Below are 40617 nucleotides of genomic sequence, written 5' to 3'. Positions count from 1 at the left end.
GCATCATGCTGAGGAGATTAAACGAATTTGGAAGGAAAGTTCAGGTCGGTATGGTGTACGTAAAGTCTGGCAAAAACTGAAACGTGAAGGCTATATTATTGCACGCTGTACTGTTGCTCGATTAATGAAAAATCTAGGTATACAAGGTGTTTGGCGTGGTAAGAATAAACAAACCACCCGTAACCGAGATGACCAAAAACGAGCACCTGACTTGGTGAAACGGAATTTTAGAGCTGATCGGCCTAATCACTTGTGGGTTGCTGACTTTACCTATATTCAAACAAATTCAGGCTGGGTCTATACCGCCTTTATTATTGATGTGTTCTCACGAGCAATTGTTGGATGGAAAGTATCTACACGGATGAATACAGATATGGTGCTCGATGCACTTGAGCAAGCATTGCACGATCGAGGCATGCCAAAGAATGTGATTCATCATTCCGATAGAGGTGTTCAATATCTTTCTATTCGCTATACCAATCGTTTAGAAGCTGCAAATTTACGAGCATCAGTCGGTACGACTGGTGATTCATACGATAATGCACTGGCTGAAACGGTGAATGGCTTATACAAAACAGAGGTGATTGAATATTTAAAAGCAGATTGGCAAGGTTTAGCAGATGTACAACTTGCGACACTAAACTGGGTAGATTGGTTCAATAAAAAGCGTGTACACAGTGCACTGGGTTATGTATCGCCTTTTGAGTTTGAAGCAATGTACTATGATAAGATTAACCCGTTAGGTCAGGTGGCCTAACTTAAATAAAAAAGTCTCCGATAAACCCGGTACGGTTCATACCATTGGTAATCGACATAGCCTTTATCAAAAACTACAATGCTGCCAGCAGGAAACTGGAATTTGCGGCCTTGTACCATGTCATTTTCTTTGCCATTTTCAACTGCAACAAACTCAGGAATATCATTGCTGTGATTCAATCCTATGCTGAGTTTCATGCTGGCTTTTGAGTCATGAACTTTGGCCCATTCACATAAGGAAAGCGACAGGTCAATATGACTGGCATCCAAGGAATACAAGGGATTCTTAAAGCGAAATTTATGAGCTACTTTTGAGTGTTCATAGTATTTAAGCAACTTGTAAAATAGCTGTTGATACAAGGCAGCAGGCTGCTGCTCATTGATTCGTGCCAGCGTGCTTCGGGGAATAGACTTTGCTCCGAGATGACTTAGCTTTTCCTGTTGGCACTCCAAATTAGATTGAATATCTCTCAGACTTTGCCTACAAGAGAATTGAGACATCAATATGGCAATAAACTGATCCCACCGGGAAGTCTCTCTAAATTTCTGTCCAACATGGTGTACTTTAGCAAGTTGTTCAAAATCCTGTCGCACAACAGGTTTAATTAGCTCATAAAATACGGTATTCTGATGTGACAAAACCTGAATCCTGATCGTTAAAGTGTTTGTTTGCACTCATATTTTAACTGTTAGGACTCAGGTTTTTTTATTTAAAGCAAACTATGGGACAGCAGTGGGACATTCCCGTCTTTTTTATATTGCTGCCGTCGGAAAAAATGCACTAAACATTCAGCATAGGCAACCTAAATTAAGTGCAATTGCTGTAAAGCAACCTGAGCAATTTGAGTTCTGACTGCTCCTGACATTTTCGGTTTCATTTCGAGGTTCAATGAAAATGCAGTGATCTTGCCATTGGGCTGTACGACCCAACCTGTGTACCAACCAACTTGTGGCTGTACATCCATACCCCAGCCTGTTTTTGCATAGACTTTGCTTCCATTCACTGTTTCAATCAGCAACATGTCATGCACATCTTGCTGTGCCCGCTGGGAAAATGGCAGTTGTTTGGTCGCAAGTTGGTAAGCAAACTCCGCTTCTTATTCAGGGGTAATTTTGAGTGGGCCAACCAGCCAGAAGTTATCGACCTGTGGTCCAATCTCGGCATTCCCGAACTGTGCTTTTTTGACTTGTTCTGCCATTAAAGGCAAACCGATTCGGCGTGCCAATTCCTGATACACAGGCACAGCCGACAGTTTCATGCCTTCTGCTAAGGTCATGTCCTTTTCCCACATCGTATAGCTGCGTTTTTGCCCATCCCATTTAAATACTTCTGTCGTGGTAGCTTTATGCTGATCTAAACCAATCATGGCGTTGAGCATTTTAAAGGTCGATGCGGGCACATACTGAGTCTTGGCACGGCTAAGGTCATTGCCATAATGCTGAAACTGCTTGCCGTTGTAACTGACAAAAACCCCTGTCGTTTGGGCGTTGTTAAATTGCTGCTGAATGGTCTGACGAACAATCTGTTGCTGCTGTACAACCGTTACTGAGGACTGAGTTTGACAGCCACTGACTGCTGTTGCTGCCAAAATACAGCAGAGAAATTGTATTTTCATGATCTTGAGGTCTATTTTGTTCGGGAGAGTATGCACTTCAAGTACATGCTCAATAGTTTACTAAAAGATAAAATTTAAGGGTTTATTGAATGTAAACCAATGCATAAAAAATCAACAGACTCAGCACGATCACCAATAAGGTATTTTTCAGCCGATATGCTAAAACAATACAGGCAACTGCTCCCCACAAATAAGGCTGATTCCATGCACTCAGGCTCAATGCTTGACTCTGTTCAAACACAATCGGCGCTGCGACAGCAGACAGTAAGCACGGTGCTGAATAATTTAAACTGCGCTTTAAGCGATCTGGAAAGTGCAAAGGCAGACGTGGCTCAAGCAACAAATAACGATTGCAAAACACCACTGCCGCCAAGATCAATAGTAATCCCCAAGTCATGTGCGTGACTCCCAAAGACTGGCTGCCAACATGCCCAATACGCCTGCGATCACCGTACCACTTTGCCAATGCAGTGCATGGAAAATGACCGCCAACAACATACTCACGGCGACACCCACCAATGCAGGTGAACTCCGCACAAAAGGCACCACAATGGCAATAAAGGTTGCCACAATCGAAAAATCCAGATGATAAGCGGCCAAATTAGGCACTGAAGCCGCTAAAATCACACCTGCCAAACTGGACAGATTCCAAGCCAAATAAAACATCAAACCTGCTGCCAGCATAAACGGCGTGGACAATCGCTGCCGCCCTGCACATGCGGCAAACAGCTCATCGGTGAGTAAAAAGCCGATCAGTAAACGGATTTTGGATTGTTTCTGCTCAACATGTGGACGTAACGCTAACGCATACAAATAATGCTGTGCCGTCATAAAAAAGACTGAAATCACAATGGTCAGTGCGCTTGCGCCAACACCCAGTAAACTCAGACTGAGTAACTGTGCCGCTCCTGCAAAAATCACCACCGACATCAGCATAGCTTGTACAGGCGGCAGGCCTGCATGAATCGCCATTGAACCTGCCAAAATTCCCCAAGGAATCACCGCAATACACAACGGAAAAACCTTAAAAATCCCTGCTCGAATTTCTGCTGCTGTTGTCAGTGTCGGAAATGTTGAAGATGGCATGTCTGCGCCCCAAAACCCAGTGAAGCCTGATTATGCGAAGCGAAGATGCCGCTGGCTTGAACAAAATTGCTCAGTTCAAAATCAGCTGTTGTCGATAATTTTGCGGCGTGACGCCCAAGGCTTTTTTGAAATGACGGGTAAAATGACTTTGATCGGCAAAGCCACATTGCATGGCGATGTTCACCAAAGGTTCACCTGCGCGTAATAGGCGTTTGGCTTTTAAAATACGATGCTGTACCAACCACAAATGCGGGGTCATCCCCACATATTTTTTAAACTGACGCAGAAAATGCCACTGGCTCAAACCTGCTGCCTGCGCCAATTCCTGCAAGCTATAATCCTGCTCAGGCTGATCTGCCATGAGATGTTGCACTCGCGCCACCCCACAAGGATGATCTGACAACCCCATCTGATTGCTACGGCTTTGCCCATAGCGACTGACCAGACACGCCAAGGTCGATAAATACAGGGTTTCTTTAAATAAACTATGCTGTTCAGGTTGTTCTAGCACATTGAATAAAAAGCGCAACTGCTGAGATAAACCAACATCATGAATCACGGCTTGTGAAAACCACGGCACACTGCCCTGATACACGGTTAAATCTTGAGTGAGTTCCTGAAACATTTCAGGGGTTGGATAAATCGCCCGATAGCTCCAAGCCGAGTCCAAAGCAGAAGACCCTGTATGCACTTCATCGGCATTGACCAGAATAATATCGCCACGCGGTGCAACATGATTGGCACCACTGCGAAAGAAACGCTGTGCGCCATCATCAATCACACCAATGCAAAATCCCTCATGCACATGCCGAGAAAATTCTAAAGTCAGGTCTTGGGCTTTGAGCATTTCCAGCCCGCCCAGCTCATTGAAGTGAAAGTAATGGGTGCGTTCCTGCATCAGCATGTATGACTAGCCACAGAGTGAAGCTTTACCATGCCAACTTGGAAATGAATTGTATAGAAGAAAATTGCTATTTTAAGATTTGAGGCAGAGAAAAAAGTACTGTTCTTAAGCACTTTTCTTATGCTGACACTCAAATGGAGCATGTCGCATTAAGACCAAATCAATCACATCTAGAACTGCCTCATGCTGATTATCTTTTGCTGTGACAAAATCGGCAATCTGTTTTAACTCATCAACCGCATTGGCTACAGCAAATCCATAACCTGACTGTTTCACCATTTCAAGGTCGTTGTAGTTATCACCAATCGCCAAGACTTGATCATTCGAGATTTTCCAGCGTTGTTGCAACAACTGCAAACCGTGTGCCTTGTGACGATTCGGTACGATCAGATCAATAAATCCAAAACCACTCGACACCATTTTGATTGAGCCATTGGCAATACAATTGAGCTGTTCAAGATCTTGATAGAGAACATCAAAATTATAATCACTGGTATTCAACGTGACCTTACAAATCTGATCTTGGACTTGAGCCAAATCATCAACCCGTTGTAGTGACTTAAAGTATTTATTCAGCTTTTCTAAATTCTGCTGTGGAACAGCCTGACCAATATAGGCGCCTTGCTTACCACATAAAATCAATGCACTGGCATAACGCTCTGAAATTTGCGTACGCATTTCATCGACCAAGTCATGCGAAAAATGGGCAAACGATACTTCCTGTTCAGCATCTGTCACATAAGCACCATTTTCTGAGATGAAAGCAATCTGGTGAGCAATTTCAGGAAAGTAATTTTTGAGTGTGGAGAGTTGATTGCCACTGGCGACCACAAAATGAATACCGCGTTGTTGAAGTTGTTGATACTGTTTTAAAAAGCGTGCTTTGTTATATTGTTTTTCTTCATTTAGAAAAGTTCCATCCATATCAACTGCAATCATTTTAACTGTCATTTACACCTCATCTTTTGTGTGTTGGGAGATTTATTCATTTCGGTTTTAATTCATTATGCACATAAAAGATTGCGCTTTTGTGAATTTTTTTAGACTAAAGGCGAGTATTTTTAGTTTTTTGTTATAAAAGCATCTATAACTCGTAAAAAATGACGTATAGATGCTTTTATTTGTTAATTTTACTACACAATTTCCGCAATCGGTTGATCGGCATGCAAGGTTTGCCCTGTCGCTGCCAGTTGCTGAATGCGCCCACTGCTGTGTGCAAGTATCGGCACTTCCATTTTCATGGCTTCCATCACCCCGACCACATCACCCTCTTGAACCTGATCCTGTTCAGTGACTTTCCACGAACTGATCACCCCATTGATCGGTGCAAGTAACTGCTGTGGCTGATGTTTTGGGGCTGTCATCACGTGTTCAACGGGCTGACTCATTTGCATTGCCCCGAGCAATGCTGCGGGCAAACCGACCTGATGCAGCTTGCCATCAATCTCAATCGGATAACGCTGCAAAACATTTTGATGACTGTACTGGCTACGTGGCGCAACCGCAAAATCATGTTGTAAATCCTGCTCAATCCAACGGGTATGTACCTTGAAGTCCTCGGTGAAATCGGCATGTTCCAACACAGCCCGATGAAATGGCAATACCGATGCCACGCCTTCAATCTGAAAAGATTTCAAGGCACGTTTTGCCCGCTGGATGGCAATCTCACGGGTTGCCCCTGTCACAATCAGTTTTGCCATGAGTGAGTCAAAATGGCTCGACACCAGACTACCTGAACGCACACCCGTATCTAAACGCACTCCGATACCCGAAGGCGGTTGAAATGCGGTGAGTGTCCCAAATGCGGGAATAAACCCTCGTGCTGGGTCTTCGGCATTGATGCGAAACTCAATACTATGTCCTTGTGCGGCAGGCGTTTGCTGAATCGACAGGGGTTGTCCCAAAGCAATTGCAATTTGCTCAGCCACCAAGTCCAAACCTGCGGTTTGCTCCGTGACAGGATGCTCAACCTGCAAACGGGTATTCACTTCCAAAAAGGACAACTTGCCATCTCGACTCAACAGATATTCTACAGTTCCCGCACCCACATAACCCGCCGCATGGCAAATGGCTTGCGCCGAGTTTAAAATTTGCTGCTGAATTTCTGCTGTTAAAAATGGTGCAGGCGCTTCTTCGACCAATTTCTGATTACGGCGCTGCAACGAACAATCCCGTGTTCCCACCACCACCACATGCCCATGCTGATCGGCAATCACCTGCGCTTCGACATGGCGTGGCTGATCAAGATACTGCTCGACAAAACATTCACCCCGACCAAAGGCTGCGGTGGCTTCACGCACGGCTGACTCATATAGTTCTGCGACTTCATCGAGTGACCATGCCACTTTTAAGCCACGACCACCACCACCGTATGCGGCTTTAATGGCAATCGGCAAACCATACTGTTTGGCAAAATCTACAGCTTGCTGCGCCTGTTGCAAAGGCTCATCGGTTCCCTGTACCAACGGTGCGCCCACGGCTTGTGCCAGTTTACGCGCCGAAATTTTATCGCCCAGTTGTTCGATACTCGCAGGCGATGGGCCAATCCAGATCAATCCTGCATTTTGTACCGCCTGTGCAAAGTCAGCACGTTCCGATAAAAAACCATAACCTGGATGCAGCATGGTGGCTTGTGACTGCTTGGCAATCGCTAAAATCTTGTCGATATTTAAATAGGTATCTTTGGCGGTTTGCCCTGAGAGTGCCCATGCTTCATCGGCCAGTTGCACATGTAGGCTGTCAATATCATCATCGGCATATAACGCGACTGAGGTGATGTCTAAATCGCGGCAGGCCTGAATGATCCGCACCGCAATCTCTCCACGGTTGGCAATTAAAATTTTATGCTGCTGTGTCATTCTTTTTTCTCAATCTTTTATCTATTCGGAAATTTGGCGAAACTGGATCTGACAGCCCGCAGGAATTTGTGCGACCAACGACAAATGATGGGGTGCAACGGCTGCAATCACGGGGTAACCGCCTGTCAGGGGATGATCGTTCATAAACAGTACAGGTTGCCCATTCGGCGGCACTTGGAGTGCGCCCGTGCATGTGCCTTCACTCGGCAACTCCTGCATTTGACTGCGCTGCAACGCCTGTTGCCCCTGTAACCGCAGCCCGACCCGATTGCTGTCAGCACTCACCTGCCAAGTCTGTTTAAGTAATAAATCCACACTTTCTGAACTAAACCAATCTGTACGCGGCCCCAACACAATATCGAGCTGTACAGTGTCACCCACTCGAGGCAAAGTCGGTATTGAAAGTGGTTCAACCTGTACCGCCGTAGTTTCAGCATCAGCCTGCGCCAGTAATTCACCTACCTGTACAGGCGGGCTGCCCAATGCTGCAAGCGAGTCATAACTTCGACTCCCTAGAATCAGCGGTGCAGCAATACCCCCACGCAGTGCCAAATATTGACGTAGCCCTGTTTCTGGTGCTGCAATCTCAATACGATCGCCCGCATCTAAAGCAATGGCACGATAACAACCGACATCGACACGACTCTGATCAGGGTAGGTCACCCACAGCGAACCCACTCCCCCCGTCACTGCAATCACAGTCGGCTGTAACACCTCCGCAGAAAAGCCACCATTTAAAATTTCCAAGGCAGCAGCCGTTTTCGTATTTCCGACTAAAGCATTGGCAGAGGCTAAAGCGGTTTGATCCATAGCTCCTGCCTGTCCAACACCGAGCTTGGCGACTTGGTCTCGCCCTTGATCTTGAATCAGAGTTTGCAAACCGACTTTTAGAACTTTGAGAACTGCATTCTCAACGCTGACCTGATGGGTCTGAACAGTTTTTGGGGCAATGCTTTCATTTAGAAACACCTGTGTCGGCTGTCGGGTCACATCACGAAATACCACGCGATCACTCGGCAACAGCAATGCAGGAGGATCACCTAATTCATCCCACATTCGACTTGTGGTTCGCCCAATCAACTGCCAGCCCCCTGGGCTGTCTTTGGGATAAATCCCAGTGTAATCATTGGCAAGCGCCACCGAACCCGCAGGCACTTTTTTGCGTGGGGAACTGAGTCGTGGAATATTTTGAAACTGCTGCTCAGGGCTGACCAGATACGCAAAGCCCGGTGCAAAACCAATAAATGCCACCTGCCAATGACTTTGAGTATGTCGCTGAATCAACTCGGTCACTGACCAGCCCAACTGATCTGCCAAAGGGGCTAAATCTTCTCCGTCATAGCAGACATCAACCACCCGCTCACGACCAACGTCCAGTGTCTGATCGTGTACAGGCTGCTGGGCAATCCAATCCATCAAAACTTTGGCTTGAATTTTCCAGCGATCGAAATACACCAGAATAGTCTGTGCCGCAGGAATCATTTCACGAATATCAGGATGTCCAAGCTGTTGTAGCTGCCGATACAGTGCAAGAGTTTCTTCGAGGCTATTGAGTTCGATTAAAAAGCTGTCCAGATTGACCGATAAAAAACGCATTTGATCTCCTTATCCTTTAGCTGAGCCATGCCCGATCAGGCACATCGGTAATCAACATGTGCCCCGGTGCATGGGTAATCGCAAATGGAATTTTGGACTGCATCACCGCTGCTTGCGGCGTCACGCCACAGGCCCAAAACACAGGAATTTCATCGGACAACAGGCGTGGTGCATCACCAAAATCAGGCTGAGATAAATCTTCAATCCCTAAAGCGTTCGGGTTGCCAATATGCACAGGCGCACCATGAACTTGTGGCAATCGTGCGGTAATTTGCACAGCTTGGCTAATCTGATGCGCAGGCATTGGACGCATTGACACCACCAAATTACCTGAGATACGCCCCGCAGGCTGACAGGCTATATTGGTCAAATACATCGGCACATTTCGCTGATCTTGAATGTGGCGCATTTCAATGCCTGCTTCCATCAACGCTGTTTCAAAGGAAAAACTGCAACCAATTAAAAATGTCACCAAATCAGGATGCTGCTGCCAAATCTGCAAGGCATCTGTGACTTCTTCTTCAAGCTGTCCCGACTGCCAAATCCGATAACGTGGAAAGTCATGTCGAATATCAGCACTCGGTGCCAGTTGTGGCTGAAACTGCCCTTGCTCTAAAACTTCCAAGACAGGACAACTTTGCGGGTTACGCTGTGCGTAGAGTAAAAAATCATAAGCCCAGTCTTGCGGTACACTGATCATGTTGACCTGTGTCATGCCTGCAACCAAACCTGCCGTTGGTCGATCCCAACCTTGTCGAATCTGTGTTCGCATGTGTTCAGCTCGCGCCAATTGCTCTGCACTCGCCAGTGCTCGATGTGTCAACATCTCAACCCTCCGCTTGCGAGGCAAATGCCTGAATTTGAATCCCTGCTTGCTCTAAACGCTGGCGAATCGCTTGAGCCATTTCAACTGCGCCCTGTGTATCGCCATGCAAACAAATGCTTTGCGCCTGAATCGGGGTAAATTGACCATCGATTGAAGTCACCCCACCCGTTTGAATCAGGCTAACCACACGTGCTGCAATCTCTTCAACATCATGTAAAACTGCGCCTGCCAAACGTCGAGAAACCAATGAACCATCGGCATTGTAGGCACGGTCAGCAAAGGCTTCCGCAATAACCATCACGCCTTGCTGTTGGGCAAATTCAATCAGCGCTGAACCTGCCAACCCAACCAAAATTAATTTTGGATCAAGCAATTGCATCGCATCTATCACTGCCTTCGCTTGCTGTAAATTGTGTGCAATGGTGTTATAGAGTGCGCCATGCGGTTTGACATAGGTCACTTGTGTGCCTGCGGCTTTGGCCAATCCTTGCAATGCTGCAACCTGATACATGACATCGGTCAGTAATTCATCATAGGACACATCCATATTGCGGCGTCCAAAACCGACAAGGTCTGGATACGACACATGTGCTCCAACATTCACACCACAGGCAGCCGCCTGCTTTAAGGTTTTGAAGATTCCCGCAGGATCTCCCGCATGAAAACCGCAAGCGATATTGGCACTACTGACCACAGGTAAAATCAGAGCGTCATTACCCATCTGCCATGCGCCGTAGCTTTCTCCCAAATCACTATTTAAATCGATCTGCATACTCACCACCTATAATGTTTTTAAGTAATGGAAGATAGTATTGAATGAGACATAACCCATATACCAAGTCAACAAACAGGTGAGGATACCTAAAATAGTCAACCATTTTGGATACGCATAATTGCCCATCAAGTCTTGACGGCATGCAGCGACATACACAAAGAGAGTTAAACCTATCGGCAAGACCAAACCATTTAAACCACCGACAAAAACCAACAAACTGGCAGGCGTTGCGCCAATTAATACGAACAATAACAATGCCAGTGCAATAAATACGATGGTACAAATATTGCGCTGCTTCAAATTAATATCAGGTTTAAATGCACTAAAAAATGAAACCGAAGTATAGGCAGCCCCAATTGAGCTACTGATCCCTGCTGCCCAAAAAATCAGACCAAATAATTTAAACCCAAATTCACCTGCGGCATATTGAAAGGCTTGTGCAGCAGGATTGGCATTGTGCCCAGACAAGTCAATTGCAGCACCACTCATCACCACCCCTAAAATCGCCAGAAACAGCACATAGCGCATAATCCCGACGACTACGATGCCCTTGGTCGCCGCGCGTGATACTTCATCGATATGTTCAGCGCCCACTGTGCCTTTATCGAGTAAACGATGCGCGCCTGCATAACAGATATAGCCGCCCACGGTGCCACCGACGATGGTGGTAATACTGGCGAAGTCGATATGACTCGGCAAAATCGTTTGATGAAAAGCGTCTGCGACAGGTGGAGCAACCATCACCGCCACAATCACAATCAGCACAATCTTAAGAATCCCCAAAAAGATCATGCTTTTGTCGACCACTAAAGTGGCTTTGCGTGAAGCAAAAATTAAAATCGCCAATCCACCACTAATGACCCCACCCCATTTGGTATCTAAGCCAAACAGTGCATTTAAACCCAGTGCCGCCCCTGCAATGTTGCCAATATTGAAAAAGAACCCACCAAATATCACAAAGACCGCCAAGACATAACCGCTACCAGGTAACACCATATTGGCAATATCAGGTGCACGTTTTTGGGTTAAGGTCACAACACGCCAAATATTTTGCTGAACCACATAATCAATTAAAATTGACAGTAAAATCCCGAAACCAAATGCTGCACCCATTTTGACAGTGAAGGTCGCAGTTTGGGTTAAAAACCCTGGCCCCATCGCCGAAGTGGCCATTAAAAATATGGAAGCAATAATCGACCACTGCCGTTCACTAAAAAAAGATTTCTTTTCGACCTGATTCATCTCATCCCCTTAAAATTAAAATTCCTTTGCGGCATGGCTATTCCTTGCTTATTTAAAATATAAGATTTCGTTCATAATCCCTTTTTATTTGCTCTAGAAGAAAAATATAAAAGAGAAAATCATGATGAAAGAAATCTGCTCATCTGAATTCAAGCTTAATAATTAAACACAGCCATCATATGGACTCAATTCAGATCAGGAGAAAAATTCATAAATTAATTTATTGTTTTATATATATTTTTTATTATTATTTTGATCAATAAGCATTTCTTATTTATATCTATAAATAATGAATATCAATCATTTTTTGCTTTTCCCTATAATAGTGCAGCCTTGTTTTAAAAGCGTGCGTGACTGCACTTAAATCACACGCTGTTGTTCTTGATCTTGCTGATAACGTAAAAAATCTAAATTCAGTTTTTTCACTGCATATTTAGAAATTTCAATCGCGATTTCTGTTAATTGCTGTTTGAGAAAATCATCTTTTCCTAAAATATAGACACAGGAAAAATCGTATGGTTTTAAATGCAGTGCTGTATTTAATATTGCCAGACGTTGTGCTTTTAACTCATTTAAAACGGATAAATGCGGAATAATGCCAATCCCTAAACCATCCTCCGTCATTTTAATTAAGGTCGACAATGAATAACTGGTAATCATTTTGGGTTCATTTAAATACTGCTGCACCATCTGATTTTTTAAATCTTTATAGGGATAAGTATTTTTTGGATAAGTCAAAATGGTGTGTTGAGTCAAATCTTTCAGGTCAAGGCAACGCTGTGCAAAGCGTTTTTTAAGACGGGGTGCAATCAAAAAACTATGTTCAAAACTACAGAGTGGCACAGATACACAGTCAAAATCACAAGCAGCATCCAGCAAAAAGGCCATATCGAGCTCACCTGAACGCACGGCTTCTTTCAGCATCGGTGTAAGATTAATCACAATATCAATCGTGACTCGTGGAAACTCTTCACTGACCCGCTCAATAAACTCAACCAACCACGTATGTACCACAGTTTCTGCAACACCCAGTCGAATGCAGGAATTAAAAGCCGTTTTTTCTGACAGACTACGCATTAGTTGATTATTCAACTGAATATATTTTGCCGCATAATCAAAAACCACCTTGCCTTGATCTGTCAGCTGAATACTGCGTGAAGTACGATCTAGCAACTTCACGCCAAGCTCTTTCTCCAGTGCATTTAAACGTTGTGATACCGCGGGTTGGCTGGTTTTAAGCTGAGTCGCTGCTTTATTAAAACTATTGAGTTGAGCCACCCAGTAAAAATTTTCAATATTCTTAAAATTCATGCCTCAACCCAGTTCCAATCCATTGTGATGTCCCATCTACACTTATTTAAATTTGGTGATTTTCTCAACTTCTTTCAAAGTCTGTTTAATCGGCTCATAGTCTAAGAACCAGAACAGGTTTATACCGCGATGATGGTGCTGCTGTGCCAACATATCAATCACACTCTTCTCACCACGCCCAACCAGATGACGGCGATAAAAATACACTACCAACAAGACTGTACATAGCAACATCACGATCAACATCACCCAAAAACCGACTGGAGATTTAAGTCCGGGAATAAATTCAAAATTCATTCCATAAACCCCCGTGAGCAGCGTTAATGGTGCAAAAACTGCGGTGATAATCGCTAAAATCCGCATATTTTCATTGGTCTGGTTGGAAATCGCAGAAAAATGCAGATCAATCGCTGCCTGAATAGAACTGCGCGAACGTGCAGTATATTTTTGGATTCGCTCAATATGGCTGACCAAATCATTGACCCGCACCAACATGATATCTAATGCTTCACGATGTTGCTCCCCGACCAAATGATGATAGTTTTCAACAATTTCATCTCTGAGTTCTTGCAAGGTTTCAATTTGTTCTTCGCATAAATTTTCCACCTGCTGAAATGCAGTATTTTCCTGCAATAAACGATGCCATTGTTTAAAATTATGTCGCCCTTGTAACAGTTCACGCTGCCAATATTCCACGCGGCGAGTCAACGGTGTTCTTAATTCCAAATAGTCATCAATCATGCTGTTCAGAATACGCAGTGACAGATTTAATGGCGTGTTGGGCAACTTACGCAAGCGGTTTTGTTCTTCGGGAGGTTTATGCATAAAACCATGCAAACGCTCAATATAACTTTCAATCGCTTTATTGCCCTTTTCACGGACTGTCACCAATGATCTGGCACTCATACAGAAAGCAACTGGGGTGGTGACTAAACCAAAATCATTACTATGTTTTTCAAGACTTTTTTCAGTCAAATTAATCTGATCTTCAGGACTGATCAATTTACGGAAAATCAAAAAATCATAATCTTCCATCGCATCAAAAGCACAAGGATGTTCAATGTTCAATACATCCTGCACATGAAATTCATTAAGCGACATATGTGCCAAAGCATGCAATTGATCTTGCCATTCATCTGCTTTGCCCACCACATCTTGCCTTAGACAATCCACCCAAACAAAATCAAGCACATAGAACTCAGATTGTTCTTGGCTAATAAAGGCGTAATTTTCATCGGGATGGCGGTAGAAGTAATAAATTTGCATAGATTTGTATTTAAAAACATCATCAAGCTTGCATCATGACATAAAAAAAGCCCGCTTCAAGCGGACTTTCTTTAACAAGTAATCAGAAGATTATGCTTGCTCTACATCTTTCATAGTCAATTTGATACGACCACGGTTGTCAACATCAGCAACTTGAACCTTGATTTCTTGACCTTCAGTCAATACGTCAGTCACGTTGGCAATACGCTCATTTGAGATTTGAGAGATATGCAACAAGCCGTCAGTACCTGGCAAGATGTTCACGAACGCACCAAATTCAACAATACGAATCACTTTACCCGCATAGATTTTGCCTGGTTCAACTTCAGCAGTAAGCGCTTGGATCTTCGCAATCGCTGCACGTGCAGCCGCTTTAGATTCACCAAATACGCGCACTGTACCGTTGTCTTCGATGTCAATCGCAGCTTTAGTTTCTTCAGTAATGGCACGGATGGTTGCACCACCTTTACCAATTACGTCACGAATCTTGTCTGGGTTAATCGTGATCACTTCGAATGTTGGCGCGTGAGCTGAAATTTCAGAACGTGCACGAGAAATCACTTTGTTCATTTCATTCAAAATGTGCATACGACCAGCAAATGCTTGGTTCAATGCCACTTCCATGATTTCTTCAGTGATGCCTTCGATTTTGATGTCCATTTGAAGCGCGGTAATACCGTTTGCAGAACCCGCAACTTTAAAGTCCATATCACCAAGATGATCTTCGTCACCCAAGATGTCAGAAAGAACTGCGAAACGCTCGCCTTCTTTGACTAGACCCATTGCGATACCTGCAACAGGTGCTTTCAATGGAACGCCAGCGTCCATCAATGCCAATGAAGCGCCACATACAGACGCCATTGAAGATGAACCATTAGATTCAGTAATGTCAGAAACTACACGTAACACGTATGGGAAACGGTCAATTGGAGGAAGAACCGCTTGAACACCACGACGAGCCAAACGACCATGACCGATTTCACGACGTTTTGGACCAGATTCACGACCCGTTTCACCTACAGAGTATGCAGGGAAGTTGTAGTGCAACATGAAGTTGTCAGTTTTTGTACCTGCAAGCGTGTCAACCATCAAGGCATCACGAGTGTTACCTAAAGTTGCAGTGACCAGTGCCTGAGTTTCACCACGCGTGAACAACGCAGAACCGTGAGTACGCTCTAACACGCCCACTTGTACGTCTAAGCCACGAACAGTTTTGGTATCACGACCATCAATACGTGGTTTACCAGACAAGATGTTGTCACGAACGGTGCGGTATTTAAGATCTTCAAACAAGAAGTCAACTTCATCAGCAATACCGTCAACATCTTCTGCAGGTACAAACTGAGCAACAGCTTCAGCATGAAGTGCATCAAGCGCTGCATAACGATCTTGTTTCACTGCAATGGTGTAAGCTTCTGAGATTTTCGCTTCAAATGCTGCTTTTAATTGTGCACGCAATTCTTCGTTGTGTGCAGGTGCAGTCCATGTAGATGCTGCTGCGCCTACTGCTGCTGCAAATTCTTGAATCGCTTGAATGGCGATCTGTTGTTCGTCATGACCGAACAATACAGCGCCAAGCATTTGATCTTCTGAAAGTTCTTTCGCTTCAGATTCAACCATCAACACGGCTGATTCTGTACCTGCAACCACAAGGTCAAGGTCAGACTGAGCCAATTGTTCATAGCTTGGGTTAAGTACGTATTCACCGTTGATCAAACCAACACGCGCTGCGCCAATTGGGCCGCGGAATGGTGTACCTGCAATTGCAAGTGCTGCAGAAGTACCGAGCATTGCTGCAATGTCAGCATCCATCGTTTTGTCAGAAGACACAACAGTTGCAGTCACTTGGATTTCGTTGTAGTAACCTTCTGGGAACAACGGACGAATTGGACGGTCGATCAAACGTGAAATTAAAGTTTCAGCTTCAGAAGCACGACCTTCACGTTTACCGTAACCACCTGGGATACGACCCGCAGCATATTGTTTTTCTTGATAGTTAACAGTCAGTGGGAAGAAATCCTGACCTGCTTTTGCTGTTGGCTGAGCCACAACTGCAACAAGTACGCTCACCCCACCCATTGTAATCAATACAGAGTTAGCTTGGCGAGCAACACGACCCGTTTCCAAAACCACTGGGTATTGACCATATTGGAATTCTTTACGAACAATATTAAACATTGACATATATTGTATTTTCCTAGTTCTTTTTGAACAGTTTTTTCTAGTGGAGACCCCTAAGGTTTGGCATTCACAGCACAATTTGCAATAAATGACAAAGCTTAGAAGCCGACCTCACTAGATGTTAGACACGAAGAAGGAGCGAATATTCGCCCCTTCTAGAATAGCTTAGCAAGCTAAGCCTAGCTCGATTTTCAGTGACGAAGTCAGAAACATTCGAAATACCGAAAAGTAAGCCCAAATCGAATTAACGACGTAAACCTAAAGCACCGATCAATGCAGTGTAACGACCGTGGTCTTTACCGTTTAAGTAGTCAAGTAACTTACGACGTTGGTTAACCATACGGATCAAACCGCGACGGCTATGGTGGTCGTGTTTATGCTCTTTGAAGTGACCTTGTAAGTCATTGATTTGAGCAGTTAACAAAGCAACTTGTACTTCTGGTGAACCAGTATCGTTTTCTGCACGAGCAAATTTAGCAACGATTTCTGCGCGGTCTTGGTTAGTTAAAGCCATTCGATTTCTCCGAGATGCTTAAAATAAGTAAAAAATGATAAATATCAATAGAATAATAAAATTAAATTATTGACTGCCGTGCATCACTACAGCAAGGGCTTTATTTTAAGTGAAAATCTAGACGATTGCAAAAAAAGCATGCGTGGATTGTCTTTTTTCTGAATATTGAAAAAAAATGCAAAAGCCCAAACGGTATTTTGTTTGGGCTTTTGTACGCTGTAGTTTCTTGTTTTTGCTTTTTTATTTTTATGAGCGGTCAGACCCACGCTTCTTATGGAAATTGTTAACATCCCAACTTGAGCTTGTGTTTCCATGTGTTTAATGTTCACATAAAAACTGTAAGGTACATATAGACGTTTTCTCAAGCTCTTGTAAGCAAAAACTTACATAAAAAACATGATTAAAACACTCAGGAAACAAAAAAACACCTTTTAAAATTTTAAAATTTTATATCAATCAAAGTGTTATAAATTTTATAAAAATAATACCTATGATTTTATAGATTTGAAAAATTAGAACACTCGGTACATTTTCTTACATTTTTAATTTGCGACAAGTTAACAAAAAATTGACAGGTTTAGTTTAGTTTACTTTCTTCCTGAATTGTTGACATCACAAAAATAGCAGATATAAAAAAACCCTGTAGTCTCTCCCAAAACTACAAGGTTTAGTGGCTGTAAGTTCCCTGCGTGTGACTCACGTCCTGTAAGTTCGCTGTCTATAGACTCTTATTCTTCTTATACGATTATGATTTAGCTTTCCATGCTAAATCAATTTAGCATCGCCATAGTACCTAAAATTAGAGTTGAGCAGCTATCCGCCAATTTCCCTATTTAATGTAAGCCATTGCTTACATTGCGTCTGATTATCAAAAAAAACTTTACTATTCTCATAATTGTTCAATTTTTCTAACCAAACCACTCTGTCTAACGGTCTGGCAGGTTAATGCCTGAGCAAATGCAGCCCGATCGACGAGCAATGATACTACTTTTTTGGCACGGGTAATCGCCGTGTAAATCAGCTCTTGACTCAACAATTTTTCCGCAGGAGCATCGAGCACTACAGCAGTATGTGCAAATTCAGAGCCTTGTGATTTATGGATTGTCAGGGCAAATGCAGTTGCGATATTTTTAGGCAAACGCTGTGCAATAATCCATTTTTGCAAACTCGGAAAAAACACTTCAAACTGCTGAGCATCTGTGCGGTGTAAAAAACAGATGCCAATATCACCGTTAGCAAGTCCTAGCTGATCATCATTTTCTGTCATCATGACGGGTCTTCCCACATACCAATCACCGATCTGTTGCGTATAAGGGAGTAATGCCGCTAATAACTGTCTTTGCATAAATAGGTTAATGGCATTTAACCCCAGTTCTCCATAATGAATCGCGGTCAAAATACGGTACTGATCAAAACTCGCGATCACTTGTTCAACATCGGCTTGCGAACGCTCACTTTGTAAATAGGCAATCAGGCTATGTTGATAGCTTTGAAAGCCCGTCCAGAGCTGTTGCAAGGTCTGCTCAGTCGAAGTTTCCGCATTTAAATACTGAAGCTGGATATGATCTTTAACAATTTGAGTCAGGTCGATGCTGTCTAACTGCCCTGCACTCACCACTTCTTGTTCAAACTGAACCAATACCTGTGTTGCATCAAGCTGTCGGGCAGTCACCTCTTGAATGAAACGTGCCATTTTCCCAATCAAAGCATCATCACTAAAACGTCGACTCGTCACTAAGTTGACACGGCAGCCCTGTAACTTTTGTGTTTGCTGTAAATCCGCCAATACTGAACCGACATCGACCGATGCCAACTGCTGTGCATCGCCCAATAAAATCAGGCGAGCGTGATCGGGAATGGCTTCAAACAATAAAGTCGCCAAATTTAGATCCAGCATTGAGGCTTCATCGACCACAATCAAGTCATAAGGCAAAGGTTGCTGCGCTGTATATTTGGCTTTGCCTTGTAGACCAATCCCCAATAACCGATGCAAGGTGACAGGTTTTAACAGCAATAGTTCAGGCTGAATTAAGCCTTGTTTTTGCAGCTCAGGGTCATTAAAAGATCCTTGCAAAGCTTCCTGCATCCGCTGCGCTGCTTTCCCTGTCGGTGCAGCCATAGCAATCCGTAAATGAGGCAAACTGTGATTTAACACAGCGACGATTCGCGCCAGCGTATAGGTTTTTCCTGTTCCTGGCCCACCTGTAATGATATTGAGTGCCGACTGCCCGACCCTCTGCAATGCTTGCTGCTGATATTGATCTGATAACAATGACGTATATGCTGAGGTATCAACCGTTGTTGGTTGTTGTTGATATAAGCGCTGAACCTGTTGGGCAAGCCGCTGCTCCAAAGCAAAATAACGATACAAAAACAAGGCTTGTCCATCATAAACAAATGGTGCGATCTGCTGTGCTGAAGACGTTAATAATTGACCAAACTGCTGTACTTGGTCAGGATAACAATTCATACAACTATCACCACGGGATTTTGCCAAAAATAATTGGCGAATCGTCATGATGAGTTCAGCATTTTCACTTGACTTTGCAACCTGATTTATCAGATACTCTGCCCACTTTTCAGACCAAGCCAAATTTTCTTGCTGTCTTGGCATCGCTTCTTTTCTCACATTGTGATCCTCAAAACTTATTCACACAGATATCAACAGAGTTATACCCATAATTGTCCACAATTTAAACTTTTGTTTTTTAAACACTTAGTAAAGTTATTCACTTTTTTCATACTGTTTGCTTAACTTTTGCATAGCCTAAAATTGCATCGAGTCGCAAAATAAACTCAGGCTCAGGTTGCCAAAAAAAACTGCCATATCCTGCTTGTGCCGACATTCCCCGCAAATACAAATAACTGGCTCCGCCCAAGTGCTGCTCAATCGCATAATTTTCTAGACGTGTCTGCAAATAACGATGCAGCGCCACCAAATAAAGACTCGCCTGTAACCAATAACTGCTTTGTGACATGTTCTGCCCAATTGCTGTTGCGTGATAGTCCTGCAAGCGATCACCCAGATAATTACTTTTATAGTCGGCGATATAAAACCGTCCCTGATGTTCGTAGACCAAATCAATTGCACCATTTAAATAGCGTGCTGATTCGACAGGATTAAACTCAGGCATATACAGTTGGTATTCTTGAAACAAAGCATGCAGGCGCTGTACCGCAAAGACCTGATCGGAGAGCGCCATAAAAAATGGAAACTCAGCCAAATGCTGTTCAGGACTTAACTGCTGCAAACAAAAATCAGCATGAATCGGAGTCGCCAAAATTTTTGCCAACCAGTCTTGGACTTCACTTAAGGCATAATCTTCTAGCACCGTATCGCTCGGTAGATCATGCCGTTGTTGATAACGTTCCAATAACTGTTGCCATAAATAAATATCATCATTTTTAAAACGGCGGCGGATTTCATACGCCCAGTCTTCATTTTGCTGAAAATCTAAATGCTCAAAAACCCCATGCAAAAAGTTCCCTGCATGGGTGCCTTGTGGAAACTGGCGTTGAATCCACGGCAACCGTTCTTGCTGAGTTGCAAATTGGACTTGTGGTGAGACCGCTTGCCATTCATCTTCAGCTGCTTGTTGCTCTCCGACGTATTCTGCCAATACATCTTTGGCTTGCTGCCGAGATAAATGCTGCGCTAATCCTGTAAAACTGGTTCGCGCTCTTGGATAAAAGCGTTTATTCGGCAAAGCCAAAGCCTGTAGCTCAGTCACAGTTTGGGTTTCAGTCGCAACAATTGGCTTAGGACATTCGGTTAACAAGACCGCCTCGGTACTGGCAGGGTGTTGAAATTCACCTGCCTGATTTTTCCAAAATGCCAAACCTGTGGTGGAGTTGCCTTTATGATCTTGCAACACGGCATAGACCCGATAACTGGCACGAGTCAGTGCGACATACCAAAGCCGATGCTGCTCGGCTTCAAGGCGTAGTTGATGCTGATCTAAATCAGCTTGTGGCAGTTTTTCTTTATCATGAATTGCGATCACGCGCTGTGCTTCAAGCTGCCCTGTCTGCGGATTAAGCTGTTCAACCGTCGAGAAGTTCAGTTGTTTATGTTGCTCGTTAAACTTGCCATCGGCATTGAGTAAAAAGACAATTTTAAACTCCAAACCTTTGGACTGATGAATAGTCATCAGTTGCACGCCTGCCGCACTGGACAGCTTGCGTTCGAGTTCCCATTCCCGATCGCTTGGTTTTTGGAGCTGGGTCATGTACCAGTGATACAGATTTTGAGCACCCTGATATTGCCCACTGTGCTGACTGAGTAATTCAGTCAGATGACGTAAATTCACCACCACCCGCTCATTGTCACGGCTTTGGCTCGCCACCACGGTTTGCCAAACATTAAAACGCTGCAACAAATACTGCCATGCTGTCAAAAAGTTGCGTGTCATCCACAACTCACGCACATGGTCAAACTCAACAATATACTGACTCAAGCCATCCGCTTGGGCTTGTAGCTCCACCAGTTGTTTCAATGTCAGACCAAACAGACGACTCAATAAAGCTCGTTTCAGTTTGGCTTCGTGGTAAGGCTCTAAAATTGCCGTGAGGACTGCCGCAACATCTTTAGCCATTGAGCTATCAAACACGCTGCGTTTAGCAGGACGATTGACCCGAATCCCCATGCGCTCCAGTACATATTGCACCTGATCCAAACCATCATGATTTTTGGACAGCACTGCAATATCATCGGCGATCAGCGCTCGTGAGCCTGTACTTTCGGCAAAATACAATTGCCCTTGTGCCGACTGATTCAACAACTGACGAATTTGCCACGCCACCTGTTCGGGAGCAGGCTGTTTTTCAGGAATACTCAGCCAACGTAACGGATGCGGATTTTCCTGATCGTGATCAATCAAGGGAGGATGTGGACGATGCCCCGCCTGCACAGGATAATAGATCACCTGTTCACCAAAATCGGGCTGTCGCAGGAACAAGGCATCTACCACTTCAACCAGTGGTCGAATCGAACGCTGGTTAAACACCAGTTGATAAAACTGACCTGCCTTTCGCGTTACATCCTGATGCGCCTTGATAAAGGTCAGCATGTCCCCACCACGAAAACCGTAAATTGCCTGTTTACGGTCACCGACCATGATCATGCAGCTTTGGCTGTAACGCTGTGGATGCCGCCAAATACTCGCCAGCATATCATCCTGATCTTGGTTGGTGTCCTGAAACTCATCCACCAAAATCAGCGGGTAACGACTTTGCACAAAAGCTGCAAATTTTTGCCCCTGCTCACCCTGTAAAGCCTCTGCCAGTGTACGGATTTGCTGCGAAAAGGTGGTTTCCCCATGTTGCTGTAACAACTGTGGCAGCCGTTTTTTGACTTCCTGACACAGGTAAAACTTCAGAAATGTGCCTGTATCTTGCAAAGACTGCTGCATGTTGGACAGACATTCCAAGACCTTCAAAAAAGCATTGAGCTGTGCATCGGCATAGAATTGTTCGGCAGCGTCCACAGGACATTTTTTAGAGAAGATTTTTTGCTGTTGAAACAGGTCTGCAAACTTGAACAGTTTATTACGGCTCTCGCTAAAACTCGGGTTAAAAAATCCTTGCCCATCTTCGTTTAAAATCAGTGACACTGCACTTGGAATCAGCTCACTCAACAGCACAGTAAAGCTGTCTTTTTTAAAATAGGTGCCGCTCACCCCTTTAAAATATTCACCTGTCGGCAAATAAAATGCCGTTAAATGACTGAGATCAAAGCCACTGAGCTGCTGACGTTGCTGCAAGAGTTCATCGGTCTGAAAATCCGTAGTTTGCACACCTTGAAACTGAGCATTACTAAAATTCAGGCTCTTTTCCACCACTTCAACATAACTGTCGACTCGCCCCAATTCGTCACTGATATACAGCCAGTCAATCAACTGCTGCGGCTGTGCCTGAATCCATTCGCGTAAAATGTCATGCACCAATTGGCGTGTGTATTGTTTAGCTTGATCCGTAATTTCGGCTCGCTCAATTTTGCCACTTTCAAAGGCAAACTCACGCAGCAACTTTTGACTAAAGCTGTCCAGTGTTCCAACAAACAGCTCATCGAGCTGGTCAATCACCAGTTTCAGCCGTTCACAAGCATAACCAACCTGATGGGCAAACTGACTCAGGATTTTGGCTTGTAAAGGATCGCTGCACTGCTCGGCAAAGGTTTGATTTTCTTCTGCGGTGTTACTGCGCCGTGCATCAAAAAATACATAACTTTCTTGTAAACGTTTACGAATACGACTTTTCAGTTCGGCTGCTGCTGCACGGGTAAAGGTGGTGGCAATTACCTGACGCGGCAAATATTGTTCCAGTAAAATCCGTACTATCAGGCTCGATAAGGTAAAGGTTTTTCCTGAACCTGCCGAAGCTTCAATCCAGTGTAAACCTTTGAATTGGATATCATGAATTGGGGTGGTTGAAATGCGAGTCGTGTTCATTAGGCATGCTCCACCGCTTGCTGGTACTGGTAAATCGGCGCATATAAGGCATAGGCAAAGCGCTGACAGGCATCTTGTAATAACAGGTCGGCATCTTGCTCCTGCAAAATAAACTGCCAGTCATCGTGATACTGGGTTGAACGATCTTCTGTGATTGAAAAGAGGCTATTGTAGTTATTGCTGCCTTGCCATTGTTTGAATAGATTTTTTTCAGGTTCAATCATCTGCATCTTGCCTTGTTCATCGGCTTGCCATTCAAGCTCTTTGCCACTTTCCAACGGTTTGAGCAGCAATGCCGCAGGTAACACCAACGGCGAAGTTTGCCCGTAGTCCCATGCCTTGAGCCATTCTTGCAGATAAGTTTGTGCCTGTGCCGAACTGAGTCCCTGACAAATCAGGGTACGATCACTAAACACCACAATCCGTTTCAAGGCTGTGCCCTGTTCACCTAAATTTAAGTAGCTGAGCCACAGTAAATATTCGAGCCATGTTTTAGCACGGCGCTCGGCACGGGCACTCGATGGGTTCAGGCTGACCCAATCTTGTTCAGGCTGTTTGGGAATCACGATACGCATGTGCAGGTTATTCCGTAAATGCAACGTTTGCCCTGTGGTGGCACTCGGTGCAGGCGCATATTGTTGTAACTGACTTAGAAGTTGCTGATGTTCCAACTGACTGAGTTGCCACGCACTGTGCTGCGTTTTGCCGACAGGCAAACGGTCTTGTAGCAATTCGGTACTTGCCGTGTCTTGCTGCTGCAAAAATTCGCGTAGGCTATAGCGCCCCAAACCATCAAGCAGCAAGGGTTCGACTTCATCAGGCAAATCCTGCATGTGCAGATTTTCCACGCCGAGCGTTTTTAGATACAACTGTGCAGGAAAAGTCATGTCATTCAGCCACTGCTGGCTATTCAGCATGATCACATCACTGTCAGATATTTCAAAAGTTTGATTGTTCCACGGCTGACGCTGCCCTGTCGCATGTTGAATTTGCTGTGCTACCGTAAACCACTGATCCCGATAACGCAAATGCTCAGGCGTAAAACCTTGTAGGTCAAAAGGTTGAAGTGGATGCACCTGATACAGACTTTGCAGATGTTGTGGAATATCCAGACCTGCATATTCCACAGTCGGCGCAATGTGAGCATCAGGCTGTTCTGACGCGACAATAAAGGCAATATGATCCAGCAGTTCTTGCAATACACTGGATGGCTGACGCACCTCACCATCATTGACATCAAAGCCATTGTAAAATAACCAAAGCTGCTCTTTGGCGAGGAGCAGTGCATCTAAAAATGCACCCTGATCATCTTCCAGACGGGAACGATCCCCCAGTTGTGGACGTAGACTTTGCATCAGATCAAATGGGGTATGGGTCTGTCGGCTTGGAAACTGTCCGCTGTCCAAATTCAGCATCACCACCAAGCGATACGGCAACGGGCGAATCTGTCCAATCTGACTAAAAGTAATCTGCCCGCTCGGTTCAGCCTGATCCAACTGACTGTCGAGCTGCTGCTGAATTTCCTGCAAAATCACCCCAAGCGGCAGACTAAAATTCTGCAAGGCGACCTGTGGCGAATGCTGCTGTTTTTGATAATGCACTGACAGGGTCAGCATACGAATCTGTTTACGCACCATTTCATAGGCTGCCCCGAGCGCAGTCACGCCTGCCTGCTGAAACTCGTGAATATCTTGCTGAATTTGATACAGCCAGTGCTCAACGGTATGATTTTGCCCGAGTTCATGCAAAATCAGCCAGTCCCGACGCAGCGCCAGATCTTCATAAATCTCGATCAAACTGGCAATCAGTTCAAAATCGCTTGGCAATACCTCTGCATAGCTCAACGTGCCTTCAAACAGTACATGTTCAGGAATAGCAATCCCAAGTGCCAAACGGTCGAGGGCAAATTTAAAACTAAAACGGTAATCCTGATCATCGGGGCTGAGCTGACGCGCCAGATGGGCTTCATCTAAACCGCGCTTAAAACCCGCTTGGGTCAATAACTGTAAGGCACGCTGCGTCTGAGTAATGTCCAAGGCATAACGCTGCTGGGTGGCAGGTAAACTCAGCCAGTCAGCGAACTGCTCAAACTGGAAACGTCCATGCGGCAACTGAATCCGCCCATACACTGCCTGCCATGCCTGAGTCATATCGAGCTGAGCCACACCGCCAATTTTGACAGGCAAATACGGTGCTTGCTGTACGTTTTGCAAACGGGGTGGCGGTGCAAAAACGCTGCGAATATGCGGTTCGAGCGCCTTGATATTCGGGGTTAAAATCAGGATATCATCCAGTCGGCGTGGCTGTTGTGCTGTACCCTCTGCCAGCCAGTGCAACAACTGATCTTTTAACACTTCGAGCTGACGTAGTGCCGAATGACAGACATGTACCTGAATCGACTGATCATCAGAGGCAAGTTCAAACTGATGCTTTTCAGGTTCCATCAGATACAAAACATCGGACTGGATTTTGCCCAATAATGTGTAGGAATATTCTTCATCGAACAGATCGACCCATTGCCCTTCTCCCCCCGAGGACAAATGCGATAACAACGAGAAATGGTCACGCGCCTGCTTGCCAAAACGAGTGAGTAATGGGTGACGAGATTCACGCGCTTCGGCATTAAAATTAAGCGTAAATTCATCAAAGAAACGTTGCAGATCGGCATCGGATGCTTGGGGATGCTTTTGCAAAAAGCGCTGCTTGACCCCAAGGTCATAGCGTTTTTTCCAGTTGGGATCGACACTGTCCGCCCAGTATTCCTGCGACGGATTGTAGTGCAAAATCACCACATCTAAGTACTGCCCCAAGCGACGTAAAAATTGCAGTTGAGTCGGTGGCAAATCCAGTACGGTAAAAATCAGCAATTGTTGCGGCAAGCGTTTCAGTGCTGCTTTACGGCGTTCTGGGTCATCTAAAATTGCCCAGAAATCCCGGTCAATTTGCTGCATCTGCACAAAGTCGGCATGAAAGACTTCCTGCCATAACCAGCGCTGCCATGCTTCAAGTTGCTGTACCTGCTCCAGTTGATAGAGTGCAATGCCATGTTCATCGGCTTGAAAGAGTTGCTCAATGTTCAGTTCACGGTTATTGCCCCACGCTTTTAGCCAGTTTTGTGGACAACTACACGGCTCATGCCAATGGTGCTGACATTGTCCCCGATAAATCATGTAGTGACTAAAGACCCGTGACACCTGCTCTGCCACCCAGTACAGCATGTTTTGTTTTTTCAGTTGCTGCTGTAGAGCTTGGCTTAAATGTGCGGCACTGTCATAAATGCGCTGCACGATGCTATACAGCGGATGCTCGGCCGACACACTGAGCTGTTCAGGTTCTATATAGGGTTTCAGGGCTTCATAAATGCGCCACTGCATCACCAGTCGTGGAATGTTGGCTTGGCGGACTTGGTCTTTATTGTCCAAGACTTGTTGATAGGCATACCATTGAAACGTCTGTATGCGCTGATGATAAAGCTGATTGGCACTAATCCCCTGATGCTGCGAAATTTGCTGCTCTAGCCACTGCTCAATGGCTTTACTCGGCACGACAAAATGCTGCTGTTTCAGCACCTGCAAGGGATGGCATTCTGCCTGACTGATCTGGGCTAACAGGGTTTGCAACAACAGTTCTAAACGCTGGCTTTGACAAACATGAATCCCCATAAATCACTTTTCTCGCTGTATTTTGTAGAATGTATGCAATCTAAACAAATTGACACATAGATTAGACTATTTCTTCCAGATCAATTATGTCATTTTTAAAAACAATATGTTGTGATCTCACTATCTGAATTGCAAGTAAAAAATAACACCGCTAAAGGTAACAACTTTATGAAAATTGAGCATATTCCCGAATCAATTGATCCCAATCTCAATTTAGACCAAGTACGCCGTGATTGCTTAGACATGGTCAAAAAACGCGCCTATTTGTCAGCAGGTGCAGCTGTGATTCCCGTGCCATTTTTAGATGTGGTGGTCGATGTCGGAATTTTATCGAAACTGATTCCTGAAATTAATGAACAGTTTGGACTCGATCGCGAGCACATCAGCGTTTATGACCCGAAAACCCGTGAAATTCACTGGCAGGAACTGCGTAAACGCGGCGTACAGTTTTCAGGGTTAATGGTGGCACGCACTGGAGTTAAAAAATCTTTCAACGGCTTTGTCGGAAAAATGCTCACCAAACAGGTGTCCAAATTTATTCCTTTAGGAGGACAGATTATTGCGGCAAGTCTGGGCTATTTGGTATTTAAAAAAATTGCCGCAGCCCATGTTGAAGACTGTTATCAGATTGCAAAACGGATTCAACTTAAGCAAAAAGCTCAAGTTGTTTCCTAAGACAGCATAAATGAGCTAGCCTGTTTTAAGCTGTTTTAACAAGGCACGCATAATTTCAAGGCGTGCCTGTCGTTTACTGTCAGTCGAAATAATATGCCACGGCGCATAAGCCGTATTGGTCAGATAAAACATATCCGAAGCAGCACTCAGATAATCGTCCCATTTTTCCCGATTGCGCCAATCTTCACTGGTAATTTTAAAACGCTTGTGCGGTGTCTGTTCGCGAATTTTAAAACGCTCTGCCTGCTCATCTTGACTGATTGCCAACCAAAATTTGATCACGATGGTTTCAGTATCGGCAAGGTCTTTTTCAAAACGGTTAATTTCTTCATAAGCGCGTTGCCACTCAAAATCTTGTGCCAAATTTTCAATACGCTCGACCAATACCCGACCATACCAAGAACGGTCAAAAATCCTGATTTGGCTAGCACTGCCGAGTTTCGTCCAAAACCGCCATAGATACGGATGGCGGAGTTCATAACGTTCAGGTGCTGCAATACAATTGATCTCATATTCACGTGGATCAAGTTTTTTAACAATTCGCCGAATTGCTCCACCTTTACCTGCGGCATCCATCCCTTCAAATACGATGACAATTTTACGTGGATTATTTTGTAAATAATCTGTGACTTTTCGGGTAATTTTTTTCAGCTCAGCTTTGTAATGTTTTTTGCTGATTTCTGGATGTGAAATATTCAGTAAGTTTTGCGGTATCGGTGCTTGTGTCCATTGATCAGCGACCCGCCCTGTATGTTTGGGTAAGTCTTTAAATGCGAGCAATAAATGCTGTGCAAACTCTCGGTTACGCTGATGCTTATTTTCACAATCCAACACAATCCAGTCATTGCTATAGCGCTGACGTAAGCGTTGTAAGTTGTCGTATTGTTTTTTATTGCGCCAGTCCAGACCATGTAATTTATGCCATTTTTCCTGAGATGGATTCATATTGTCGAGGCGCTTCTGTAGAGATTTCCACGACAAGTCAAACCAGAACTTAATCACATCGACCTGATTATTTTTCAAGTCTTGCTCAAATTTGCGCATTTGGTGAATATAGGCATCGAACATAGTGTCATCTAAAGGTTTGGACACATGCATCGCAGTATTCAGCAGGTCGTTATACCAGTTACTAAACAGCACCACCACCTGACCCTCGGCAGGGATCACCTGTGCATAGGGCTGCCAAAAGGGTTGCTGATTGCCTAAAAGCTGTGGTGGCTGTGCATTAACATATAAATAACGCGGGTCGACCCATTCACGCAGTTGTTTGACAGCTTCGCCTTTCCCCGCAAGTTCAATCCCACTGACAATAATCAGGACACTTTTACTGTGGTCTGAACCACGGCTATTGCGCAGGCGGTATTGGGCTTCAATAAGATCAAAAGAAAGTTGATGATCGTGTTTAATTTTTTCTGGTTCTACGCTCTGATTCATGCTCGGCGACCTGTGGTTTATGCTGTTTTTATCTCTAGCATGATACTACAGCTAGATTTAACTGAGACAAATCAATGCAACGCTTTCATAACGATAAACACTCAAAATAGAAAAAGGCAGGAAATCTCCCGCCTTGCTGGCTGTCTGCTCTAGACATGTTTCATCATCCCAAACCAACACATCAATTTTGAATTTAGGTGGCTAAAACTGCTTGTAGTACCTGTTGTTCAAGCTCTGCAAAACGCACACCTTTTTGACGTGGTCGGGGCAGATGAACATGAAATTGTTGAGCAATATGTCCTTTGTCGAGCAAGATAATACGATCTGCCAGTTGCACCGCTTCACTGACATCATGGGTGACTAAAATGGCAGTAAAGCCTTGTTCACGCCATAATTTTTCGATCAGATTCTGCATGTCTAATCGCGTCAAGGCATCCAGTGCGCCAAGCGGCTCATCGAGCAATAAAATTCGTGGACGATGTGCCAGTGCCCGCGCCAATGCTGAACGCTGACGTTGCCCACCCGAAAGTTGACTGGGCCACAGTTTGGCTTTTTCTTTGAGTCCAACTTTTTCCAGTAAAGCAATCGCCTGCTCAGACTGTTGTTTCGGCAAACCGAGTTTGACATTGTCCTCAATGCTTTTCCACGGCAGTAAACGCGGGTCTTGGAACATCACCCGAATATCATCGGGCTGAATCGCCGCCGTCTGTGCAGGCGCAGTAAAACTGATTTTGCCCTGACTGGTCTGTTCTAGCCCTGCGACTAAACGCAGCAAGGTACTTTTACCACAGCCACTACGCCCCACAATCGCCAGAAACTCCCCTGCCTGAATCTCCAGATTGAGATTTTCCAGTACCGTGACGCTGCCATAGTATTTGTTGAGTTGTTGAATATGAATCTCGGCACCTGTCGTCGGTGCAAGCTTTGACTTGGGTGCAGTGACCAACTCATCTGCATAATCTGCAACACTTAAATCCGTCATGATGCTCTCCTCAATCGTGTTGATAACCCGCATGCCAGCGTAGTAAATAACGTTCTAGATATTGGGCAAAAACATCCGCCAGTTTACCCAGTAAGGCGTAGAGTAGAATCCCGACCAAAACCACATCGGTTTGCAAAAATTCACGGGCATTCATGGTCATATACCCGATGCCTGCCTGTGCAGAAATGGTTTCCGCAACGATTAATAAGACCCAGACCAAACCCAGTGCAAAGCGTAAACCGACTAAAATCGAGGGCATCGCGCCGGGTAAAATAATGTCTTTATACAACTGCCAACGGGTCAAACCGTAGCTTTTGCCCATTTCAATCAACTGCGGATCGACGGAGCGGATGCCATGATAAGTATTGATATAAATCGGGAAAAATACGCCAATCGCTACCAAGAATAGTTTTGCCGATTCATCAATCCCGAACCATAAAATCACCAAAGGAATGAGCGCCAGTGCAGGAATATTACGAATCATCTGCAAGGTGGTATCTAAGAGCGTTGAGGCAATTTTCGATGAACCATTGAGCAATCCAAGCAACAAGCCCAAACCACCACCGACCAATAAACCGAGCAAAGCACGCCCTGCACTGATCTTGACGTGATGCCAAAGCTCACCACTCACAGACAACGACCAAAAGGCGCTAAGCACAGCCGATGGCGCAGGTAAAATCCGACTCTCCAATAATCCTGTGACCGAAGCGACTTGCCAGAAAATCACCAGTGCCACAGGCACCAGCCAAGGCAACGTGCGTTGCCCAAGCCGTTTTACCACTTGGGTCATACCGCCTCCTCTGCCCGCTGACGTTTTTTGTCTTCATCAGGCACATAGTTGTTGGCAATAATCTCGCCAAAAGGTCCAGTCAAATTGGGCTGTGACAGTTTTTTACGGGTTTCTAAAGGCAATAATGGGAATACCAATTCAGCAAAACGAATCGATTCTTCCAAATGTGGATAACCCGAGAAAATAAAGGTATTGATGCCCAAATCGGCATATTCTTGGATACGTGCCGCCACCGTTTCAGGATCACCCACCAAGGCTGTCCCTGCACCGCCACGCACCAAGCCAATGCCTGCCCATAAGTTGGGCGATACTTCCAGTTTGTCACGGCGACCACCATGCAAAGCAGCCATACGCTGCTGACCCACCGAATCCATTTGCGAGAATTTCTTCTGTGCAGCTGCAATGGTATTGTCATTGACATATTGAATCAGTTCATTCGCCGCTGCCCATGCCTGTTCATTGGTTTCACGCACAATCACATGCAGACGGATACCGTAATTTAAGCTGCGTCCTTTGGCTTCGGCTTTGGCACGAACCACGGCAATTTTTTCTTTGACCGCAGCAGGTGGCTCACCCCAAGTCAGGTAGGTATCGACCTGTTCTGCCGCCAAATCAATTGCTACATCGGAAGAACCCCCAAACCACAGCGGTGGATACGGTTGTTGTACAGGAGGATAAAGCAGTTTGGCATCATCGACATTTAAGTGTTTACCGTGGAAACTGAATGATTCACCTGTATGCGAACGGGTTAAAACTTCACGCCAGATTTTCACGTATTCATTGGCTGTTTCATAACGGGTAGCATGGTCTTCATACAAGCCATCGCCTTTCAGCTCTTGCTCGTCGCCCCCTGTCACCAAGTTGAGCAGCACACGACCATTGGACAAGCGGTCAAAAGTTGCTGCCATACGTGCTGCCAAGGCTGGAGTGGTCACCCCTGGGCGCAGCGCCACCAAGAATTTCAGATTTTGCGTGGCATCAATCAGGCTTGCCGCAGTAATCCACGGATCTTCACAAGAACGTCCTGTTGGAATAAGCACCCCTTCATAGCCCAAGTTGTCGACCGCAACGGCAATCTGCTTCATATAGGCATGATCCACCTGACGCGCGCCTTTGCTCGTGCCTAAATAACGACTGTCACCATGAGTGGGAATAAACCAGAAAATTTTCATTGTGTTGTTCCTTTAAATGTTAAATATCGATTTTGGTCTGTGAAACCCTGAACGCGCTTAGTGCTGCGTCCAGATAATTGGGTTGATCTCGATCTGTTTAGGGATCAACTTCTCTTGATAAAAACGATCGGCAATCTCTTGCTGCGCCTTGACCACTTCAGGCATGATCGGCTGGGTCAATGACGGCTTATAGCGTTTGTCGAGTACGCGCTGAGCGATGTCCGCATTTAAACCTGTCGCGTCTTGATACAGTTTCAACGACTCCTGAGGATGATCGACAATCCACTGCGCGGCATGATTCAGCGTGTTTAAAAACTGCTTGGTTTCCTGTGAATGGGCTTTGACAAAATCAGGATTGCCAATCACAAAGTTATAGGTGGTTTCAAACGCTGTGCCGTCAATAATCGGACGGGCATGCCCTTGTACTTCTGCTGCACTGTAGAACGGTTCCCAAATAGCCCATGCATCGACTGATTTTTTATCTAGTGCAGCACGCGCATCGGCAGGCGCTAACCAAATCGGTTGAATGTCATTCCACGTCAGATTGGCTTTCTTCAAAACTCGCCCAAGCAAGTCATGAGCGCTTGAGCCTTTTTGTACCGCAATGCGTTTGCCTTTTAAGTCCGCAATGCTTTTGATCGGGCTGTCATTGGGTACCAGAACCGCTTGCCATTTCGGATGAACATTTTCATAACCGACATACACAATGCCTTTATCTGCCGCTTGGGCAAAAATCGACGGGGTATTGCCGACTGTACCCAAATCCACCGCACCCACAGCTAAAGCTTCAAGCATTTGTGGCCCCGCGGGGAATTCTTTCCATTCAATCTTGGTTTTTGGAAACTCTTTTTCCAGCAAGTGCTGCTGTTTTAAAACAATTGAATTTAAAGATGATTTTTGAAAGCCAATACTCAGGGTTTTCAGTTCATTGTTCTGACTGGCTGCGGGTGCAGAGGCTTGTGTAGGGGCAGTTTCAGACTTTTGGCATGCTGCAAGCAACACCGTGACGCTGCTCAATGCAATCAGGCTGGTGGTTCGTAAATAGCTCATGTCTGTCCCCATTATTTGGTCGGTGCGCTTAAAATCGCATCTTGAATATGAATTTGATTTGGAATCAGTTTTTGTTGATAGAACGCATCAGCCACTTGCTGTTGTTCTGCGATCACTTGCTTAGAAATTGGGGTCACGCCAAAGCCCATACGCGAGATTGAAGTTTTCAACACGCCATAATCTAAACCTGTTGGTTTTTCTAATAATTTTGCTGCTTCATCCTGATGAGTCTTGACCCATTCGGTGGTTTGGTTCAGCTCTTTCACCACAGTGTTAAACACTTGTGGATTGTTTTGTGCAAACTTGCGATCAGCTAAATAGAACTGGTGATTGCTCACCAAGTTTTGCCCTGTCGACAACACGCGTGCCCCCAGTTGCTGCTGCGCTGCGGCAAAGAACGGATCCCAAATTACCCAAGCATCTATCGCACCTTTTTCAAAGGCAGCGCGAGCATCGGCAGGCGGCAGATACACCACTTGAATGTCATTTAAGCTGAGGTGATTGGCTTCTAGAACTTTGAGCAGCAAATAATGCACATTCGAGCCTTTGTTCAAGGCAATACGTTTGCCTTTTAATTGCTGAATCGAATGGATATTGGAAGTTTTCGGTACAATCAGCGCTTCTGCCTGAGGGGCAGCAGGCTGGTTTGCGACATAGACCAGATTGGCGCTCGCCGCTTGAGCAAAAATAGGCGGCGCTTCACCTGATTCACCAATCACCACACTGCCAACATTCAGACCTTCAAGTAACTGAGGCCCCGCAGGAAACTCAACCCATTTCACCTGAACGCCTTGTGCCTGCAAGGTTTTTTCTAGGTCGCCACGCGCTTTGACAATCGGTAATAGACCATACTTCTGAAAGCCAATACTTAAAGTTTTTAGCTCGGTTTTCAGTTGCGATGCTGCCTGTGCATTGCCCTGTGGCTGTTCAGCAGGTTTGCTACATGCGCTCAGCGCCAAACTTAAACCTGTACAACCAATCACTGACCACTGTTGAATACGATTCATCTTGTTTACATCCTCAATATTAAGTTAATTCAAAAATATGTTGATAAAATTCAGTTACATTCGAGCAAACTGACAACACATCGCTGGCATAACCGCAAAGGATGGAAGATGAATAGATGACACCGCGAAGGTGCGAAGTGGTACACAGCGATTCATGGCTTTCTGCGCTCTTTCGACAAAAACGATCTGGAAGCCCATACCTTAATGCTTTGTCTTTTTTAGCAAAATAAAGAAAAAGTGGGATAATTATGAAATTTTCTGCATAAGATATTTTCTGCAAAGTTTTACAGAATTCGTGCTAAAGCGGCTTTGGCCTAATTCAACAATTAGAATGAAAAATTATTGTTATACATATATTTAGATATCTTTAATTTTTATAAAGACGCTCCAGCTGAATGATAAGCCTCCTGCTCAGCCACGTTCCTTGTGGCTTTTTAAGCTATGCATAGCAGAATTTCAGATATAACTTTTAGCGGCTTTGCCAAAAACTCAGTTGTAAATCAGCCGTTTCCTGCTCCAGTTCAGCCACAGGGCCAATCAATTCAATGTCTTTTTGTCCATGTGCAAACACATACGCTGAAGGTACGCTCATGGTTGGGTTTTCACTGTGATTGCCTGTACATTCCAGTAACCGTGCTTCACTCATGCCATACACCACCCGCCCGATGTTGGCCCAGTAAATGGTGCCTGCACACATGCAACACGGTTCAACAGCAGTATATAAAGTGCATTGCCATAAATATTCAGGTGGATAATTTGTGGCAGCGACTCGCGCCAGTGTCGATTCAGCATGATTGACCGTATCGATATTGCACTGGGTCAGTAAAACCGTTTCGTGGTCAGGTGCGACCAGTACCGCACCAAAGGGATGATGCCCTAAAGAAATGGCGCGTTTCCCCACATCATTGGACAAGCGTAAAAAACGTAAAATTTGTTCGGAATTGGGTGTCGACATGGGGTTTCCTTAAGCTGAGCCTGTGATGGCTCAGACTGATTCAATCGTATTAAAATTTTGTATGTAGATACGTTTCGATATAAAAAACAGGTTGTGAAAATTGAAGCTCACGATATAAAGAATTTGAATCTTACCCACGATGAACTTAGATGACAGGCGGCATGGATGCCGCCACGTTGTACTGCGTTATAGGGACATAACGTCAGTACAACAAAGGATTTTTGTTACTTTTCATCCCTGAAAAGTAAAGGAATACATTCACTTAAATATCAAATTGCTATCCCTAGATTCGATCATTAACTCAAACTAAGGCAAAAAGGTCTTACCCAACGAAGCAGGCAAATTCATCTTTAACAACTTCTTATCCCGAGAAATCAGCACCAACACCAAAATGGTCGCCACATACGGCAATGCAGCTAAAAACTCGGTTGGCACATTGATGCCGAGCGCCTGAGCATGTAGCTGTAAAATGGTCACGCCACCAAACAGATACGCGCCCAACAGCAAACGCGCAGGTTTCCATGCCGCAAACACCACCAACGCAATCGCAATCCAACCACGACCTGCCACCATGTTTTCAATCCACATCGGGGTATAAACCGTCGATAAAAATGCCCCGCCAATCCCTGCCATCGCACCGCCAAAAAGCACAGCACCATAACGGATCGCCAACACGTGATAACCCATGGCATGTGCGCTTTCAGGCGACTCACCCACAGCTTTGAGCAGCAAGCCCAAACGGGTTTTTGCCAGTACCCACCACACCAGCACAAAAGCCAGTAAAGACAGATACACCACATAGTTTTGCTGAAACAAAATTGGGCCAATAAACGGAATCTTGGACAGCACAGGCACATTCATATTTTGCAGCCCCGGCAATGCCTGACTAACATAGTTCTGCCCAATAAAAGAGGACATTCCCATGCCAAAAATGGTCAGTGCCAAGCCACATGCCGACTGATTGGTGCTGAGGGACAAACTGAAAAAGGCAAAAATCAGTGCCATGAACATACCTGCACCCGCACCGACCCACAGCGCGCTAAATACACTCAGATCAAACTGAACCGAAAGTGCAAATGCGGCAATCGCGCCCACCAACATCATGCCTTCAACCCCGAGGTTAATCACCCCAGTACGCTCTGCCACCAGTTCGCCCAAACCTGCAAAAATCAAAGGAGTCGCAGCAGCAACAGTGGTCGCTAAAATTGCGGTGACTTCTAACATATCCGTATTCTCCTTTTAGCCTTGGGTTGCCAGCACAGTCGGTTTGGTTTTCTTTTTCAAGAAGCGGTATTTATTTTCAATAAAGGCATCGGCTGCCAGTAAAAACATCAACAATAAACCTTGGAATACGCCTGCAATCGCCACAGGAAGTTGCAACTGCATTTGTGCCATTTCCCCGCCCAAGTAAATCAGCGCCATCAGAAATGCCGAGAGTACAATCCCGATCGGGTTTAAGCGCCCCAAATACGCCACAATAATCGCAGCATAGCCATACCCTGGCGACAAGTTTGGATTGAGCTGACCAATCGGCCCTGCCACTTCACAAATCCCCGCCAAACCCGCCATCAAACCCGACAAAATCAGGCTAAACCACACGGTTTTTTTCGCTGAAAAACCTGCATATTGCGCTGCCGCAGCGGCTTGTCCACTAACTTCGAGCTGAAACACCTGCATGCTTTTTTTCACGAAAATCCAGAACACAATTACCAACAGCAAAGTTAAAAATACCGAGGCATTAATCCGTGTCGTTTCAGTAATCAACGGCAATAAACTTTGATCACTGAACATCACTGATTGCGGGAAGTTCATGCCATTTGGGTCACGCCAAGGCCCATTAATCAAATACAGTAAAATAAAGCCCGCGACATAATTCAGCATCAGCGTAGTCAGGGTTTCTTCGGCATTAAATGCGGTTTTCAGTAAGGCTGGAATTGCGCCCCAGACTGCGCCTCCGAGTGCGCCCATCATCAGCATCAGTGGCAATGTCCATGCGCCTTCATGCCCATAACATAAAATGGCAACGCCACCACCAAAGATCGCGCCCATGGTCAACTGACCTTCCGCCCCGATATTAAACAGCTTGGCACGAAAACCGATCGACAGCCCCAAGGCAATTAAAATCAGAGGACTGGCTTTGACCACCAGTTCACTCCAACCGTACATGGTGGTGAGTGGCTCAATAAAGAAAATGTATAAAGTTTTCAGCGGTGCATAACCAAGAAAACGAAACAGAATCATGCCGACCAATAAGGTAAAGACAATCGCTAAAACGGGCGACAACCATTTCATTAAACGAGATGGATATTCGCGGGGTTGTAATAAATGCATGTCCTTATCCTCAACTCATCTCAGCCACAGGGGCAGACTGCATCTGCTCGTGCTGGTTTAATCCTGACATCAATAAGCCGATCTGTTCGGCATTGGTACTGGCGGTTGGCATGGCAGTCGACAGTTTGCCCTGCGCCAATACACAAATTCGGTCACTAATTTCAAATAATTCTTCGAGTTCTTCCGACACCACCACAATCGCCACGCCTTGTCGGGACAGGTCTATCAGGGTTTGCCGAATAAACATGGATGCGCCAATATCGACCCCCCATGTCGGCTGAGAGATAATCAACACTTCAGGGTTTTGCAGAATTTCACGCCCGACAATAAATTTCTGTAAATTCCCGCCTGACAGCGAGCGTGCTTCTGCGGCTGCACCACTGGCTTTCACGGTAAATTTCTCAATGCACTGTTCGGTAAAAGCTTTGACTTTGGCAAAGTTGATCAACTTAAAACGCGTCAACCCTTTACGATGCGCAGTCAGCAAGGCATTTTGCGAGAGGGTCATATTCGGTACCGCACCGCGTCCCAAACGCTCCTCAGGCACAAAACCCAGACCAATATCACGGCGTTTGCCTGCATTCAGCGAGTTGATCCGTTGCCCTTTCAACAAAATTTCACCGTGTTTGGCAAGGGTTTCTCCCGACAACAAACTCAGTAATTCCGCCTGACCATTCCCCGAAATGCCTGCAATCCCCAAAATCTCACCTGTGTTGACACTCAGATTGACGTCTTTGAGTGGCATGGCAAATGGATCATCCGAGGTAAAGCTCAGTTGCTTGACCTGAAAAATCTGCTGTGGCTCACCTGCATAAGCGGTATGGCTATAGGTTGGCAATTCACGCCCAATCATCAGGCTAGCGAGTTCACTGGTGGTTTTTTGTTTAGGATTAACATTGCCTGTGACTTTGCCTGAACGAATAATCGTGGCTTCATCACACAGCTCCTGAATTTCATGCAATTTATGGCTGATGTATAAAATCGAGACATCTTGTGCTGCAAGTTTTTTCAGGGTTTTAAACAGTTGCTTCACCGCTTGTGGGGTCAGCACCGAAGTCGGTTCATCCAAAATCAGCAACGACGGATTTTGCAATAAACAACGAATAATCTCGACCCGTTGTCGCTCACCCACCGACAAGCTATGCACCTCACGGCGTGGATCAATGGGTAAGCCATATTCTTCAGATACGGTTTTGATTTTTTCACTCAGCTGTTTCAGATCGAGGCCTTTTTCTAAACCCAAATAAATATTTTCAGCAACGGTTAGGGTTTCAAACAGCGAAAAATGTTGATACACCATGCCAATGCCCAACTTTCGCGCCATCGAGGGGCTGTCGATGCTTTCTTCTTTACCATTCCAGACCAGCGAACCTTGGTCGGCTTTGACTGCACCATAGATGATTTTCATCAGGGTGCTTTTACCTGCACCATTTTCACCCAGTACCGCGTGGATCTGCCCTGGCATTACCTTTAAATGAATCTGGTCATTGGCTTTGAGGGAGTTATAGCTTTTGCTTACCCCGATAAGCTCTAAACGTGGAACTGTGGTCATTGTCTAAATCACCCATGCTTTCAATTTCTTCATTCGTACTTGTTGTTCTAATTTGCAAGCTCTATGCCAAAAAAATGCACCCAAGTTGCGGACAACTGGGTGCAGGAGTAAAGCGCTGAGTAATTATTTTGGCAGGGATCCTTCGACACCTTTCACGTAAAAATTCATTTTACTTAAAGTATCATCGGAAAGTTTGCTGCCTTTGGCAACCACCACAGTACCTGCTTGGTTATAGATTGGGCCATCGAATGGATGTTTTTGACCTTTATGGATCGCATCACGCACAGCCAATGCTTTGGCTTTTAAAGGTGCAGGTACGGCTGGGCCAAAGTTTTCGATGTCAATTGCCCCTTGTGGTACACCCCACCAGATTTTGCTTGGTTTCCATGTTTTATTGGCAATCTGGTTTAACAGCGGCACATAGATTTTTTCCCAGTGAATCACCGAAGCCGCCAATTGGGCTTTTGCACCGAACTTGCTCATGTCTGAATCCCAGCCAAAAGCATAAACGCCTTTTTGCTGTGCAGCCTGAACCACGGCTGGCGAGTCAGTATTTTGCATGAGGACATCCGCGCCTTGAGAAATTAAAGCCAATGCCGCATCACGTTCTTTGCCTGGGTTAAACCATGAGTTCACCCAAATCACTTTGGTTTTGATTTTTGGATTGACGCTTTGCGCACCTAAAGTAAAGGCATCGATGTTACGCACTACTTCAGGAATCGGGAACGATGCCACAACCCCTAACGTATTTGATTTGGTTTTGCCACCTGCCACAACCCCGAGCAAGTATGCCCCTTCATAGGTACGAACATCGTAAGTGCCCATGTTTTTACCCATTTTGTAGCCTGTTGCATGCATAAAAATGGTGTTCGGGAACTGGCGAGCAACTTTTTCCATTTGGTTCATATAACCAAACGATGTCCCGAAAACCACTTTATTGCCTTGCTGTGCAAGGTTACGGAACACACGCTCCGCATCGGCAGTTTCAGGAACATTTTCAATATGCGATGTCGTAAATTTACCGCCAAGCGCTTTCTCAGCTTTAATACGCCCTTGGTCATGCGAATAAGTCCAACCGTGATCGCCTGTTGGCCCGATATAAACAAATGCTGCTTTTTCCGCAGCATGCGTTGCTTGCAGGCTGCCTACGCACATAGACCCGACTGCTACAACCGCTGTAGCCAGTTTTTTTAACTTCGATGAAATTGGCATTCTTGTCTTTCTCCTCATAATGTATGTCTTGCAAGCTGAAGCATTCACGACATGTGTGACAGGATTAAAGCAATATCCATTCCAATATTTGGCATTTCGCTGTTTATTGTTTTTATCATTTGGTCTTGTTGAAATTACTGCTTTTTTAGGAAAAATTGCTAAAATAAAAGAGAGGTTTCCAACTATTAGAAACAATATTTTAATTATTTTTGGGGTTAAAAATGAGTCATTTCAATACATCAAATTCAGCCATTATTGCTCAAGCCAAACAGTTGTTACTTGAGTCATTAATGTGGTTCCGTTAATTAGACCACTCAATTCAGTTTTATAAGTGATAAATCCGCTCTAAATATTTAAATTATGCTGCCATTACTTTTAGTAAATGTTGATCATAAAATTCATTCGGTGTGGCCTT

The 40617-nt window shown here is 44.9% G+C and carries 31 protein-coding genes and 2 pseudogenes; 3 read left to right on the top strand and 30 right to left on the bottom strand.

Going from position 1 to position 40617, the window contains the following annotated elements; all coding sequences use genetic code 11:
- Positions 1-757: IS3 family transposase (locus GBN19_RS07515; protein WP_151777694.1), on the top strand; the 757-nt coding region annotated here is incomplete at its 5' end.
- A gap of 35 nt (positions 758-792) precedes the next feature.
- On the opposite strand, the pseudogene GBN19_RS07510 reads toward GBN19_RS07515, so the two are convergent.
- The 19 genes and pseudogenes from GBN19_RS07510 to GBN19_RS07420 form a co-directional block, all read right to left on the bottom strand.
- Positions 793-1395: pseudogene (locus tag GBN19_RS07510) on the bottom strand (IS4-like element ISAbe18 family transposase); the annotation flags it as partial.
- A gap of 164 nt (positions 1396-1559) precedes the next feature.
- Positions 1560-2372 (bottom strand): annotated as a pseudogene (blaOXA, locus tag GBN19_RS07505) (class D beta-lactamase).
- An 82-nt stretch (positions 2373-2454) separates the two neighbouring features.
- Positions 2455-2769 (bottom strand): AzlD domain-containing protein, encoded by a 315-nt coding sequence (locus GBN19_RS07500; RefSeq protein WP_151777693.1) that lies wholly within the window; start codon positions 2767-2769, stop codon positions 2455-2457.
- Positions 2766-3458, bottom strand: a complete 693-nt coding sequence (locus tag GBN19_RS07495; protein WP_151777692.1) for an AzlC family ABC transporter permease — start codon at positions 3456-3458, stop codon at positions 2766-2768. Before GBN19_RS07495 ends, GBN19_RS07500 begins: the two co-directional genes overlap by 4 nt.
- Positions 3459-3528: 70 nt before the next feature.
- Positions 3529-4359 (bottom strand): AraC family transcriptional regulator, encoded by an 831-nt coding sequence (locus GBN19_RS07490; RefSeq protein WP_171494447.1) that lies wholly within the window; start codon positions 4357-4359, stop codon positions 3529-3531.
- A gap of 108 nt (positions 4360-4467) precedes the next feature.
- The gene (locus GBN19_RS07485; RefSeq protein ID WP_151777691.1) at positions 4468-5313 is read right to left on the bottom strand and encodes a Cof-type HAD-IIB family hydrolase; all 846 of its coding nucleotides are present in this window, start codon (positions 5311-5313) and stop codon (positions 4468-4470) included.
- 182 nt (positions 5314-5495) lie between these two features.
- Positions 5496-7220, bottom strand: coding sequence for an acetyl/propionyl/methylcrotonyl-CoA carboxylase subunit alpha (locus GBN19_RS07480; protein WP_151777690.1), 1725 nt, complete (start codon positions 7218-7220; stop codon positions 5496-5498).
- A 21-nt stretch (positions 7221-7241) separates the two neighbouring features.
- Positions 7242-8816: a 5-oxoprolinase subunit B/C family protein gene (locus GBN19_RS07475; RefSeq protein WP_151777689.1), complete on the bottom strand. Its 1575-nt coding sequence runs from the start codon at positions 8814-8816 to the stop codon at positions 7242-7244.
- A gap of 16 nt (positions 8817-8832) precedes the next feature.
- On the bottom strand, positions 8833-9642 hold the full coding sequence (locus GBN19_RS07470; protein WP_151777688.1) for a putative hydro-lyase: 810 nt from the start codon (positions 9640-9642) through the stop codon (positions 8833-8835).
- 1 nt (position 9643) lies between these two features.
- The gene (locus GBN19_RS07465) at positions 9644-10414 is read right to left on the bottom strand and encodes a LamB/YcsF family protein (protein WP_151777687.1); all 771 of its coding nucleotides are present in this window, start codon (positions 10412-10414) and stop codon (positions 9644-9646) included.
- Between the two features lie 9 nt (positions 10415-10423).
- On the bottom strand, positions 10424-11659 hold the full coding sequence (locus GBN19_RS07460; RefSeq protein WP_151710921.1) for an NRAMP family divalent metal transporter: 1236 nt from the start codon (positions 11657-11659) through the stop codon (positions 10424-10426).
- A gap of 360 nt (positions 11660-12019) precedes the next feature.
- Entirely contained in the window at positions 12020-12970 is a 951-nt protein-coding gene (locus GBN19_RS07455) for a LysR family transcriptional regulator (RefSeq protein WP_151777686.1), read from the bottom strand.
- A gap of 42 nt (positions 12971-13012) precedes the next feature.
- The gene (locus tag GBN19_RS07450; protein ID WP_151777685.1) at positions 13013-14236 is read right to left on the bottom strand and encodes a magnesium transporter CorA family protein; all 1224 of its coding nucleotides are present in this window, start codon (positions 14234-14236) and stop codon (positions 13013-13015) included.
- Between the two features lie 90 nt (positions 14237-14326).
- Entirely contained in the window at positions 14327-16414 is a 2088-nt protein-coding gene (gene pnp, locus GBN19_RS07445; RefSeq protein WP_171492610.1) for a polyribonucleotide nucleotidyltransferase, read from the bottom strand.
- Between the two features lie 247 nt (positions 16415-16661).
- Positions 16662-16931 (bottom strand): 30S ribosomal protein S15, encoded by a 270-nt coding sequence (gene rpsO / locus GBN19_RS07440; RefSeq protein WP_004749819.1) that lies wholly within the window; start codon positions 16929-16931, stop codon positions 16662-16664.
- Between the two features lie 86 nt (positions 16932-17017).
- Positions 17018-17245 (bottom strand): hypothetical protein, encoded by a 228-nt coding sequence (locus GBN19_RS07435; protein ID WP_151777684.1) that lies wholly within the window; start codon positions 17243-17245, stop codon positions 17018-17020.
- 575 nt (positions 17246-17820) lie between these two features.
- A complete protein-coding gene (recD, locus tag GBN19_RS07430; protein ID WP_151777695.1) occupies positions 17821-19545 on the bottom strand; it encodes an exodeoxyribonuclease V subunit alpha in 1725 nt (574 codons plus the stop codon).
- A 124-nt stretch (positions 19546-19669) separates the two neighbouring features.
- Positions 19670-23380, bottom strand: coding sequence for a UvrD-helicase domain-containing protein (locus tag GBN19_RS07425; RefSeq protein ID WP_151777683.1), 3711 nt, complete (start codon positions 23378-23380; stop codon positions 19670-19672).
- On the bottom strand, positions 23380-27042 hold the full coding sequence (locus GBN19_RS07420; protein ID WP_151777682.1) for an exodeoxyribonuclease V subunit gamma: 3663 nt from the start codon (positions 27040-27042) through the stop codon (positions 23380-23382). Before GBN19_RS07420 ends, GBN19_RS07425 begins: the two co-directional genes overlap by 1 nt.
- Positions 27043-27210: 168 nt before the next feature.
- Here GBN19_RS07420 and GBN19_RS07415 point away from each other — a divergent pair, with 168 nt between their 5' ends.
- Entirely contained in the window at positions 27211-27717 is a 507-nt protein-coding gene (locus tag GBN19_RS07415; protein ID WP_151710246.1) for a hypothetical protein, read from the top strand.
- Positions 27718-27732: 15 nt separating this feature from the next.
- On the opposite strand, the gene pap is transcribed toward GBN19_RS07415, so the two are convergent.
- The 11 genes from pap to GBN19_RS07360 all read right to left on the bottom strand — a co-directional run bounded on the left by pap (position 27733) and on the right by GBN19_RS07360 (position 40145).
- Positions 27733-29151, bottom strand: coding sequence for a polyphosphate:AMP phosphotransferase (gene pap / locus GBN19_RS07410; RefSeq protein ID WP_151777681.1), 1419 nt, complete (start codon positions 29149-29151; stop codon positions 27733-27735).
- A gap of 193 nt (positions 29152-29344) precedes the next feature.
- Entirely contained in the window at positions 29345-30133 is a 789-nt protein-coding gene (locus GBN19_RS07405; protein ID WP_151777680.1) for an ABC transporter ATP-binding protein, read from the bottom strand.
- Positions 30134-30143: 10 nt separating this feature from the next.
- Complete coding sequence (ssuC, locus tag GBN19_RS07400) at positions 30144-30923, bottom strand: aliphatic sulfonate ABC transporter permease SsuC (RefSeq protein ID WP_151777679.1); 780 nt, start codon at positions 30921-30923, stop codon at positions 30144-30146.
- Positions 30920-32095 carry an FMNH2-dependent alkanesulfonate monooxygenase gene (ssuD, locus tag GBN19_RS07395; protein WP_151777678.1) on the bottom strand — a complete coding sequence of 392 codons (1176 nt, stop codon included), beginning with the start codon at positions 32093-32095 and terminating at the stop codon, positions 30920-30922. The genes ssuC and ssuD overlap by 4 nt, the downstream gene beginning before the upstream one ends.
- Positions 32096-32152: 57 nt before the next feature.
- Complete coding sequence (locus tag GBN19_RS07390; protein WP_151777677.1) at positions 32153-33145, bottom strand: aliphatic sulfonate ABC transporter substrate-binding protein; 993 nt, start codon at positions 33143-33145, stop codon at positions 32153-32155.
- Positions 33146-33156: 11 nt separating this feature from the next.
- Entirely contained in the window at positions 33157-34152 is a 996-nt protein-coding gene (locus tag GBN19_RS07385) for a sulfonate ABC transporter substrate-binding protein (RefSeq protein ID WP_151777676.1), read from the bottom strand.
- Between the two features lie 469 nt (positions 34153-34621).
- Complete coding sequence (locus GBN19_RS07380; RefSeq protein ID WP_151710253.1) at positions 34622-35107, bottom strand: nucleoside deaminase; 486 nt, start codon at positions 35105-35107, stop codon at positions 34622-34624.
- 306 nt (positions 35108-35413) lie between these two features.
- On the bottom strand, positions 35414-36331 hold the full coding sequence (locus GBN19_RS07375) for an ABC transporter permease (protein ID WP_151777675.1): 918 nt from the start codon (positions 36329-36331) through the stop codon (positions 35414-35416).
- 15 nt (positions 36332-36346) lie between these two features.
- The gene (locus tag GBN19_RS07370; protein WP_111895387.1) at positions 36347-37438 is read right to left on the bottom strand and encodes an ABC transporter permease; all 1092 of its coding nucleotides are present in this window, start codon (positions 37436-37438) and stop codon (positions 36347-36349) included.
- Positions 37439-37448: 10 nt separating this feature from the next.
- On the bottom strand, positions 37449-38990 hold the full coding sequence (locus GBN19_RS07365; RefSeq protein WP_151777674.1) for an ABC transporter ATP-binding protein: 1542 nt from the start codon (positions 38988-38990) through the stop codon (positions 37449-37451).
- A 123-nt stretch (positions 38991-39113) separates the two neighbouring features.
- The gene (locus GBN19_RS07360; RefSeq protein WP_228271230.1) at positions 39114-40145 is read right to left on the bottom strand and encodes a BMP family ABC transporter substrate-binding protein; all 1032 of its coding nucleotides are present in this window, start codon (positions 40143-40145) and stop codon (positions 39114-39116) included.
- Positions 40146-40230: 85 nt separating this feature from the next.
- Between GBN19_RS07360 and GBN19_RS07355 the strand changes: the two genes are divergently transcribed.
- On the top strand, positions 40231-40485 hold the full coding sequence (locus GBN19_RS07355) for a hypothetical protein (RefSeq protein ID WP_151777672.1): 255 nt from the start codon (positions 40231-40233) through the stop codon (positions 40483-40485).
- The last annotated feature ends 132 nt before the right edge of the window (positions 40486-40617 follow it).

It is taken from the genome of Acinetobacter brisouii, from assembly GCF_008993995.1.
In the GTDB taxonomy this organism is placed as follows: domain Bacteria; phylum Pseudomonadota; class Gammaproteobacteria; order Pseudomonadales; family Moraxellaceae; genus Acinetobacter; species Acinetobacter brisouii_A.
The sequence above is the reverse complement of the archived record's forward strand: the minus strand, read 5'-3'. Positions and strand labels throughout refer to the sequence as shown.

Bases quoted from the DNA above. Each gene is read 5' to 3' on its own strand.
- GBN19_RS07500 (WP_151777693.1), bottom strand. From the start codon at position 2,769: ATGACTTGGGGATTACTATTGATCTTGGCGGCAGTGGTGTTTTGCAAT.
- GBN19_RS07495 (WP_151777692.1), bottom strand. From the start codon at position 3,458: ATGCCATCTTCAACATTTCCGACACTGACAACAGCAGCAGAAATTCGA.
- GBN19_RS07485 (WP_151777691.1), bottom strand. From the start codon at position 5,313: ATGACAGTTAAAATGATTGCAGTTGATATGGATGGAACTTTTCTAAAT.
- GBN19_RS07480 (WP_151777690.1), bottom strand. From the start codon at position 7,220: ATGACACAGCAGCATAAAATTTTAATTGCCAACCGTGGAGAGATTGCG.
- GBN19_RS07475 (WP_151777689.1), bottom strand. From the start codon at position 8,816: ATGCGTTTTTTATCGGTCAATCTGGACAGCTTTTTAATCGAACTCAAT.
- GBN19_RS07470 (WP_151777688.1), bottom strand. From the start codon at position 9,642: ATGTTGACACATCGAGCACTGGCGAGTGCAGAGCAATTGGCGCGAGCT.
- GBN19_RS07465 (WP_151777687.1), bottom strand. From the start codon at position 10,414: ATGCAGATCGATTTAAATAGTGATTTGGGAGAAAGCTACGGCGCATGG.
- GBN19_RS07460 (WP_151710921.1), bottom strand. From the start codon at position 11,659: ATGAATCAGGTCGAAAAGAAATCTTTTTTTAGTGAACGGCAGTGGTCG.
- GBN19_RS07455 (WP_151777686.1), bottom strand. From the start codon at position 12,970: ATGAATTTTAAGAATATTGAAAATTTTTACTGGGTGGCTCAACTCAAT.
- GBN19_RS07450 (WP_151777685.1), bottom strand. From the start codon at position 14,236: ATGCAAATTTATTACTTCTACCGCCATCCCGATGAAAATTACGCCTTT.
- pnp (WP_171492610.1), bottom strand. From the start codon at position 16,414: ATGTTTAATATTGTTCGTAAAGAATTCCAATATGGTCAATACCCAGTG.
- rpsO (WP_004749819.1), bottom strand. From the start codon at position 16,931: ATGGCTTTAACTAACCAAGACCGCGCAGAAATCGTTGCTAAATTTGCT.
- GBN19_RS07435 (WP_151777684.1), bottom strand. From the start codon at position 17,245: ATGGAAACACAAGCTCAAGTTGGGATGTTAACAATTTCCATAAGAAGC.
- recD (WP_151777695.1), bottom strand. From the start codon at position 19,545: ATGCCAAGACAGCAAGAAAATTTGGCTTGGTCTGAAAAGTGGGCAGAG.
- GBN19_RS07425 (WP_151777683.1), bottom strand. From the start codon at position 23,380: ATGAACACGACTCGCATTTCAACCACCCCAATTCATGATATCCAATTC.
- GBN19_RS07420 (WP_151777682.1), bottom strand. From the start codon at position 27,042: ATGGGGATTCATGTTTGTCAAAGCCAGCGTTTAGAACTGTTGTTGCAA.
- GBN19_RS07415 (WP_151710246.1), top strand. From the start codon at position 27,211: ATGAAAATTGAGCATATTCCCGAATCAATTGATCCCAATCTCAATTTA.
- pap (WP_151777681.1), bottom strand. From the start codon at position 29,151: ATGAATCAGAGCGTAGAACCAGAAAAAATTAAACACGATCATCAACTT.
- GBN19_RS07405 (WP_151777680.1), bottom strand. From the start codon at position 30,133: ATGACGGATTTAAGTGTTGCAGATTATGCAGATGAGTTGGTCACTGCA.
- ssuC (WP_151777679.1), bottom strand. From the start codon at position 30,923: ATGACCCAAGTGGTAAAACGGCTTGGGCAACGCACGTTGCCTTGGCTG.
- ssuD (WP_151777678.1), bottom strand. From the start codon at position 32,095: ATGAAAATTTTCTGGTTTATTCCCACTCATGGTGACAGTCGTTATTTA.
- GBN19_RS07390 (WP_151777677.1), bottom strand. From the start codon at position 33,145: ATGAGCTATTTACGAACCACCAGCCTGATTGCATTGAGCAGCGTCACG.
- GBN19_RS07385 (WP_151777676.1), bottom strand. From the start codon at position 34,152: ATGAATCGTATTCAACAGTGGTCAGTGATTGGTTGTACAGGTTTAAGT.
- GBN19_RS07380 (WP_151710253.1), bottom strand. From the start codon at position 35,107: ATGTCGACACCCAATTCCGAACAAATTTTACGTTTTTTACGCTTGTCC.
- GBN19_RS07375 (WP_151777675.1), bottom strand. From the start codon at position 36,331: ATGTTAGAAGTCACCGCAATTTTAGCGACCACTGTTGCTGCTGCGACT.
- GBN19_RS07370 (WP_111895387.1), bottom strand. From the start codon at position 37,438: ATGCATTTATTACAACCCCGCGAATATCCATCTCGTTTAATGAAATGG.
- GBN19_RS07365 (WP_151777674.1), bottom strand. From the start codon at position 38,990: ATGACCACAGTTCCACGTTTAGAGCTTATCGGGGTAAGCAAAAGCTAT.
- GBN19_RS07360 (WP_228271230.1), bottom strand. From the start codon at position 40,145: ATGTGCGTAGGCAGCCTGCAAGCAACGCATGCTGCGGAAAAAGCAGCA.